40 protein-coding genes and 1 tRNA gene (1 of these 41 only partly in view) are annotated in these 46,847 nt (G+C 62.5%); 22 read left to right on the top strand and 19 right to left on the bottom strand.

All coding sequences use genetic code 11. The features are described from left to right. Positions 1 to 385: 385 nt before the first annotated feature. On the bottom strand, positions 386 to 1,162 hold the full coding sequence (locus tag CEJ45_RS16530; protein WP_088756148.1) for an enoyl-CoA hydratase: 777 nt from the start codon (positions 1,160 to 1,162) through the stop codon (positions 386 to 388). A gap of 195 nt (positions 1,163 to 1,357) precedes the next feature. Between CEJ45_RS16530 and CEJ45_RS16525 the strand changes: the two genes are divergently transcribed. Then, positions 1,358 to 1,795: a universal stress protein gene (locus tag CEJ45_RS16525; protein ID WP_039786852.1), complete on the top strand. Its 438-nt coding sequence runs from the start codon at positions 1,358 to 1,360 to the stop codon at positions 1,793 to 1,795. Between the two features lie 89 nt (positions 1,796 to 1,884). Here CEJ45_RS16525 and mltA read toward each other — a convergent pair whose 3' ends face one another. After that, complete coding sequence (gene mltA, locus CEJ45_RS16520) at positions 1,885 to 3,117, bottom strand: murein transglycosylase A (RefSeq protein WP_088756147.1); 1,233 nt, start codon at positions 3,115 to 3,117, stop codon at positions 1,885 to 1,887. On the opposite strand from mltA, the gene CEJ45_RS16515 reads away from it, so the two are divergent. After that, a complete protein-coding gene (locus tag CEJ45_RS16515; protein WP_088756146.1) occupies positions 3,116 to 3,295 on the top strand; it encodes a hypothetical protein in 180 nt (59 codons plus the stop codon). The genes mltA and CEJ45_RS16515 overlap by 2 nt on opposite strands. 32 nt (positions 3,296 to 3,327) lie before the next feature. Here CEJ45_RS16515 and apaG read toward each other — a convergent pair whose 3' ends face one another. Next, positions 3,328 to 3,702: a Co2+/Mg2+ efflux protein ApaG gene (apaG, locus tag CEJ45_RS16510; RefSeq protein WP_088756145.1), complete on the bottom strand. Its 375-nt coding sequence runs from the start codon at positions 3,700 to 3,702 to the stop codon at positions 3,328 to 3,330. Between the two features lie 251 nt (positions 3,703 to 3,953). Between apaG and rpe the strand changes: the two genes are divergently transcribed. The 6 genes from rpe (at position 3,954) to trpC (ending at position 9,654) form a co-directional block, all read left to right on the top strand. Continuing rightward, on the top strand, positions 3,954 to 4,619 hold the full coding sequence (gene rpe / locus CEJ45_RS16505; RefSeq protein ID WP_034340160.1) for a ribulose-phosphate 3-epimerase: 666 nt from the start codon (positions 3,954 to 3,956) through the stop codon (positions 4,617 to 4,619). A gap of 48 nt (positions 4,620 to 4,667) precedes the next feature. After that, positions 4,668 to 5,348 carry a phosphoglycolate phosphatase gene (locus CEJ45_RS16500; RefSeq protein WP_088756144.1) on the top strand — a complete coding sequence of 227 codons (681 nt, stop codon included), beginning with the start codon at positions 4,668 to 4,670 and terminating at the stop codon, positions 5,346 to 5,348. Between the two features lie 351 nt (positions 5,349 to 5,699). Further along, on the top strand, positions 5,700 to 7,196 hold the full coding sequence (trpE, locus tag CEJ45_RS16495; RefSeq protein ID WP_034340156.1) for an anthranilate synthase component I: 1,497 nt from the start codon (positions 5,700 to 5,702) through the stop codon (positions 7,194 to 7,196). Then, on the top strand, positions 7,197 to 7,772 hold the full coding sequence (locus CEJ45_RS16490; protein ID WP_088756143.1) for an aminodeoxychorismate/anthranilate synthase component II: 576 nt from the start codon (positions 7,197 to 7,199) through the stop codon (positions 7,770 to 7,772). 26 nt (positions 7,773 to 7,798) lie between these two features. After that, complete coding sequence (gene trpD, locus CEJ45_RS16485; protein ID WP_088756142.1) at positions 7,799 to 8,836, top strand: anthranilate phosphoribosyltransferase; 1,038 nt, start codon at positions 7,799 to 7,801, stop codon at positions 8,834 to 8,836. Between the two features lie 17 nt (positions 8,837 to 8,853). After that, positions 8,854 to 9,654 (top strand): indole-3-glycerol phosphate synthase TrpC, encoded by an 801-nt coding sequence (trpC, locus tag CEJ45_RS16480; RefSeq protein ID WP_088756141.1) that lies wholly within the window; start codon positions 8,854 to 8,856, stop codon positions 9,652 to 9,654. A gap of 92 nt (positions 9,655 to 9,746) precedes the next feature. On the opposite strand, the gene CEJ45_RS16475 is transcribed toward trpC, so the two are convergent. Next, positions 9,747 to 10,526, bottom strand: coding sequence for a 3-oxoacyl-ACP reductase family protein (locus CEJ45_RS16475; RefSeq protein WP_088756140.1), 780 nt, complete (start codon positions 10,524 to 10,526; stop codon positions 9,747 to 9,749). 155 nt (positions 10,527 to 10,681) lie between these two features. Between CEJ45_RS16475 and CEJ45_RS16470 the strand changes: the two genes are divergently transcribed. Continuing rightward, on the top strand, positions 10,682 to 11,608 hold the full coding sequence (locus CEJ45_RS16470) for a LysR family transcriptional regulator (RefSeq protein ID WP_088756139.1): 927 nt from the start codon (positions 10,682 to 10,684) through the stop codon (positions 11,606 to 11,608). Positions 11,609 to 11,625: 17 nt separating this feature from the next. On the opposite strand, the gene CEJ45_RS16465 is transcribed toward CEJ45_RS16470, so the two are convergent. The 8 genes from CEJ45_RS16465 to CEJ45_RS16430 form a co-directional block, all read right to left on the bottom strand. Continuing rightward, a complete protein-coding gene (locus tag CEJ45_RS16465; RefSeq protein ID WP_241517361.1) occupies positions 11,626 to 13,032 on the bottom strand; it encodes an MFS transporter in 1,407 nt (468 codons plus the stop codon). 187 nt (positions 13,033 to 13,219) lie between these two features. Next, a complete protein-coding gene (ubiB, locus tag CEJ45_RS16460) occupies positions 13,220 to 14,794 on the bottom strand; it encodes a ubiquinone biosynthesis regulatory protein kinase UbiB (protein WP_088756137.1) in 1,575 nt (524 codons plus the stop codon). Continuing rightward, a complete protein-coding gene (locus CEJ45_RS16455) occupies positions 14,795 to 15,409 on the bottom strand; it encodes a ubiquinone biosynthesis accessory factor UbiJ (protein WP_187697697.1) in 615 nt (204 codons plus the stop codon). Between the two features lie 178 nt (positions 15,410 to 15,587). Beyond that, positions 15,588 to 16,562 (bottom strand): Tim44 domain-containing protein, encoded by a 975-nt coding sequence (locus tag CEJ45_RS16450; RefSeq protein WP_088756135.1) that lies wholly within the window; start codon positions 16,560 to 16,562, stop codon positions 15,588 to 15,590. A 129-nt stretch (positions 16,563 to 16,691) separates the two neighbouring features. Then, entirely contained in the window at positions 16,692 to 17,426 is a 735-nt protein-coding gene (gene ubiE, locus CEJ45_RS16445) for a bifunctional demethylmenaquinone methyltransferase/2-methoxy-6-polyprenyl-1,4-benzoquinol methylase UbiE (protein ID WP_039786819.1), read from the bottom strand. A gap of 81 nt (positions 17,427 to 17,507) precedes the next feature. Next, positions 17,508 to 17,930: a gamma-butyrobetaine hydroxylase family protein gene (locus CEJ45_RS16440; RefSeq protein WP_088756134.1), complete on the bottom strand. Its 423-nt coding sequence runs from the start codon at positions 17,928 to 17,930 to the stop codon at positions 17,508 to 17,510. A gap of 77 nt (positions 17,931 to 18,007) precedes the next feature. Beyond that, complete coding sequence (locus CEJ45_RS16435) at positions 18,008 to 18,460, bottom strand: HIT family protein (RefSeq protein WP_088756133.1); 453 nt, start codon at positions 18,458 to 18,460, stop codon at positions 18,008 to 18,010. Between the two features lie 3 nt (positions 18,461 to 18,463). After that, the gene (locus tag CEJ45_RS16430) at positions 18,464 to 22,465 is read right to left on the bottom strand and encodes a DUF3683 domain-containing protein (protein ID WP_088756132.1); all 4,002 of its coding nucleotides are present in this window, start codon (positions 22,463 to 22,465) and stop codon (positions 18,464 to 18,466) included. Positions 22,466 to 22,850: 385 nt separating this feature from the next. On the opposite strand from CEJ45_RS16430, the gene CEJ45_RS24935 reads away from it, so the two are divergent. Next, positions 22,851 to 22,988 (top strand): hypothetical protein, encoded by a 138-nt coding sequence (locus CEJ45_RS24935; RefSeq protein WP_167386309.1) that lies wholly within the window; start codon positions 22,851 to 22,853, stop codon positions 22,986 to 22,988. A 68-nt stretch (positions 22,989 to 23,056) separates the two neighbouring features. On the opposite strand, the gene CEJ45_RS16420 is transcribed toward CEJ45_RS24935, so the two are convergent. Beyond that, complete coding sequence (locus tag CEJ45_RS16420; RefSeq protein WP_088756130.1) at positions 23,057 to 23,548, bottom strand: YqaA family protein; 492 nt, start codon at positions 23,546 to 23,548, stop codon at positions 23,057 to 23,059. A 335-nt stretch (positions 23,549 to 23,883) separates the two neighbouring features. Here CEJ45_RS16420 and ilvA point away from each other — a divergent pair, with 335 nt between their 5' ends. From ilvA to rapZ, 6 genes are all read left to right on the top strand, one after another. Further along, a complete protein-coding gene (gene ilvA / locus CEJ45_RS16415) occupies positions 23,884 to 25,419 on the top strand; it encodes a threonine ammonia-lyase, biosynthetic (RefSeq protein ID WP_255475313.1) in 1,536 nt (511 codons plus the stop codon). An 84-nt stretch (positions 25,420 to 25,503) separates the two neighbouring features. After that, complete coding sequence (queF, locus tag CEJ45_RS16410; RefSeq protein WP_088756129.1) at positions 25,504 to 26,379, top strand: NADPH-dependent 7-cyano-7-deazaguanine reductase QueF; 876 nt, start codon at positions 25,504 to 25,506, stop codon at positions 26,377 to 26,379. Between the two features lie 285 nt (positions 26,380 to 26,664). Continuing rightward, positions 26,665 to 27,279, top strand: a complete 615-nt coding sequence (locus tag CEJ45_RS16405; RefSeq protein WP_088756128.1) for a hypothetical protein — start codon at positions 26,665 to 26,667, stop codon at positions 27,277 to 27,279. A gap of 298 nt (positions 27,280 to 27,577) precedes the next feature. Beyond that, positions 27,578 to 28,051, top strand: coding sequence for a PTS sugar transporter subunit IIA (locus CEJ45_RS16400; protein ID WP_088756127.1), 474 nt, complete (start codon positions 27,578 to 27,580; stop codon positions 28,049 to 28,051). Between the two features lie 72 nt (positions 28,052 to 28,123). After that, positions 28,124 to 29,062 carry an HPr(Ser) kinase/phosphatase gene (gene hprK, locus CEJ45_RS16395; protein WP_034330851.1) on the top strand — a complete coding sequence of 313 codons (939 nt, stop codon included), beginning with the start codon at positions 28,124 to 28,126 and terminating at the stop codon, positions 29,060 to 29,062. Between the two features lie 116 nt (positions 29,063 to 29,178). Beyond that, a complete protein-coding gene (rapZ, locus tag CEJ45_RS16390) occupies positions 29,179 to 30,042 on the top strand; it encodes an RNase adapter RapZ (RefSeq protein WP_088756153.1) in 864 nt (287 codons plus the stop codon). A gap of 78 nt (positions 30,043 to 30,120) precedes the next feature. Here rapZ and mutY read toward each other — a convergent pair whose 3' ends face one another. Both mutY and mutM read right to left on the bottom strand, forming a co-directional pair. After that, a complete protein-coding gene (mutY, locus tag CEJ45_RS16385) occupies positions 30,121 to 31,263 on the bottom strand; it encodes an A/G-specific adenine glycosylase (RefSeq protein ID WP_088756126.1) in 1,143 nt (380 codons plus the stop codon). Further along, positions 31,260 to 32,081 carry a bifunctional DNA-formamidopyrimidine glycosylase/DNA-(apurinic or apyrimidinic site) lyase gene (gene mutM, locus CEJ45_RS16380; RefSeq protein ID WP_088756125.1) on the bottom strand — a complete coding sequence of 274 codons (822 nt, stop codon included), beginning with the start codon at positions 32,079 to 32,081 and terminating at the stop codon, positions 31,260 to 31,262. Before mutM ends, mutY begins: the two co-directional genes overlap by 4 nt. A gap of 220 nt (positions 32,082 to 32,301) precedes the next feature. Here mutM and CEJ45_RS16375 point away from each other — a divergent pair, with 220 nt between their 5' ends. The 6 genes from CEJ45_RS16375 to CEJ45_RS16350 all read left to right on the top strand — a co-directional run bounded on the left by CEJ45_RS16375 (position 32,302) and on the right by CEJ45_RS16350 (position 37,638). After that, positions 32,302 to 34,104 (top strand): tetratricopeptide repeat protein, encoded by a 1,803-nt coding sequence (locus tag CEJ45_RS16375; RefSeq protein WP_088756124.1) that lies wholly within the window; start codon positions 32,302 to 32,304, stop codon positions 34,102 to 34,104. Further along, positions 34,101 to 34,724: a lipoprotein insertase outer membrane protein LolB gene (gene lolB, locus CEJ45_RS16370; RefSeq protein ID WP_088756123.1), complete on the top strand. Its 624-nt coding sequence runs from the start codon at positions 34,101 to 34,103 to the stop codon at positions 34,722 to 34,724. Before CEJ45_RS16375 ends, lolB begins: the two co-directional genes overlap by 4 nt. Positions 34,725 to 34,787: 63 nt before the next feature. Further along, positions 34,788 to 35,657: a 4-(cytidine 5'-diphospho)-2-C-methyl-D-erythritol kinase gene (gene ispE, locus CEJ45_RS16365; protein WP_088756122.1), complete on the top strand. Its 870-nt coding sequence runs from the start codon at positions 34,788 to 34,790 to the stop codon at positions 35,655 to 35,657. A gap of 79 nt (positions 35,658 to 35,736) precedes the next feature. Then, positions 35,737 to 35,813, top strand: a tRNA-Gln gene (locus tag CEJ45_RS16360). Between the two features lie 131 nt (positions 35,814 to 35,944). Then, the gene (locus CEJ45_RS16355) at positions 35,945 to 36,895 is read left to right on the top strand and encodes a ribose-phosphate pyrophosphokinase (RefSeq protein ID WP_008332043.1); all 951 of its coding nucleotides are present in this window, start codon (positions 35,945 to 35,947) and stop codon (positions 36,893 to 36,895) included. Positions 36,896 to 37,032: 137 nt separating this feature from the next. Continuing rightward, the gene (locus CEJ45_RS16350; protein ID WP_034335663.1) at positions 37,033 to 37,638 is read left to right on the top strand and encodes a 50S ribosomal protein L25/general stress protein Ctc; all 606 of its coding nucleotides are present in this window, start codon (positions 37,033 to 37,035) and stop codon (positions 37,636 to 37,638) included. A 93-nt stretch (positions 37,639 to 37,731) separates the two neighbouring features. Here CEJ45_RS16350 and CEJ45_RS16345 read toward each other — a convergent pair whose 3' ends face one another. The 4 genes from CEJ45_RS16345 to CEJ45_RS16330 form a co-directional block, all read right to left on the bottom strand. Beyond that, the gene (locus tag CEJ45_RS16345) at positions 37,732 to 39,531 is read right to left on the bottom strand and encodes a M61 family metallopeptidase (RefSeq protein WP_187697696.1); all 1,800 of its coding nucleotides are present in this window, start codon (positions 39,529 to 39,531) and stop codon (positions 37,732 to 37,734) included. A 224-nt stretch (positions 39,532 to 39,755) separates the two neighbouring features. After that, positions 39,756 to 41,219 carry a glutamate synthase subunit beta gene (locus tag CEJ45_RS16340; RefSeq protein ID WP_088756120.1) on the bottom strand — a complete coding sequence of 488 codons (1,464 nt, stop codon included), beginning with the start codon at positions 41,217 to 41,219 and terminating at the stop codon, positions 39,756 to 39,758. Positions 41,220 to 41,329: 110 nt separating this feature from the next. Further along, the gene (locus CEJ45_RS16335; protein ID WP_088756119.1) at positions 41,330 to 46,006 is read right to left on the bottom strand and encodes a glutamate synthase-related protein; all 4,677 of its coding nucleotides are present in this window, start codon (positions 46,004 to 46,006) and stop codon (positions 41,330 to 41,332) included. A 185-nt stretch (positions 46,007 to 46,191) separates the two neighbouring features. Then, positions 46,192 to 46,847: the 3' portion of a transposase gene (locus tag CEJ45_RS16330; protein ID WP_088756118.1), read on the bottom strand. Its footprint extends 76 nt past the window's final position; the window shows 656 of its 732 coding nt (coding positions 77-732); the start codon falls outside the window, past its right edge — the gene reads right to left on this strand; it ends in the stop codon at positions 46,192 to 46,194.

Below are 46,847 nucleotides of genomic sequence, written 5' to 3'. Positions count from 1 at the left end.
TGTTTATCGCGTCAACTACTTTTTTGCGATTCGTTTTAAATTTTTTCGTCTCGCTTAACTTCCGCTTTGACTACTTCCATTTAAAACGCCTTACATCCTGCTTCACTACTCTTTGCTTCGCCGACATCCATCGCTCTGTTTTTCAACTTCGCTTCGTGTGTCGCGTCAGCAGGGGGCGAACTATAGCAACGCCCTACCCACCGCGCAAGTACTTTTTGAAAAATAATCGAAAATAATTTAGACCAAGCCTTCCCCCGGCTGCCTCACTTCACCCCAAACCCTTTACTGGCGTGGGTTACAAGCGATATGAACAAAACAGTAAATCATTCAGAAAAAAGGGCCGCCCTGACGGGCGGCCCTTTCTACTGCATCCAAAGAGAAGTGATCAGGCGTTCTTGAACACCGCCGGCCGCTTTTCCAGGAAGGCTTTCATGCCCTCCTTCTGGTCTTCGGTGGCAAAGCAGCTATAGAAGAGCGCCCGTTCATACTTCATCCCCTCGGACAAAGTGGTCTCGTAGGCACGGTTGACCGAATCCTTCACCATCATCGCGACCTGGCGCGGCATCTCCGTAATGGTCACTGCAGCGGCCATGGCCTCTTCCATGAGCTTGTCGGCCGGCACGATGCGCGACACCAGCCCGGCACGCTCGGCCTCCTGCGCATCCATCATGCGGGCCGTCAGCGCCAGGTCCATGGCCTTGGACTTGGAGACCGCACGCGGCAGGCGCTGCGTACCGCCAGCGCCGGGGATGATGCCCAGCTTGATCTCCGGTTGTCCGAACTTAGCATTGTCGGCCGCGATGATGAAGTCGCACATCATCGCCAGCTCACAGCCGCCGCCCAGCGCGTAACCCGCCACCGCCGCAAGGACCGGCTTGCGGATGCGGCGCAGGGTCTCCCAGTTGCGGGTAATGAATTCACCATTGAAGACGTCCATATAGTCAAACCCGGCCATTACGCTGATATCAGCGCCCGCCGCAAAGGCCTTTTCGCTGCCGGTGACGATGATGCAGCCAATCTCGTCCTGGGCGTCGAAGGCCAGCAAGGCCGTTCCCAGCTCGCTCATGAGGTCGTCGCTCAAGGCATTGAGCGCCTTGGGACGGTTCAGGCGGATCAGGCCGACCTTGTCGTGGGTCTCGACCAGGATGTTTTGGTAGCTCATAGTGGGTCTCCTTCTTATGAATGAATCGGCAATCCGCCCGGGCGTGGCAGCAACCGGCACGGCGAACCGCAAGAATAAGCCAAAAATAATGCGCCGGTCCGACCTGGCGCAATGACTACCAAGAATTTCATGCAGGCAAGGCCCCACGGGGCTATATTGGAGTCATCCCCTATCCCTATATATAAGGAGGCGAACATGTTCAAGAACATCCTGGTCCCCACGGACGGCTCAGAACGCTCGGACAAGGCCATCGCCACGGCCATCGACTACGCCAAAAACAGCGGCGCAAGCATCGTCGGCATCTCGGTGGCCGAACCCTACCCGTTCTCGCCGCTGGCCGAGAGCTCGATGGCCATCGATCCTGCCCTTTATGAAGAAAACGTCAAAACCCTGGCCAACCAGCACATCAAGAAGATCGCAGACGCTGCGGCCGCCGCCGGCGTGCCCTGCCAAACCGAAATCGTGATGTCCTTCAATCCCGATGAAGAAATCATCAAGGCGGCAACACTGCACGGCTGCGATGCCATCTTCATGGCTTCCCACGGGCGCAGCGGGCTCTCGCGCATCTTCCTGGGCAGCAAGACGCAGAAGGTGTTGACCCATTCAACCATCCCCGTGCTGGTACTGCGCTGATCCTTATATAGCAGCCCCGCCATCGGCAAAAAAGCCTGATCCCTCGACAGGATCAGGCTTTTTCATTGCCACAAGGAATTCAGAGAAATTCAGTTGCCTCCCGGCGGCGTCATCCCCTTGGGCAGCAGCACCCACATCATGCCGCGCTGCTTCATGGCCCCGGCGCGATCCTCGGCTTCATCGCCAAATCCCCAGAAATAGTCAGCCCGCACCACGCCGCGAATGGCGCCGCCGGTATCTTGCGCGACCACCAGCCGCTGCAGCGGACGGTCGCTATTGGGCAGCGTCGTGGCCAGGAACACCGGCGCACCCAGCGGCACATGCTGGGGATCGATGGCGATGGAGCGCTGCGGGGTCAGCGGGATGCCCTGCGCGCCCTTGGGGCCTTTGGAAGGATCCGGCAGCTTTTCTTCCTTGAAGAAGACATAACTCGGATTGGCATTGAGCAACTCTTCCTTGCGCGCCGGATTGGCCTGGACCCAGGCCTTGATGTTCTGGGCCGATGCCTGGGACAGTTCCATCTCGCCCTTGTCCACCAGATAGCGGCCAATCGACTTGTAGGGACGGCCATTCTGGTCCGCATAGGCCAGGCGGATGGTCTCGCGCGACTCCGGCAGATACACGCGGCCCGAGCCCTGCACCTGCAGGAAGAAGGCCTCCACCGGATCATCCACCCAGACGATTTCCTTGCCGGACAGACTATTGCCCTGCATCAACTCGGCGCGCGTCGGATACGGCACCACCTTGCGTCCGACCACCTTGCCGCGCAGGCGCAGGTTCTTCAGCTCGGGATAGACACTGGCCATGTCGATGGTCAGCAGGTCGTCCGGAGCCTGGTACAACGGCGTCTGGTACGGCCCGGCACGGCGGCGCGAACCGCGCAGCAGCGGCTCGTAGTAGCCCGTCACCAGTCCGGTATCTGTCCCGTCGGGGTTGAACAACTGATACGGCGTGAAATAGGTCTCGAAATACTGGCGCAGGAAGCCCAGGTCATTGGCATTGACCTGCTGGGCCGCACCACAGGCAGCGCGCCACTCCGGCTTGCGGATCATGACCGAGCAGGACGACTGCAGGGCCGGCCAGGCTTCGCGCAGGTCGTCATTGTTCCAGCCGGGCAGCTGGGCGAAGGTGGTGGCGCGCATGGCCGGGCCCGGCTGGGCCACTGGCTTGGGCGATGGCTGGCTTGGGGCAGGCGTGGTCAGCGGCGTGGTCTGGCAGGCCGCCAGCAGGACGGCGACCGAGACCGCCATCGCGGGTACACTAAGGCGCCGCAGCGCCGACAGCTTGGCAAAACGATTCAATGACATCGGAGACAAATTCATGTTGTGGTTGATCCTGGAAGCAAGTGCCGCCTTCTTCGTACTGGTCTTCATCGTCTGGTGGACCATGTTCTCGGGCCGCAAGGAACACAATGGCCGGCCGGTGAGTGCCAAGCAGGAAGAATCGCAGGAAAACAAAGGGCAGCAAGCGCGAGAGACGACAGACAGCGACCCGCGCTGAAAAATCCGTCGCCCTGGCTCAGGAAGAAAAATTCAGTGCAAGGTGCGCGGCAGTGAAAGCACGAACTCAGGGATGCGGACGTCGAACTGCTCGCCATCCTCGGCCACGCAGAAATATTCACCATGCATGCTGCCCTGGGGAGTCTTGAGCGAGGTACCGCTGGTGTATTCGAACTGCTCGCCTGGCTGCAGGAAGGGCTGGTGCCCGACCACCCCCAGGCCGCGCACTTCCTGCACGTGGTTGTTGGCGTCGGTGATGACCCAGTGGCGCGAGATCAGCTGGGCCGGGACCGTCCCGGTATTGACGATGGTGATCGCATAGGCGAACACGTAGTGCGAACGCGATGGATCGGATTGTTCCTCCAGGTACTGGGTCTTGACCGTCACCGTGAACTCATACGCTGCCATGGGGTTTCCTGTGTTGTGAAGGGGCTGCCGCCGCGCCGGGCCATCAGGCGCGCGCGGCCACCCCGGATTGCACACGAATTCAGCCAGCTGCGCAAGCCGATGCGTTTCGCGTGCCCTGCCCGCTGCAAGGCAGGGCAGCCAGCTCATCGGCCGGGCCGGCGGGCGCTGCAGCAAGGTAGAATAGCGGTTTTGCCGCCTTTGCGCCTGCGCCCGGCGGCCAATGTCGATTCAGCCATCCATTCTTTACAGCCATGCCGACCTTCCGTATCGCCCCCAGCATCCTGTCCGCCGATTTCGCCCGCCTGGGTGAAGAAGTGCGCAATGTCGTCGCCGCCGGTGCCGATTTCATTCACTTCGACGTGATGGACAACCACTACGTCCCCAACCTGACCATCGGCCCGCTGGTATGCGAAGCCATCCGCCCGCACGTGCAGGTGCCCATCGACGTGCACCTGATGGTCAAGCCGGTGGACCGCATCATCCCCGACTTCGCCAAGGCCGGCGCCAACCTCATCACCTTCCACCCGGAAGCCTCCGAGCACATCGACCGCTCCCTCCAACTGATCCGCGACAACGGCTGCAAGGCCGGCCTGGTGTTCAACCCCGGCACGCCCCTGCACTACCTGGACCATGTGATGGACAAGCTGGACATGGTCCTGATCATGTCGGTGAACCCCGGTTTCGGTGGCCAGTCCTTCATCCCCGAAGCCTTGAAGAAGATCGCCGAAGTGCGCCGCCGCATCGACGAATCCGGCCGCGACATCCTGCTGGAAGTCGATGGCGGTATCAAGGTCGAGAACATCGCCGCCGCCGCCCGCGCTGGCGCCGATACCTTCGTGGCCGGTTCGGCCATCTTCGGCAAGCCGGACTACAAGGCCGTCATCGACGCCATGCGCGCCGAACTGGCCCAGGTCTGATCGCGTCCCCCTTCGCCAGACGAACAAACAACGAGGTTTCCAGGGCATATGAAGAATCTGACCAACATCAAGGCCGCCATCATCGACCTGGACGGCACCATGCTGGACACGGCCGCTGACTTCCACGTCGCGGTCAACCGCATGCGTGAAGAATTGGGACTGACGCCCCTGTCCCAGGAAACCATCGTCAACTTCGTCGGCAAGGGGACCGAAAACCTGATCCGCCGCGTGCTGGCCGTGGACTACGCCGAGGACGAGGCGGCGCAATACTTCCAGCAAGCGCTGGAGAGCTACACCGAGCATTACCTGGCCATCAATGGCGACTATTCCTCGCTCTACCCGGGCGTGGTCGAAGGCCTGCAAGCCCTGCGCACCAAGGGCCTGCGCCTGGCCTGCGTGACCAACAAGCCGCTGGCCTTCGCCGTGCCGCTGCTGCAGAAGAAGGGGCTGCGCGATTTCTTCGAGATCGTCTATGGCGGCGACTCCTTCCCGAAGAAGAAGCCCGACCCCATGCCCTTGCTGAAAGTCTGTGAGGATTTCGCCCTGGCACCGGCACAGGTCGTGGCCATCGGCGACTCCAGCAACGACGCCCAGGCGGCCCGCGCGGCGGGATGCCGTGTCCTGAATGTTCCGTACGGCTACAATCACGGTGAATCTATACACGACGTCGATTCGGATGGTATAGTTTCGACGCTTGTAGAAGCAGCGCAGCAAATCTCGGTGGACTGACAGCCCGTCAGCTCACCGGTCGACAGACCGAAGATCCAATCGCGACCCACATCAATGTTTCGTAACAACAAACGAACCGCTCAACCGACAGCCGCCCCTGAGGCCTGGCTGTGGCGACGCTGGCAATTCCAGGCGCAGTAATTGACGCCTGGACCTGGCCGCACCTGCGTGCCGGGTCGTTTGTTGTGGTACCGCATCCTCCGCATTTCCCGTAATTTCCATAACGACACCGCTGACGAGAGTCCGCACCTGTCTGCTGCATCCGCGTGCATCGCGTCCATGGCTTCATGGCGTGTTGCGACGGTCTGCGGCCAGGCCCGCGTACCCTACAATGGCGGTCTGGAGTGACACATGACCGAACTCGAATTCAAATCGCTGGCCGCCGAAGGCTACAACCGCATCCCCCTGATCGCCGAAGCCTTCGCCGACCTGGAAACCCCGCTGACGCTCTATCTCAAGCTGGCCCAGAGCCACAACACCGGCAAGAACACCTTCCTGCTGGAGTCGGTGGTCGGTGGCGAACGCTTCGGCCGCTACTCCTTCATCGGCCTGCCCGCCTCCACCAAGATCCGCTGCAGCGGCCAGCAGATCGAAGTGCTCAAGAATGACGAGGTCATCGAGACCGCCCAAGGCAATGCCCTGGAATTCATCGCCGAGTATCAATCCCGCTTCAAGGTCGCCATCCGTCCCGGCATGCCGCGCTTCTGCGGCGGCCTGGCCGGCTATTTCGGCTACGACGCCGTGCGCTACATCGAAAAGCGCCTGGAAAACAGCGCTCCGCAGGATACGCTGGGCCTGCCCGACATCCAGCTGCTGCTGACCGAGGAACTGGCCGTCATCGACAACCTCTCCGGCAAGCTTTACCTGATCGTCTACGCCGACCCCACCCAGCCGGAAGCCTTCTCCCGTGGCCGCCAGCGCCTGCGCGACCTGCGCGCCATGCTGCGCCGCCCGGCCGATGCGCCCGTCACGACCGGCTCGGTGCGTACCGAAACGATCCGCGAATTCCCCAAGGACGAATATCTCAAGGCCGTGGCCCGCGCCAAGGAATACGTGATGGCCGGTGACCTGATGCAGGTGCAGATCGGCCAGCGCCTCAGGAAATCCTATGTGGATTCGCCGCTGATGCTGTACCGCGCGCTGCGTTCGCTGAACCCCTCTCCTTACATGTACTTCTACAACTTCGGCGACATGCAGATCGTCGGCGCCTCGCCGGAAATCCTGGTGCGCAACGAATCCATCGGTGAAGGCCAGAAGAAGATCACCATCCGTCCGCTGGCCGGCACGCGGCCGCGCGGCTCCACCATCGAGCGCGATGAACAGCTGGCGCGCGAACTGCTGGCCGATCCCAAGGAAATCGCCGAACACGTGATGCTGATCGACCTGGCCCGCAACGACATCGGCCGCATCGCCACCACCGGCAGCGTCAAGGTCACCGACCAGATGGTGATCGAGAAATATTCCCACGTGCAGCACATCGTCTCCAACGTCGAGGGCATCTTGAAACCCGGCATGTCCAACCTGGATGTGCTCAAGGCCACCTTCCCGGCCGGCACCCTGTCGGGCGCCCCCAAGGTGCGCGCCATGGAAATCATCGACGAACTGGAACCGACCAAGCGCGGCATCTATGGCGGCGCCTGCGGCTATCTCTCCTTCGGCGGCGAGATGGACGTGGCCATTGCGATCCGTACCGGTGTCATCAAGGATGGCACCCTGTACGTGCAGGCGGCCGCCGGCATCGTGGCCGACTCGGTGCCAGAAATGGAATGGGAAGAAACCGAAAACAAGGCGCGCGCCGTACTGCGCGCTGCTGAACAAGTGCAAGATGGCCTGGACGGAGAAATCTAAATGCTGCTGATGATCGACAACTACGACTCCTTCACCTACAACCTGGTGCAATACTTCGGCGAGCTGGGCGAAGAGGTGCTGACCATCCGCAATGACGAGATCACGCTGGATGACATCAAGAAGCTCAACCCCGAACGCATCTGCCTCTCCCCCGGCCCCTGCAGCCCCAAGGAAGCCGGCATCTGCGTGGACCTGCTGAAGGAATTTTCCGGCAAGCTGCCCATCCTTGGTGTTTGCCTGGGTCACCAGGCCATCGGTGAAGCCTTCGGCGGCAACATCATCCGCGCCAAGCAGGTCATGCATGGCAAGACGTCCAAAATCGCGCACACCGGCGTGGGCGTCTTCAAGGACCTGCCCACCCCCTACACCGTGATCCGCTACCACTCGCTGGCCATCGAACGCGCCAGCCTGCCGGATTGCCTGGAAGTGACCGCCTGGACCGACGATGGCGAGATCATGGGCGTACGCCACAAGGAGTTCGACCTGCAAGGCGTGCAGTTCCACCCCGAGTCCATCCTTTCCGAGCACGGCCACGCCCTGCTCAAGAACTTCCTGACCGGCAGCGCCCACGGCTGAGACCATTACACACATCGAGACAAGACATGCCCATCACTCCCCAAGAAGCGCTGCTGCGCTGTATCGAACACCGCGAGATCTTCCACGATGAAATGCTGACGCTGTTCCGCCAGATCATGGGCGGCGAGATGTCGCCGGTGATGATCGCGGCCCTGACCATGGGCCTGCGCGTGAAAAAGGAAAGCATCGGCGAGATCGCCGCCGCCGCCCAGGTCATGCGCGAATTCGCCACCAAGGTGCCGATGGCCGACACCTCGCGCCTGCTCGACATCGTCGGCACCGGCGGCGACGGTGCCCACACCTTCAACATTTCCACCGCCTCCATGTTCGTGGCGGCGGCCGCCGGTGCACGCGTGGCCAAGCATGGCGGACGCAGTGTTTCTTCCTCCTCCGGCAGCGCCGACGTGCTCGAAGCACTCGGTGCGGACATCAACCTGCAACCCGAGCAAGTGGCGCAATCGATTGCCCAGACCGGCATCGGCTTCATGTTCGCCCCCAACCACCACGCCGCCATGAAGCATGCGGCCCCGGTGCGCAAGGAGCTGGGCGTGCGCACCATCTTCAACATCCTCGGTCCGCTCACCAATCCGGCCGGTGCCCCCAACATCCTAATGGGCGTATTCCATGCGGACCTGGTCGGCATCCAGGTGCGCGTGCTGCAACGCCTGGGTGCGCAACACGCCATTGTGGTCTGGGGCCGCGACAACCTCGACGAAGTCACGCTGGGCGGCGCCACCATGGTGGGCGAGCTGGTCAACGGCGAGATCCGCGAATACGAGATCCATCCGGAAGACTTCGGGCTGTCCATGTTTGCCAGCCGCAACTTGCAGGTCGGCAATGCCACCGAATCGAAGGAGAAGATCTTCGAAGCCCTGCGCGGGGAACCCGGTCCGGTGCACGACATCGTAGTCATCAATGCCGCCACCGCCCTGTATGCAGCCGGCGTTGCGCCTTCCATCGCAGAGGGCCTGCAGACCGCACGCGCGACCATCGCCTCCGGCGCGGCCCGCGCCAAGCTGGACCAGTTCGTCCAGGTGACCCGCCAGCTCGGCGGCAAACATTGAAACCGACAAGGAAGCTCATGTCCGACATCCTCAACAAGATCCTCGACGTCAAGGCCGAGGAAGTCCGCATCGCGCAGAAGCAGCGCGACCTTGCCAGCCTGCGCCGCGATGTGGAAACCGACAGCGAATTGCGCTCGGAACTGCGCAATTTCGAAGAGAGCCTGCGCGGCAAGATCGCCAACGGCCAGGCCGGCGTGATTGCCGAAGTCAAGAAGGCCTCGCCTTCCAAGGGCGTAATCCGGCCCGACTTCAAGCCGGCCGAAATCGCGGTGAGCTATGCCGAACATGGCGCGGCCTGCCTATCGGTACTGACCGATGAACAATTCTTCCAGGGCTCGCCGGACTACCTCAAACAGGCGCGCGCCGCGTGTGCCCTGCCGGTGCTGCGCAAGGATTTCATGATGGATCATTACCAGATCTACCAGGCGCGCTCCTGGGGCGCGGACGCCATCCTGCTGATCGTGGCCGCGCTGGACCATGGCCTGATGGCCGACATGGAAGCCTGCGCCCATGAGCTGGGCATGAGCGTGCTGGTGGAAGTCCATGACCAGGCCGAACTGGAAGCCGCCCTGAAGCTCAAGACGCGTCTGCTGGGCATCAACAACCGCAACCTGCGCACCTTTGAAACCACGCTGGACACCACCCTGAACCTGCTGCCGCGCATCCCGCCGGAAAAGCTGGTGGTTACCGAGTCGGCCATCGCCACACCGGACGACGTCAAGCGCATGCGCGATGCCGACGTGCACGCCTTCCTGGTCGGTGAAGCCTTCATGCGTGCGCCGGAGCCGGGCGTAGAGCTGGCACGCCTGTTCGCCTGATTGCCTGATTGCCGCACGCACGAACAAACCTCGCCCGGTGCAAACTGGCGCGAGGTTTTTTTACGTCCTGAGAGTGACGGGCCCAGCAGCGATCAAGCCGAGAAACCGCCATCGATCATCAGGTTGGCACCAGTGATGTAGCCGGCTTCCGGACCTGCCAGATAAGCCACGAAACTGGCAATTTCCTCCGCCTTGCCATAGCGCGGCAGTGCCATCAAGCCAGTCAGGGACGCAGCAAAGTCGCTGTTGGCCGGATTCATGTCGGTATCGACCGGACCGGGCTGGACATTGTTGACGGTGATGCCGCGCGGGCCGAGGTCGCGGGCCAGGCCCTTGGTCAAGCCAACCAGTGCCGACTTGCTCATGGCATACACGGCGCCGCCGGCAAAGGGGATGCGGTCGGCGTTGGTGCTGCCGATGCTGATGACGCGGCCACCTTCGCCCATGTAGCGCACGGCCGCCTGGGTCGCCACGACCACGCTGCGCACGTTCACGGCCAGGGTGCGGTCCAGGTCTTCCAGCTTGAACTCATCGATGGGGCCTATGGCCAGCACGCCAGCATTGTTGACCAGAATATCGAGGCGACCAAAGGTCTCGGCGGCCAGGCGGATGGCTTGCTGCAGGGCGGCTGCATCGGTGCTGTCGGCCTGGATCGCCAGGGCGCGGCCACCGGCGGCTTCGACGCGGGAAACCAGGGCTTGCGCCTTGTCCGGCGAAGTGACATAGGTGAAGGCGACGGTGACGCCTTCGGCGGCGAGGCGCTGCACGATGGCCGCGCCGATGCCGCGCGAACCGCCTTGCACGAAGGCAACCTTGGAGGCCAGGGTGGAGGTGGAGGCGGATGCGGCGGCGGTCTGGATTTGCTTGTTCATGATCTTGCTCCTTGAAAGTGAAGGATTGGCCCCGTCGGCCTGCAGCGGGGTGCTGCTGTGTGCGTCCGGGTTGAAGCAAGTATCGGTGTTTGATTATGTGGCGACTAGCTGGCAATCCCTATCTTCTTTTTAAACCAATGGTTTAGAATCAAGCGATGGAAACCATGACCAGCATCGAATGCTTCGTCGCTGCGGCCCACGTGGGCAGCTTTTCGGCGGCGGCACGCCAGCTCGGCCTGACCTCGGCGGCGGTGGGCAAGAACGTGGCACGGCTGGAGACCTCACTGGGCGTGCGGCTGTTTCACCGGAGCACCCGCAAGCTCTCGCTGACCGAAGCGGGCGAACGTTTCCTGCAGGAAGTCGGCGGCGGCCTGCAAGCCATCCGCAGTGCCGTAGCCAATCTGGCCAGCGCCGGCGGGCAGCCGGCCGGCACGCTCAAGGTCAGCATGGGGACTGGTTTCGGGCGGCAATACATCGTGCCCTTGCTGGGAGAATTCCTGGGACGCTATCCGGGCATCCAGCCGGACTGGCATTTCGAGAACCGCTCGGTGGATCTCATCACGGAGGGATTTGATGCCGCCATCGCCGGCGGCACCGAGCTGTCGCCCGGCGTGGTGGCGCGCGAGCTGGCCCCGGCGCATCGGGTGCTGCTGGCTTCCCCCGCCTACCTGGAGACGCATCCCGCCTTGCGCTCGCCGGCCGACCTGGCCGAGCATGCGGGCATCCTGATCCGCTCGCCGCAGACGGGACGCGTGCGGCCCTTCTCGCTACGCGACCACGGCGGCCAGCAGGCCCCGGTGACGCTGCAGCAACGCATGACCATGAGCGATGCCAATGCGGCTTGCGAAGTGGCCGAAGCGGGGCTGGGCATCACGCTGGTGTCGATGCCGCACGCCCTGCTCTATCTGGACCGCGGCACGCTGGTACGGGTGCTGCCGGACTGGTACGTGGATACCGGCATGCTCTCGCTCTACTTCACTGCGGCGCGGCTGCTGCCGGCCAAGACGCGGGTATTCGTCGACTTCGTGGTCGAGCACTTCCGCCGCGAGCGCCTGGCGGAGCGCTTTTCGGCGCACCGCTGAAGGCGCGCCAGCGCAGTTCAGCGCTTGCCTTGCGCCGCGCGCATCCCGCCACCGATGTTGCTGCCCGCGTCCCGCGCCAGGCCGCGATAGCCGATCACCGAGATCAATGTCACTACACCGGCCATCGCAAAAGCCCACTGGAAATCGCCCAGCGTGAAATGCGCGCCGCTGGCATCGATCTCCTCGCCCCGCAGCGCCGCCGCGATCCGCAAGGCCAGCGCACCGAAGGCGATGCCCATGCCGATGGTCATCTGCTGCGCCACGCTCCAGAGGGTACTGGCCGAGGATTTGCGGGCATCGCTGATATCGGCATAGGCCAGCGTGGCCAGGGTAGAAAACTGCATCGACCGCGACAGCCCATAACAGAAGATCACCCCCAGGATCACCGGCAGCGGCGTGCCTGGCGTGAGCAAGCCGCAGGCAATGATGAGGCAGCCGGCGATGGCCGCATTGTTGACCGCGACACTGCGGAAACCGAAGCGCTGCAGGATACGCGTGGTGAACGCCTTCATGCCAAGATTGCCAAGGGCAGTGGCCAGCAGCAGCAAACCCGACTGGAACGCCGTCAGGCCGAAACCGATCTGGAACATCAGCGGCATCAGGTAAGGCACCGCATCCACGCCGATACGCGTAAGCGAACCGGTCAGCACCGTCACCGAATAGGTCGGGATACGCAGGCTGGAAAAATCCAGCAGCGGATGTTCGATGCGCTGCATGTGCCACCACGCGCCGTACCCGAGCACCACACCCAGGCCCACGAAGCCAAGCGCCACCTTGATGTTGGATTCCATATGGCTGGCGATCTCGGTGCCATACAGCAGCGAAGTGAGCGCCGCGCCCGAGAGCAGGAAGCCAATCACATCCAGCGGCCGCTTGCTGTGCCCGTGTTCATTGCGCACCACGCGCATCACGGCAATGAACGCGGCGATACCGAACGGCACGTTCATCAGGAAGATCCAATGCCAGGAAGCATAGGTGGTGATGAAACCACCGATTGATGGCCCCACCACGGGTGCCACGATGGCCGGCCAGGTGATGGTGGCAATGGCTTTCATCAGCCTGTCCTTGCCGGTACTGCGCACCACGATCATGCGTCCGACCGGTACCATCATCGCCCCGCCCAGCCCCTGCAGCACGCGCGCTGCGGTGAATTCCCACACGTTCTGCGAAAAACCGCACAGGATGGAAGCGAACGTGAAGATGGCAATGGCCAATCCGAACACGGTACGCGAACCGAAGCGGTCGGCCACCCAGCCGCTGATGGGAATGAAGACGGCCAGCGTCAGCATGTAGGCCGTCATGCCCAGGCTCAGTTCGTTGGGGCCGACACCGAAGGACTGCGCCATCTGCGGCAAGGCCGTGGCGATGATGGTGGTATCGAGATACTCCATGAAGAAAGTCGCCGCCACGATATAGGGCAGCATGCGCACGCGCGCATCGGACAGGCTGTTGTCGTCGGTTCCCACGGTGTTTTCTGGCCTTTATCTTTTTTGGTTGAACCATGCGAAACGCCGGCATAGGCCGGCGCTTGCTGGAGACAATTTTAGATATTTTCCAAATTATCCAAACTATCCAAATTATCTAAATATCTAAATATCTAAATTATTTACATCAATAGAACTTCAGGAAGTGCATCAGCACCTGGATCACGATGATGCCGCCGATGAGCCCGCCGCCGAAATAGACGATCACGCCCAAAAGCATGTTGGTGCGCCGCTGCTCGGCCAGCAGCTTGCGAATCAGCTCGGTGTTCTGCGGCTGGTTCTCGCCTTCGGTGTAGCGCGTCAGCGCCTGGTGCGCCAGGCGCGGCAGTTCCGGCAGCAAGCGGCTGTAACGCGGCACTTCCACCTTCAGCTGTTCGACGAAACCGCGCCAGCCGATCTGTTCGCTCATCCAGCGTTCGAGATAGGGCTTGGCGGTCTTCCACAGGTCCAGGTCCGGATCGAGCTGGCGGCCCAGTCCTTCGACGTTGAGCAGGGTCTTCTGCAGCAGCACCAGTTGCGGCTGCACTTCCACGTTGAAACGACGCGAGGTCTGGAACAGGCGCAGCAGCACCTGGCCGAAGGAGATGTCCTTCAACGGGCGGTCGAAGATCGGTTCGCAGCAGGCACGCACGGCGGCTTCGAGTTCATCGACGCGGGTTTCCTTGGGGGCCCATCCGGATTCGATGTGGGCCTCGGCCACGCGCTTGTAATCGCGGCGGAAGAAGGCCAGGAAATTCTGCGACAGGTAATCCTTGTCGTAATCATTGAGCGTGCCGACGATGCCGAAGTCCAGCGCGATATAGCGGCCGAAAGTTTCCGGGGCCACCGACACCAGGATGTTGCCGGGGTGCATGTCAGCGTGGAAGAAGCCATCGCGAAACACCTGGGTGAAGAAAATCTCCACGCCATCGCGCGAGAGCTTGGACAGGTCCACCCCTTCGGCGCGCAGGCGCTCGGTCTGCGAGATCGGGATGCCATGCATGCGCTCCATCACGATCACCGAGGATGAACAATAATCCCAATACATCTCCGGCACCATCAGCAGCGTGGACTCGGCGAAGTTGCGGCGCAGCTGGCTGGCATTGGCCGCTTCGCGCATGAGATCGAGCTCGTCGTGCAGGTACTTGTCGAACTCGCCCACGACTTCCTTGGCCTTCAGGCGACGGCCGTCTTCCCACAGGCGTTCCAGCCAGTCGGCGGCTACGTGCATCAGGCCGATGTCGTGATCGATGATGTCGCGCATGCCGGGGCGCAGCACCTTGACCGCCACTTCCTTGCCATCCTTCAGGGTGGCGAAGTGCACCTGCGCGATCGAGGCCGAAGCCACCGGGGTGCGCTCGAAGCTGGCGAAGAGCTGGTCCGGATGTGCGCCCAGCGACTTCTCGATCTGCTTGACCGCCAGTTCCGAATCGAAGGGCGGCACGCGGTCCTGCAGCAGCGTCAGTTCATTGGCGATATCGGGCGGCATCAGGTCGCGCCGGGTCGAGAGCACCTGGCCGAACTTGATGAAGATGGGACCGAGATCCTCCAGCGCGCGGCGCAAGCGCTCACCGCGTGGGGCGGTCAGGTCGCGCCAGAAGAAGATGCGGTTGATGATGCGGGCAATGCGCGGGGGCGCGAATTCGGAAGCGATGATTTCATCCAGGCCGTAAAGAATGGCCACACGGATGATCTTGAGCAGACGCATGGAACGCAGCAGCATTTAACGACGCTCCAGTTTCTCGATACGCTTGGACAGGCGTTCCAGGTCATCGCGCAGGCGCACGACGTCGGCGGAAAAATCCTGCAACTGGCGGGGGCGGATCAGCATCGGTTGTTCTTCCAGGAAATACTCGGCAAGGTTTTCGGTCAGCTTGCGCTGCGTGGTGCGGGCAGCATCGAAGAGGCCGCGCGCGCCGGAGACGATGCGGGTGGCAGCGACATCGCCGACCACGCGGGAGAGGTCATCCTCGGCATCCCAGCGCAGCTTCTGGCTCAGCTGCGAAATGGCATTGGCGAAATCGGCATCGCCCTCCAGCTTGACGTAAGAGACGGCGCGCTCGCGGTTGGCGGCGATCAGCGGCAGGTCAGAGAGCTTCAGGCGGATGGTGACATTGGCCAGCGCATCGGCCGGCACATCCTGCAGGTAGCCATCACCGGTCACCTTCAGGCGCAATTGCATCACGCCGGTATCGATGCAGGCGACCTTGCCGGCGTGGGCCATGAGGGTGTCGCGCGCCCACGGCTCCTGGGCCAGCAGGTGGTTGATCACCGCAGCGGCAGGTTTCATCGGATCAAGGCCGGAGACAAGAGTGGACGGATCGGGCAGCACGGACATGGATTCCAGAATCGGGTGGATCGGAGGACTACGGGTTGAGTACGCCGGAGCAGAAAGAATTCCCTCCGCCAAAATAAAACCGCCCGCAAAAGCCGGGCGGTTTCAAGTGTACCAGCTTGGCGCACTGGCAAGGTTCAGGCACTGCAGCCGGCTTGATCCAGCGCGCCTTGCGCCTGCATCAGACCTGCTGGATACCCGCCAGCACCCAGCCGCCGCTGCCGTTGAGCGGCTTGGAGAGATTCCAGATCTCGGCGAAGGGTTCGGCCGAGGCATCCGGCGCTTCCTTGATGAGACCCTGGAAGCGCACCGTAGCCAGGTAATCGAAGGCCATGGTCTCGATGCCCAGCAGTTGCGCATCGAGCTGCACGACATCGGTGGCATTGGGCGCGGCACCCCGTTCGGTCAGTTGCATGCGCAGTTCGGCGAACATCTCGGGCGTGGTGAATTCACGGATGTCATTGACATCGGCGCGATCCCACGCCGCCTGCAGGCGGATGAAATAGGTCTTGGCATTGCGCACGAATCCGGCCGTATCAAAGCCTTCGGGGATACCCCATTGCTGGATCTGCGCCGGCTGGGCCGTGCCGCCGTAGCCATTGCCTTGCAGGGCGGCGGGCGGCGCATGCGGGACGGATGGCGGCGGATTGATGTCGCGCAGGCCCGAACCGATTTCCGGTGTGGCACCGGCCGCGCTGCCGATGGGGCTCACGCCCGGCATCGGTGTGGCATAGGCCGGATTGTTGTTCTGCGCTTCACGGCCACGGGCAAAGAGCCGGATCAGGAAGATCACCGCCGCGCACAGCAGCGCGATGGTCAGCAGCGAACCCAGCATGCCGCCCAGCGCGCCACCGATCCCGAAGTGCGACATCAGCGCACCGAGGCCGAAGCCCAGCAGCGCACCGCCCAGCACATTGCGCCAGGGGCTGGCGGGCTTGGGCATGGGGGCACTTTGCGGCGCGGCGGCTGGTGCAGCAGGACGGGAAGGCTGGCTGTAGGACGGCGAGGACGGCGCAGAGGGCGCTGCCTGGCGCGAATAGTTGGACGACTGTTTGCCGAAAGAACCACCGCCACCCAGGCGCTTGGCCTCGGCGGGCGACATGATGAGCGAGAGCGACGAGATCGCCAGCAGCAGTGCGAGGAATATTTTTTTCATGGGCTTGCCTCTTGTGGATGATGCCGAAGCTGCGGGCGGCCCGAGGGAAAAGCAAGTCCGCAGAATCGGAGTCATCATTGTCGCCGGGCAGAATTAAGCCAGCCTTAATGCTGGCTCGCCCAGCGTTAATTACATCTTAATGCCCGTATGCAGTGCAGCCACACCGGCGGTCAGGTTGAAATACTGCACGCGGTCCAGGCCGGCCTGTTCCATCATCTGCTTCAGGGTTTCCTGGTCGGGGTGCATGCGGATCGATTCGGCCAGGTAGCGATAGCTGTCGGCATCGTTGGCGACCTTCTTGCCCAGCCACGGCAGGACCGAGAAGGAATAGACGTCATAGGGCTTCTTCAGCGGTTCCCAGACCTTGGAGAATTCCAGCACCAGCAGCTTGCCGCCAGGTTTGAGCACGCGGCGCATCTCGGCCAGGGCGGCATCCTTGTGGGTCATGTTGCGCAGGCCGAAGGCCACCGAGACGCGGTCGAAATAATTGTCCGGGAAGGGCAGCTTCTCGGCATCGCACAGCATGGTCGGGGTGACGATGCCCTTGTTGAGCAGGCGATCGCGGCCCACGCGCAGCATGGATTCGTTGATGTCGGTGAGCCAGACCTCGCCGCTGGGACCGGCCTGCTTGGCGAAGACCTTGGAGAGGTCACCGGTGCCGCCGGCGATGTCGAGCACCTTGAAGCCCGGACGCACGCCGGCCTGGGCGATGGTGAAGGCTTTCCAGATGCGATGCAGGCCCGCCGACATGAAGTCGTTCATCACGTCGTACTTGGCAGCGACGGAGTGGAACACTTCCGCGACCTTGCGGACCTTTTCTTCTTCTTTGACGGTTTCGTAACCGAAATGGGTGGTGTTGGTCATGGCTGGGCCTGTAACGATGAAGACGACATTATAAGAGACGGGCCAGCGCAGAGCTTGCCCTGGATCAGGAGGCGCCGCGCCTCAGTGCGAATGGCCGCAGCCGTGGCCGCCTGCCACCTCGGGCTGGTGATCGCGCCCGCTTTCACGGGTGAAACCGGCCGCTTCCAGTTTCTGCAGATAGGCTTCCCACAGGGCGGCCTGGTCACGGCCGAGCTGGTAGAGGTAATCCCAGGTGAAGATGCCGCTGGCATGGCCGTCCGAGAACAGCGGTTTGACGCCATAGTTGCCGACCGGTTCGATGCCGTGGATTTCCACGTCGCGCTTGCCGGTCTGCAGCACTTCCTGGCCCGGTCCGTGGCCGCGCACTTCGGCCGAGGGGGAAAGGACGCGCATCAGTTCAAAGGGCAGGGAAAACATCACGCCGTCATCGAACTCGACCTCGACCACGCGCGAAAGCTTGCGCACCTTGAAGGACACCGGAACCGGGGAAGACGGGGCGCTCATGGGCTCTCCCTTGTTGAAATTGGTGAGAAGAAACATCGCACCCGGCTGCGTCACCGCAGGCCGGGCGCTTGCCAGCCTCAGGCCGCCAGGCCCGCCGCATCGAGATGCCGGCGCACAGCCTCGCGCAACTGCGGCAGCAGTGCGCGGCGTGCAGCCAGCGAGGCCTCATCGGCCGCACGGCGCGGCTCGGCCCAGACCGGGCTGGGGAAATGGCGATCGTCGGTGAAGCGCGGGATCACATGCCAATGCACGTGCGGGGTCATGTTGCCTAGCGTGGCCAGGTTGACCTTCTCGGGCTGCATCACCTCGCGCTGGGCGGCCTCGACCGCCCACACCGCATTGGCCAGCAGCGTACGCTGGGCCGGGGCGAGGTCGGTCATTTCCTTCACGTGCGCGTGGCAGATCACCCGGCAGAAGCCCGGATAATCGGCCTCATCGACCAGCACCACGCGAAACGCGGGATGCTGCCACAGCACCTCGCCACCATCGCCGGCGCACAGCTCGCAAGCGGGAACCACGGAGGCACTCATGGCTTACACCAGGATACGTTCGATGCCGCCATTGTTGGCGCGCTCGACGTATTCCGGCATCCAGTTTTCGCCCAGCAGGTGGCGCGCCATTTCCACGACGATATAGTCGGCAGTGGTGCCGGCATCCTCGTTGTAGCGCGACAGGCCCTGGAAGCAGGACGGGCAGGAGGTCAGGATCTTGACGTCGCCGGTGAAGCCATCGGCGCGGACCTTGTCGCTGCCCTTCTTCATTTCCTCTTCCTTGCGGAAGCGGACCTGGGTCGAGACATCCGGACGCGATACGCCGAAGGTGCCCGACTCGCCGCAGCAGCGATCGTTCTTCTCGATCTTCTGCGCGTCCACCGTGGTGATGAGCGAGTTGACGGTCTTCAGCGGATCCTGCTGCTTCATCGGGCTGTGGCAGGGGTCGTGGTACATGTAGCGGGTACCGGTCACGCCTTCCAGCTTGACGCCCTTCTCCAGCAGGTATTCGTGGATGTCGATGATGCGGCAGCCGGGGAAGATCTTCTCGAATTCATAGCCCTGCAGCTGATCGTAGCAGGTACCGCAGGACACCACGACGGTCTTGATGTCGAGGTAGTTCAGCGTATTGGCCATGCGATGGAACAGCACGCGGTTGTCGGTGATGATCTTCTCGCCCTTTTCGAAGTCGCCGGTCCCGCGTTGCGGATAACCGCAGCACAGGTAGCCCGGCGGCAGCACCGTTTGCACGCCGACATTCCACAGCATCGCTTGCGTGGCCAGGCCGACCTGCGAGAACAGGCGCTCCGAACCGCAGCCCGGGAAATAGAACACCGCTTCCGTATCGGCCGTGGTGGTCTTGGGATTGCGGATGATGGGGACGATCTTGTCATCCTCGATATCCAGCAGCGCACGTGCGGTCTTCTTGGGCAGGTTGCCCGGCATCTTCTTGTTGATGAAGTGGATGACCTGCTCCTTGACCGGCGGCTTGCCGACGGTGGCGGGCGGTTTCTGGGTCTGCTTCTTGGCAAACTTCTTCATCAAATCATTACCCAGGCGCTGCGCCTTGAAGCCCCACTGCGTCATCACCTTGCGGGTGGCGTTGATGGTGGCCGGGTCGGTGGCGTTCAAGAAGAACATGGCCGCGTTGGTGCCGGCATTGAAGGACTTCTTGCCCATCTTGCGCAGCAGGTTGCGCATGTTCATCGAGACATCGCCGAAGTCGATATCGACCGGGCAAGGCGTGACGCACTTGTGGCAGACCGTGCAGTGGTCGGCCACGTCCTCGAATTCTTCCCAATGCTTGATGGAGACGCCACGGCGGGTCTGCTCTTCATAGAGGAAGGCTTCCACCAGCAGCGAAGTCGCCAGGATCTTGTTGCGCGGCGAGTACAGCAGGTTGGCACGCGGCACGTGGGTCGAGCAGACCGGCTTGCACTTGCCGCAGCGCAGGCAGTCCTTGACGCTGCTGGCAATGGCACCGATGTCGCTCTGCTGCATGATCAGCGATTCGTGACCCATCAAACCGAACGACGGCGTATAGGCGTTGGAGAGGTCCGCTTCCATGCCGGGCAGGTTCAGCAGCTTGCCCTTGTTGAAGCGGCCTTCGGGGTCCACGCGCTTCTTGTATTCGCGGAATTCGCCGATCTCGTCTTCGGTCAGGAATTCCAGCTTGGTGATGCCGATGCCGTGCTCGCCCGAGATCACGCCATTGAGCGAACGGGCCAGCTTCATGATGCGCGCCACGGCGACGTGGGCATCCTGCAGCATTTCGTAGTGGTCGGAATTGACCGGGATGTTGGTGTGCACGTTGCCATCCCCCGCGTGCATGTGCAGCGCCACGAAGACACGGCCGCGCAGCACGCGCTTGTGGATGGCCTGGCATTCTTCCAGGATCAGCTTGAAGGCCGCGCCCGAGAAGATCTGGCGCAGTTGCGCACGCACTTCCTGCTTCCAGGAAATGCGCACGGTGCGATCCTGCACCACGTGGAAGACAGCCGCTTCGGGCTGGTCGATGAGGCGCTGCTCGAACACCGGTAGCATCTTTTCCAGGCCCAGTGCGGCCAGTTCCGCCTTGGCTTCACCCAGCGGCTTGTCCAGGTTGGCCAGCAGGTAGGACCAGCGTGCGTGGGTCTGTTCCAGCAGGCTTTCGGCCTGGTGGACGCGGTCTTCCAGCATTTCGGCGGCGGGGATGTCGTCACCCTCGGCGTCGTCGCTCTTGCCCAGCGGCAGGTTTCCCTTGACGAAGAAGCTATCGAGTTCGGCCAACAGCTGCAGCTTGTTCTTGATCGACAATTCGATGTTGATCCGCTCGATGCCGTCGGTGTATTCGCCCATGCGATTGAGCGGGATCACCACGTCTTCGTTGATCTTGAAGGCGTTGGTGTGCTTGGCGATGGCGGCAGTGCGCGAACGGTCCAGCCAGAATTTCTTGCGCGCTTCCGGGCTCACGGCCACGAAGCCTTCGCCCACGCGGTTGTTGGCCATGCGGATCACTTCCGAGGCCGCTGCCGCCACGGCGTTTTCGTCGTCACCGACGATGTCGCCGATCAGCACCATCTTGGGCAGCACGCCGCGCTTGGACTTGGTGGCATAGCCGACCGCGCGCAGGTAGCGCTCGTCCAGGTGTTCCAGGCCGGCCAGGATGGCGCCGCCCTTTTTGGTTTCGGCGTCCAGGTAATCCTTGATCTCGACGATCGAGGGAATCGCATCGCGCGCCTGGCCGAAGAACTCCAGGCAGACCGTGCGGGTCTGCTTGGGCATCTTGTGCAGGATCCAGCGCGCCGAGGTGATCAGGCCATCGCAACCTTCCTTCTGCACGCCGGGCAGGCCCGAGAGGAATTTGTCGGTGACGTCCTTGCCCAGGCCTTCCTTGCGGAATTTCTTGCCGGAGATTTCCAGGATCTCGGTCTTGAAGACTTCGGTCTTCTGGCCCTTTTCACCGGGATGCGACCACTCCAGCTTGAAGCGCGCCACTTCCACATCGTGGATCTTGCCCAGGTTGTGGTCCAGGCGGGTCACTTCCAGCCAGTCGCCTTGCGGATCGACCATGCGCCAGCTGGCCAGATTGTCCAGGGCGGTGCCCCACAGCACGGCCTTCTTGCCGCCGGCGTTCATGGCGACGTTGCCGCCGATGCAGGAGGCTTCGGCCGAAGTCGGGTCCACGGCGAAGACGAAACCGGCCTTTTCAGCCGCATCCGAGACACGCTTGGTGACCACGCCGGCACCCGAATAGATGGTGGCGTAGGGCTTGTCCAGGCCGGGCAGGATTTCCATCTCGACCGCGCCCAGCTGTTCCAGCTTTTCGGTATTGATGACGGCCGACATCGGCGTCAAGGGAATGGCGCCGCCGGTGTAGCCGGTGCCGCCGCCGCGCGGGATGATGGTCAGGCCCAGTTCGATACAGGCCTTGACCAGGCCGGCCATCTCGTCTTCGCTGTCCGGGGTCAGCACCACGAAGGGGTACTCGACGCGCCAGTCAGTGGCGTCGGTCACGTGGGAGACGCGCGAGAGGCCGTCGAACTTGATGTTGTCCTTGGCCGTGTAACGGCCCAGCACCTTGGTGGCACGCTTGCGCAGGTCATAGGTCTGGCGGAATTCTTCAGCGAAATCGCCGATGGCCTTGCGGGCGGCCTTCAGCAGGGCTTCCACGCTGGCGCTGCGGCGCTGGGCCTCGGCGTCGCCGGATTCGGCCAGGTCGGTGGCCAGGCGGCGCTTGTCCACTTCGCCCAGGCGATGGTTCAGCGCCTCGATCAGGGCGGCGCGACGCTTGGGGTTGTCCAGCAGGTCGTCCTGCAGGTAGGGATTGCGGCGGACCACCCAGATATCGCCCAATACTTCATACAGCATGCGCGCCGAACGGCCGGTCTGGCGCTTGCCGCGCAGCTCGTCCAGCAGGGACCAGGAAGCTTCGCCCAACAACCGGATCACGATCTCGCGATCGGAGAAGGAAGTGTAGTTGTAAGGGATTTCGCGCAAGCGCGGTGTCGCGGCGCCATGCGGCGCGTCTGTAAGCAAAGCCTGGATCTGTGCGGGGGCGTTCATCGATGTATGAGGTAAATCTGCTGCCGGAGGTGCATTTTAGCCTATTGGCAAAACTCGCGATGGCCGGACCCGGGTTTTGGGCGCGCTTGCATGAGCTTTGGAAGACCTTGTGCGGCGGATCGGCGACGTTTGCGCTGCAGGCCAGCTCAATAGGCAGCAGCAATTGGATTTATAAATACAATCAATTTTCATTAAATGATTATTGAAATCTATAATCCGCTTCAACTACCCAGCCATCAGGGAAATGCCCTGACCCGTTCCCCCGAGGAGACCCCATGTTGCAAACCCTGATGACCGAATTCCTGGAAAACCTGGCCATTACCCTGGCCGAATATGCCCAATGCAAGGCCTGACCGGGCCGCGACGACGCCACAAGGAGATCACCATGCACACCGCCATCCTCAACGAAGACACCGGCCTGGCCATGAAGCTCAAGACCCGCCACTTCGCCGTGCTGGGCGTGACGGCCACTTTTCTGGCCATCCGCCTGCTGGAGAACCTCGTGCCGACCCTGGCAGGATAATTCCAACTTTCCCCCAGAAATGCCAACGGCGCCCTTGCGGCGCCGTTTTCCTTCATATCCCTGAAAATTTACGCCAGCCAGTTGCCCAGCTTGTGCCAGAAGCCATCCGGCACGTTCAGCAGCAGCCAGGTCATGAGCACATAGCGGATGAACTTGCCGATGGCCATATAGAACACCGATGGCCAGAACGGCAGCCGCAGCCAGCCGGCCAGGGTGCAGATGGGGTCGCCGATGCCGGGCAGCCAGGCCAGCAGCATGGTTTTGGCACCGAAGCGCTCCAGCCAGTGGAACCAGCGCGAGGAGCGCTCCTTGGCAAACGCCTGCTTGGCCCCATAGCCCATCCAATAGTCGACGATGCCGCCCAAGGTGTTGCCGAAGGTGGCCACCAGGATCACCGGCCAGAACATCTCGGGACTGGCCTTGATGACGGCAAAGACCGCCGGTTCCGAACCCAGCGGCAGCAGGGTGGCCGAAATGAAGCTGATCAGGAACACCGAGGTCAGGCCGACGGTAGGAATGGCAAGGATATTGAGCAGCCAGAGGACGGCGGATTCGATCATGCAGGAGGCAGGTAGGTGAAGGGCTGGCCGCAGCCAGGGGGGAAACTTGCCACCCGTCAAGCCGGTCTGGTGGCGCAGCGTGCATTCTAGCTGGTGCCGCCGGGCTTGGATTCAAGACGCGAAGAAAGATTCATCTGCGGCACTGGGCATTGCGCGCTTGCCGTGGCCTTGCCCGGCTCCCTTATAATGTCCAGTTCCCCTGGTCCGGACCGGTGACCTGCCAGCCCGGTCCAGGCGGAAATCCCGAGCGGCTTACCCAGCCTTGATTCCTTTTACCCTGATTGCGATATGACCGCGCCTGAACCCGCTGCTGCTCGCCTGACTTCACTTCATTGATGACCAACATGAGTAACGATTATCTGAAAAAGATCCTGACCGCCCGCGTCTACGACGTCGCCCAAGAAACCCCGCTGGAACTGGCGAATACGCTGTCGCAAAGGATTGATAATCGAATTTACTTCAAGCGTGAAGACATGCAGAGCGTGTTCAGCTTCAAGCTGCGCGGCGCCTACAACAAGATGGCCCACCTGACGCCGGCGCAACTGAAGCGCGGCGTCATCTGCGCCTCCGCCGGCAACCACGCCCAGGGCGTGGCGCTCTCCGCAGCACGCCTGGGCTGCCGCGCCGTGATCGTCATGCCCACCACCACCCCGCAGGTAAAGATCGATGCCGTCAAGGCGCGCGGCGGCGAAGTGGTGCTCTTCGGCGACTCCTTCACCGATGCCTACGAACACGCCTTGACGCTGGAAAAGAAGCAGAAGCTGACCTTCGTCCACCCCTTCGACGATCCCTACGTGATCGCCGGCCAGGGCACGGTGGGCATGGAAATCCTGCGCCAGCATCCGGACCCGATCCACGCCATCTTCGTGGCCATCGGCGGTGGCGGGCTGATCGCGGGCGTGGCCTCCTACGTCAAGGCAGTGCGCCCGGACATCAAGATCATCGGCGTACAGACCACCGACTCCGACGCCATGGCGCGCAGCCTCAAAGCCGGCCGCCGCGTGGCCCTGCCGGACGTGGGCCTGTTCTCGGACGGCACGGCGGTCAAGCTGGTAGGTGAAGAAACCTTCCGCATCGCCAAAGAACTGGTGGACGAAGTCATCATCGTCGACACCGATGCCGTCTGCACCGCCATCAAGGACATCTTCCAGGACACCCGCAGCATCGTCGAACCCGCCGGTGCGCTGGCCGTGGCCGGTGCCAAGGCTTACGTGGAGCGTGCCCGCGCCAGCAAGAAGCCGATCAAGGGCGAGTCCCTGATCACCATCGCCTGCGGCGCCAACATGAACTTCGACCGCCTGCGCTTCGTGGCCGAAATGGCCGACAACGGCGAGGCGCGTGAAGCGGTCTTCGCCGTCACCATTCCGGAAGAACGCGGCAGCTTCCGCCGCTTCTGCGAAACCGTCGGCCCGCGCAACGTCACCGAATTCAACTACCGCATCAGCGATGCCAAGGCGGCGCATGTGTTCGTCGGTATCCAGGTGTCGGCGGCGGATGAAGCGGGCAAGATCGCGCGCAATTTCGAGAAGGCAGGCTTTGGCGTGCTGGACCTGACCCATGATGAACTGGCCAAGGTCCACATCCGTCACCTGGTGGGCGGCAAGAGTGAACTGGCGGGCGATGAGTTGCTCTATCGCTTCGAATTCCCGGAGCGTCCGGGCGCGCTGATGAAGTTCCTCTCCAGCATGAACCCCGGCTGGAACATCAGCCTGTTCCACTACCGCAACCAGGGCGGCGATGTCGGCCGCATCCTGATCGGCCTGCAAGTGCCGAAGAAGGAAATGAAGGAATTCCGCGCCTTCCTGGCCCAGCTGGGCTATCGCCACTGGGACGAAACCAGGAACCCGCTGTACAAGCTCTTCCTCGGCTGATCAACGCCGACGCCGCGCGCCATCTCACCGGCGCGCGGCGGCAACAACACAGAACGTCACCCGCAGCACCGCAGGAGTATTCACATGGACCACACCACCCCGTCCGCATCCACCATCGGCCACACCCCGGAAAGCTCGCCCCTGGGCAAGAGCTCGGAATATCCGACCCATTACGATCCCAGCCTGCTGTTCCCGATTGCGCGCGCGCCCAAGCGCGCCGAATTGCAGATCAGCGGCACCCTGCCCTTCTTCGGCGCCGACTTCTGGACCGCCTATGAGATCTCCTGGCTGAACCTGCGCGGCAAACCCCAGATCGCCATTGCCACCTTCATGGTGCCGGCCGATTCGCCCAACATCATCGAGTCGAAGTCCTTCAAGCTGTACCTGAACTCCTTCAACCAGGAACGCCTGGAAAGCGCCGACGAGCTGATCACGAAGATGCGCGCTGATCTTTCGGCCGCCGCTGGCGCCAACGTGCAGGTGACGCTGACCGAATCGTCGCAGTTCGGCCAGTTGCAGTTCGGCGAACTTTCGGGCCTGCTGCTGGACCGCCTCGATGTGGAAATCGAACCGGCCGCTACGGGCGCCCATCCCGATGGCAGCCTGCTGCGCGCCAATACGGAGGAAGCCACGGTGGAAGAGACGCTGGTGTCACACCTGCTCAAGTCCAACTGCCCGGTGACCAGCCAGCCCGATTGGGGCAGCGTGCAGATCCAGTACGTGGGCGCGCCCATCGACCAGGAGCGGCTGCTGAAGTACATCATCGGCTTCCGTGAACACAATGAATTCCACGAGCAATGCGTGGAACGCATCTTCACCGACATCCTGCGCCACTGCAAACCACAGAAGCTGGCGGTCTATGCCCGCTACACCCGGCGCGGCGGGCTGGACATCAACCCCTGGCGCAGCAATTTCTCCAGCGCCAAGCCGCCTTCGCAATTGCGCAACGCGCGCCAGTAAGACCTCCCTCCGCCGCAGCGCCCTGCCGCGGCCTGTCAACAAATTGTTACCAGGTCTTGCAAGCGGTCAGCTTGTCGCCCCGGGTGGGTAGTGATCGCGATTGTGATTTGGTAACATCTTGTTTTTGAGCAATACCCTCATCACGGGATTTTTTTACCTTCGTCCCGGTCCATCCCTTGCAGATGAGCTTGCGGGCGTCTCGCCTTTCTGGCCTCCGGCCGCTTCAACCCCTGTTCTCACCGCTTCCCCGTTGTCGCGTTTTTTGCATTTCCGTTCATCACCACCATGAAAACCACCTCCCAGCCCCGGCGCCAGGCCGACTCCTTCACTTTTGCCCCAATGCTGCGCAATGCGGCACTGGCGGCAGCCGCCACCCTGGCCATCGCGCCGGCCGCCCATGCCGAGGACAACCAGTACAGCCTTTGGCAGCAGACCCGCGACCACGCGGCCAACATCTGGAACCAGGGCGATGGTGCTCTCTATTTGTCAGGGGTGGCGCATCATGGCCGCAGTACCTATACCCGCGAAAAGCTCAACGAGCTCAACGAACACGCCTGGGGCCTGGGCTATGGCAAGACCTTGCGCAATGAACAGGGCAATGATGAATCCCTGTACGGCTTCGTCATCAAGGATTCGCACCGCCATCCGCAGTACATGGCCGGCTACGCTTATGAATGGGTGTTCCCGATCGCCCATACCGGGCTGGAACTGGGCCTGGGCGGTACCGCCATGCTCATGAGCCGCCAGGATTACTTCCACAGCGTGCCCTTCCCGGTGCCGCTGCCGCTGGCCTCGATCGGCACGCAGAAGGCCAAGATCATGTTCGCCTACGTGCCGCGCCTGTCGGCCAACAAGAACAATGGCGACGTGCTGCTGATCTTCGGCCGCATCGAGATGTAAGACGCCAGCGGCGTGGCGGCTCGCCTGCGCGCCGGCTCATCCATCATCGCGCGCCACGTGGTCCGATGACCGATGAGCCAGGCCGCCGATCTGCACATCGTCGCCAACCATCACCGTATCCTGCCCCTTCAGGCAAGATGTTGCCAAAGATCATCTGCTTGAAGGCAACAACTCGCGACAATTCGGGGTTTTCTGCCCGAAATCCCCTCCTGTTCAGCGCTTTCAAAGCATTCCGGCATCGGCAAAGAAGCCTATAATCCTGCTCAAAGCTTCAGTCCGTAGCAATTCCTTGAGCGTCATGACTAATCTCGCAAAAATCCTGTCTCCAGAAAACGTGGTTCTGGATCTGGAAGTGTCCAGCAAAAAAAGAGCTTTCGAACAAGCCGGCCTGACCTTCGAAAACAACAGCGGCATCGCGCGCTCCACCGTTTCCGAAAACCTGTTCGCACGAGAGCGCCTGGGTTCGACCGGACTGGGGCATGGCGTGGCCGTGCCGCACGGCCGCATCAAGGGCCTGAAGGCGCCGCTGGCGCTGTTCATGCGCCTGGCCGCACCGATTCCTTTCGAGTCGCCTGACGGCCAGCCGGTCAAGCTGCTGGTGTTCCTGCTCATTCCCGACAATGTGACGCAGCAGCACCTGGAAATCCTCTCGGAAATCGCCGAGATGTTTTCCGATGATGCCTTCCGCAATGAACTGACCGTCGAGCCCGACCCTGCCGTGGTGCATGCGCGCATCGTGACCTGGCAGACCTCGATGGAAAAAACCGGCTGAGGCCGGCACAACCAGGCTGCACCAAGCCGGCGGCAAGGCCGCACCTAATCCTGTGAGCAGATCCGGATCTCCATGCCCAATTATTCCGCGTTGTCGATTCAGCAGCTGTACGAAGAAAACCGTGAATCCCTGCAACTGGGCTGGTTCGCCGGCTTCCCGGGTGGCGAACGCCTGATCTCTGGCGATGCCGTCTCGGCCTCCGACCAGGTCGGCCACCTCAACCTGATCCACCCCGGCCGCCTGCAGGTCTTCGGCCACCAGGAAATCGAGTACTACAACCGCCTCTCCAACACCTCGCGCGCCTACCAGACCGCTGAACTGGTGGCCGGTGAGCCGCCTGCCTTCATCATCGCGCAGGGCCTGTCGACCCCGCCCGATATCCTGGCGGTGTGCGATGAAAAGAACATCCCGCTGTTTTCCACGCCGCTGCCGGCCGCGCAGGTGATCGACTACCTGCGCGTGTACCTGTCCAAGAAGCTGGCCCAGCAGATCACCATGCATGGCGTGTTCATGGACGTGCTGGGCGTGGGCGTGTTGATCACCGGTGAATCCGGCCTGGGCAAGAGCGAACTGGGGCTGGAACTGATCTCGCGCAGCCACGGCCTGGTGGCCGATGATGCGGTGGAGTTCGCGCGCATCGCGCCCAACATGATCGAGGGCCGCTGCCCGCCGCTCCTGGCCAACCTGCTGGAAGTGCGCGGCCTGGGCCTGTTGGACATCAAGGCCATCTTTGGCGAGACCGCGGTACGCCGCAAGATGCGCCTGAAGCTCATCGTCCACCTGGTCCGCCGCAGTACGCTGGAAGAAAACTACGAACGCCTGCCGCTGGATGCGCAATACGAAGAAGTGCTGGGCCTGCCGATCCGCAAGGTGGTCATTCCCGTTGCGGCAGGCCGCAACATCGCGGTGCTGCTGGAAGCGGCCGTACGCAACACCATCCTGCAACTGCGCGGCATCGATACCCTCAAGGAATTCATCGAACGCCAGCGGCGCGCCATGAACGGCGAATAAGCCGGATAAGCTGGATAAGCCGGGCGCGGCTTTCCCGCTCAACGGGAAAACTTTCGGTGGCAGATTGGCCTACCCGTGCCGCCACGCAGGCGCGGGCGATGCGTTATGATTCCGCCATGCGAATCGTTCTGATCACCGGCATTTCCGGCTCCGGCAAATCGGTAGCACTTCACGTGCTGGAAGACGCCGGCTATTTCTGCGTCGACAATCTCCCGCCCTCCCTGCTGTGCGACCTGGTGCAGACCCGCATCAAGGAAGGCGCCAGCATGCTGGCCGTGGCCACCGATGCGCGCAGTGCCGATTCACTGGCCACGCTGCGCACCGACATCGAGCAGTTGCGCGATGACGGGCACGACGTCAAGGTGTTCTTCCTGACCGCCTCCGACGAGACCCTCATCACCCGCTTCTCCGAGACGCGCCGCAGTCATCCGCTGTCGCACCGCCTGCTGCCGGGCCGCAATCCGAATGACCGCCTGACCCTGACCGAGTGCATCGCGCTGGAAAAGGAAATGCTGGGCGACCTGCAGGACATCGCGCTGGTCATGGATACCTCGCAACTCAGTTCCAACAAGCTGCGGCGCTGGATCAAGGACCTGGTGGACCTGCAGCGCTCGCCGCTGACCCTGCTCATCGAATCCTTCGGCTTCAAGCACGGGCTGCCGCTGGATGCCGACCTGGTGTTCGATGTCCGCATGCTGCCCAATCCGCATTACGACGCCGAGCTGCGTCCGCTGACCGGGCGCGATGCGCCGGTGATCGAGTTCCTGGTGGCGTATCCGGAAGTAACCGACATGTACAACGACATCCGCGGCTTCGTCGAAAAGTGGCTGCCCTCCTTCAAGAACGACAACCGCAGCTATCTCACCGTGGCCATCGGCTGCACCGGTGGGCAGCACCGTTCGGTCTATCTGGCGGAACAACTGGCCAGTCATTTCCGTGCCACTGAACAGGTGGTGTGCAGGCATCGCCAGCTGAACTGACCGGTGCGCGCTCCGAAAGTGTCAGGAGCGCGGGCTTGAAGTGTCAGGTGCAACAACCTGAAGTGTCAGGTGAACTGTTCAGGCGGTGGCCAGCAGATCGTCCGCCCGCAACACCCCCAACAGCAATTTCTTGACCGGTGCCGGCAACGGCGCATCGGCCAGCTTGCGCGCCGGATACCACACCAGCCCGCGCTCGGCGATGTGATGGGTACGGCTCTTGAGGGCCACCTGGAAAGGCGCCACATGCAGCTTGAAGTGCGTAAACACGTGCGAGAACGGCTGCAGCTTGAGGCAACCCTCCAGTTCGCCATAGGGTGCCACCAGGGTGCGCACGGCGCTGTCGAAGTGTTCGGCATTACCCACGCCGATTTCCGGCAGCGACAGCAGGCCGCCCCAGATGCCGCTGTCGGGGCGCTGCTCCAGCAGCACATCCTCGCCCTGGGTGATGACCAGCATCACCGTTTCCTTTTCCGGCACGGCCTTCTTCGGTTTGCTCACCGGCAGTTCAGCCACGCGATCCTCGGCCAGCGCCACGCAGCGTCCGGCCAGGGGGCAGCGCGTGCAGGCGGGCTTGCCGCGCACGCACAGCGTTGCGCCCAGGTCCATCAGGCCCTGGGTGTAGGACTCGATATCCTGTTCCGGCAGCAAGGCCACGGCGCGCAGCCAGAGCTGGTCTTCGACAGGCTTGGCGCCGGGATAGCCATCCACCCCGAACACCCGCGCAAACACGCGCTTGACGTTGCCATCCAGGATGGCCGCGCGGCGCCCATAGGAAAAGGCGGCGATGGCCGCCGCCGTCGAACGCCCGATGCCGGGCAGATCGGCCAGCAGCGCCGGATCGTCCGGGAAGCGGCCACCATATTCGGCCACCACCCGCTGCGCGCACTTGTGCAGGTTGCGCGCGCGGGTGTAGTAGCCCAGGCCGCTCCAGAGCGCCATCACATCTTCCGATGGCGCGGCGGCCAGTGCGAAGACGTCCGGGCAGCGATCAAGGAAGCGCTGGTAATACGGAATCACGGCCGCCACCTGGGTCTGCTGCAGCATGATCTCGGAGAGCCACACGCGATAGGCATCGCGCGTGTTCTGCCAGGGCAGCTTGTGGCGGCCGTGCTGCTTCTGCCAGGCGATGACCTGCGCCGAAAAGGAGGGATCTTCATACTGCGTGCCCGCATCCTCACCGGGTGCCGCCTTCTTGCGGCGCGATTCGACGATGCCCTTCATTTCTGGCAGCTCACGCAGTAAAAGGTGGAGCGCTGGCCCTGCTTGATCTGGCGGATCGGTGCCGCGCAGATGCGGCAAGGCTCGCCGGTGCGGTTGTAGACGAAATAATTCTGCTGGAAGTAACCCGATTGCCCGTTGACCGCAATGAAGTCGCGCAGCGTGCTGCCGCCCTGCTCGATGGCCGCCGCCAGCGTCTCGCGGATGGCTTCGGCCAGGCGCTCATAGCGCGCCAGGCTGATCTTGCCGGCCGGGGTCTTGGGATTGATGCGGGCCTTGAACAGGCTTTCCGATGCATAGATGTTGCCCACCCCGACCACGATGTCGCCCGCCAGCAGCACCTGCTTGATGGGGGCGCTGCGGCCGCGCGTCTGGTTGAACAGCTCGCGGGCGCTGAATTTGTCTTCCAATGGTTCGGCGCCCAGGCTGCGCAGCAGCAGGTGTTCTTCGATGTGACCGTCGGCCAGGTCATGCCACAGGATGGCACCGAAGCGGCGCGGATCGGTCATGCGCATGACCTGCCCGCCGACTTCGAGGTCGAAGTGGTCGTGCTTTTGCGGCGCGATGCCCGGCGGCAGGATGCGCAAGTGGCCGGACATGCCCAGGTGCACGATGAGCGTGCCATGGTCGAAATGGATCAGCAGGTACTTGCCGCGCCGCCCGGTACTGCGGATCACGCGGCCGGCCAGCAGGGCATGCAATCCCTCCGGAAAAGGCCAGCGCAGGCCGGTGTGACGCAGCACGACACCGCTGACGGTGCGCCCTTCCAAATGGGGCGCGACCCCGCGACGGGTGACTTCAACTTCTGGTAATTCAGGCATGGGCTGGCGTTCGGGGAGATCGGGGCTAGCCGGGGCTAGCGGGAAGCTGCATATGATAATGCACTTGCCGAAATCAAGACCTGAAGCCGCGTGTGCAACCTCGGGACAGAAGCTTGTCAAAGATGGATTACACTGCGCTATCTGCACTATCAGCGCGGTCAGCAACGCCACGGTTGTTGCGCGTAAAATCGACACTCTCTCGAATCGTCAGGATGACATCTTGAAAAAAACCATCGCCCTCCTCACCAGTTCCCTGCTGCTGACTGCCTGCGCGAGCTTCCAGCAGCCCGGCGACAAGGAGAACACCCAGGCGGCCACTGACCAGAAGACGGCTTCCTCGAAGCCTGCCAATCGCAAGAAGGCGCCCAAGGCCAAGGTCCAGCAGCAGGAAGACGCGCTGCCGGCCATGGAGTTGAGCGAGGACATCCTTTACAAAGTGCTGACAGCCGAGATCGCCTTCCAGCGCGGCCAATGGCAATCGGCCTACGTGACCATGCTGGCCGCGGCGCAGCAGACGCGTGATCCGCGCCTGGCCAAGCGGGCCGCCGAGATGGCCGTGGCGGCGCGCCAGGCCGGCGAAGCGCTGGTGGCGGTACGGCTGTGGACCGAACTAGCGCCGCACTCGGATGAAGCCCTGCAGAATTACCTGGGCCTGATCATGCTCTCCGACAGCGTGGACGAGATCGAACCGCTGCTCACCCAGCGCCTGGCCGATGCCGCACCGCAGGCGCGCGGACCGATGCTGCTGCAAATCCAGCGCCTGCTGGCGCGGGCCAAGGACAAGCAGGCCAGCTATACCATCCTGCAAAACATCAGCAAGCCCTACGGCAACCTGATGGAAACCCACCTGGCCCTGGCCCAGGGTGCCTTCGGCATGGGCGACGGCGCCACCGCGCAGCGTGAAGCCGCTGCCGCCATGAAGATCAAGCCCGATTCGGAACTGGCCGTGCTCACCGCTGCCCAGGTCGCCTCCAACAACAAGGATGCGACCAAGCTGGTGACCGACTTCCTGCGCAAGTATCCGGATGCGCGCGAGGTGCGCGTGGCCTACGCCCGCAGCCTGGTCGAGCAGAAAGACTTCAAGCTGGCGCGCACCCAGTTCGAGACCCTGCTGAAGGAAGACGGCGAAGACGCCACCACCCTCTTCGCCTTGGGCGTGCTCTCGGCCCAGACCGACCAGCTGAAGGATGCCGAATACTATCTGCAGCGCTACCTGCAGGTGATCTCGGCCCAGCCCGAGGAAGACCGCGATCCCAGCCAGGCCCTGCTGCTGCTCTCGCGCATCGCCGAAGAGCGCCGCGACCTGGATTCGGCCCTGCGCTACCTGGACCAGGCTGAACCCGGCACCGACGGCTACCTGAACATCCAGGTGCGCCGCGCCCAATTGCTGGCCCGCAAGAATGACGTCGAAGGCGCGCGCAAGGCGCTGGAAGATGCCCAGGCCGAATCGACCAACGATGGCGAACAGCTGCAACTGCTGCTGGCCGAATCGGGCCTGCTGCGCGATGCCAACCGCAACCAGGAAGCGGCCGACGTGCTCAAGGGCGGCCTGCAGCGCTTCCCCAACAATACCGACCTGCTCTACGACTATTCCATGGTCCTGGAGAAGCTGGGCAAGTTCGACGAGATGGAAAAATCGCTGCGCCGCGTGATGCAGCTGGCGCCGGGCAACCAGCACGCCTACAACGCGCTGGGCTATTCGCTGGCCGATCGCAACATCCGCCTGCCGGAAGCGCTGGAACTGATCCAGAAGGCAGCCGACCTGGCGCCGGAAGATCCCTTCATCGCCGACAGCCTGGGCTGGGTGCTGTTCCGCCTGGGCCGTGCCGAACAGGCCGAAACCCAGATGCGCCGCGCCTATGGCCTGCGCCCGGATGTGGAGATCGGCGTGCACCTGGGCGAAGTCCTGTGGACAAATGGCAAGCAGGACGAAGCCCGCAAGGTCTGGCGCGAAGTCAGCCTCAAGGAACCCAACAATGAAGTCCTGAAAAGCACGCTGTCGCGTCTCAATGTGAAGTTATGAGCAAAACACGCGCTTTTCCGGGGGCCGCCGCCCTCTGCCTGGCCGCCCTGCTCGGCGGTTGCGCCACGGTGTCGCAGGATGCGGTGGCACCGGACACCACCGCCCCGGCTTACCAGTCCAGCATCGAGATCGATGGCCGCATCTCGGTGCAGTATGAGCAGGATGACCGCCCGCAATCCTTGCACGGCAGCTTCTTCTGGAAGCAGACTGCGCAAGAGTTGAACCTGGACATGTTCTCGCCCTTGGGGCAGACGGTGGCGACCATCAACGTCAAGCCCGGTATCGCCACGCTGGTGCAGTCAGGCCGCGCGCCGCAGGTGGCAGCCGACGTGGACGCCCTGGCCGCGCAATCGCTGGGCTGGCCGCTGCCGGTCTCGGGCATGCGCCAGTGGCTGCAGGGCAGCGGCATCGATGCCAGCGGCAAGCCCTTCGTGGCCAAGACTGGCGAGAACGATGCCAGCTTCACCACCCGCGATGGCTGGCGCGTGACCTATGCCAACTGGGAGAACGATGCCGCCAGCGGCCAGGCGCGCCCCAAGCGCATCGACCTTACCCGCAGCACGACGCAGGCCGGCAAGGTGGCGATCCGCATCGCCATCGATGGCTGGAAGAAGCCTTGATGCCAGCCCCGAGGGCTAGACCTGCACCTCGTTTGAACCACCACTGAACAATCCGTACTGCGCATGACCACCACCCTCACCGCCTGCCCGGCACCGGCCAAGCTGAACCTGTTCCTGCACGTGACCGGCCGCCGTCCGGATGGCTATCACCTGCTGCAATCGGCGTTCCAGCTCATCGACCGCTGCGACACGCTCGACTTTGCCCTGCGCGAGGATGGACAGATCCGCCGCACCAACGAGGTCCCCGGCGTGCCCGCGGAATCGGACCTGGTGATCCGCGCCGCGCACCTGCTGCGCCAGGCCAGCGGCCAGATGCAGCTGGGTGCCGACATCACGGTGCACAAGGTACTGCCCATGGGCGGCGGAGTCGGTGGCGGCTCGTCGGACGCGGCAACGACATTATTGGTCTTGAATCATTTATGGAAATGCGGCTACAATCGCGCCTCGCTGATGGAGATGGGCCTGAAGCTGGGTGCGGATGTTCCCTTCTTCCTGTTCGGCCGCAATGCATTCGCCGAAGGTGTGGGTGAAGAATTGTCGGTACTGCAGACCGCCGAGTGCTGGTATGTAGTGATCGAGCCGGGCGTATCTGTTCCAACTTCAATAATTTTTTCATCAAAGTTGTTGACAAGGGATACGCAACCCGTCAGAATAACGGACTTTCCTGATGCGACGAAACAAGTTGCTTCCAGCTTCGGGAAAAACGATCTGGAAATGGTGGCAACCGCACATTTCCCCGAAGTGGCAGCAGCAGTCGAGTGGCTGGGCAAATTCGGGAGTGCGAGGATGACCGGATCTGGCGCCTGTGTGTTTTGTGCATTCGAACACGAACATCAGGCAGACGAAGTGCTCAAGCAATTGCCTTCGCGCTGGATCGGCTGGAAAGCCAAAGCGATGCAGGAACATCCTCTCGCCCATTTAGTGCAGTCGTAAGAGAGAGTTAGAGAATTGGTTTGACGAAGACGCAGCGCCTGAAGATGAGCGCGCCGACACGGCAAACAGCAAGTTGCGTAGGGGAATCGCCAAGCTGGTTAAGGCACCGGATTTTGATTCCGGCATTCCAAGGTTCGAATCCTTGTTCCCCTGCCATTTAATTCGGACAGGCCTTGTTTGATCAGGCCCGGGTCCAGTCAGAAAAATAAGCCGTCAATGTGAGACCGAACAAGTCAAGCATTGTCGGCTTTTCGACTTTTTAACGATTGCATTCCAGGGATACCCACATGGCACTTGAGAACCTGATGGTTTTTACGGGCAACGCCAACCCCGAACTGGCGCGCGGCGTCGCTGAGAAACTCGGTATCCCGCTGGGCAAGGCCAACGTTTCCAAGTTCTCCGACGGCGAAGTCATGGTCGAGATCAATGAAAACGTTCGCGGCAAGGACGTCTTCGTGCTGCAGTCCACCTGCGCACCGACCAATGACAACCTGATGGAAATCATGATCATGGTCGATGCCTTGAAGCGCGCATCGGCCGGTCGCATCACCGCCGCCATCCCCTACTTCGGCTATGCCCGCCAGGACCGCCGCCCGCGTTCGGCGCGCGTGGCCATCTCGGCCAAGGTCGTGGCCAACATGCTGCAGGAAGCCGGCGTCGAACGCGTCCTGATCATGGATCTGCACGCAGACCAGATCCAGGGTTTCTTCGATATTCCGGTGGACAACATCTACGCCTCGCCTATCCTGCTGGGTGACCTGGTCAACAAGAACTACGACGACCTGCTGGTCGTGTCGCCCGACGTCGGCGGCGTGGTGCGCGCCCGTGCGCTGGCCAAGCGCCTGAACTGCGACCTGGCCATCATCGACAAGCGCCGTCCGAAGGCCAACGTCTCCGAAGTGATGAACATCATCGGTGAAGTCGAAGGCCGCAACTGCGTCATCATGGATGACATGGTCGATACCGCCGGCACCCTGACCAAGGCAGCTGAAGTGTTGAAGGAACGTGGCGCCAAGAAGGTCGTGGCTTACTGTACGCACCCGGTGCTGTCGGGTCCGGCCATCGATCGCATCGCCAATTCGCCGCTGGATGAACTGGTCGTTACCGACACCATCCCGCTGTCGCCTGCTGCACGCGGCTGCCCGAAGGTACGTCAGCTGACCTGCGCCGACCTGCTGGCCGAGACCTTCAAGCGCATCACCAAGGGTGACTCGGTGATGTCGCTGTTTGCTGAATAAGATTTTGCATTCGCCTCGCTGCGTTTTTTCGTAGCGAGGTTTTTTCGTATTCCCTGGTCGCGGGGAATATTTATCTCACGGGGCAACCGTCCATGGAATGATTCCACGACGAGCCCCGCCAACATTGGAGTTATCACATGAAAGTCATCGCCTTTCCGCGTAATGAACAGGGCACCGGAGCGAGCCGCCGCCTGCGTCGCGCGGGTCAAACCCCGGGTATCGTCTACGGTGGCACCGCTGCACCGCTGAACATCGCTGTTGACCACAACGCGCTGTACCACGCCCTGAAGAAGGAAACCTTCCACTCGTCCATCCTGGACCTGGAAATCGACGGCAAGGTCGAGCAAGTGCTGCTGCGTGACTTCCAAGTCCACGCGTTCAAGCAACTGGTCCTGCACGTTGACTTCCAACGCGTGGATGCTTCCCAGAAGCTGCACACCAAGGTGCCCCTGCACTTCGTGAACGCTGAAGTCTCGCCGGCCGTCAAGCTGCACGGCGGCATCATCAGCCACGTGGCTGCTGAACTGGACGTGACCTGCCTGCCGAAGAACCTGCCTGAGTTCATCGAAGTCGACCTGGCCAAGCTGGACGTCGGTCAATCGATCCACCTGGCTGACCTGAAGCTGCCCAACGGCGTGACCGCCGTGACCCAGGAAAACCTGACCATCGCCACCGCCACCGTGCCGGCTGGTCAAGTGGCCGCTGAAGGTGAAGCTGCTGGCGGCGCTGAAGAAGCCAAGTAATTCGCTTTTTCCGCTGCAAGAAAAAACCCGCCAATTTGCGTTGGCGGGTTTTTTTTCGTCTGGCGGGATGGCGACGGGCATCGTCGCATCCAATCAGCGGCCCTTCAGGGTCAGCCATGCCTGGCGCTGGCGCAGCACCGCCACCGGCTTGGCCAGCGCCTTGAGCGTGACCTGCGGTGCGGTATCGGACTTGAGCCTGAGGCTGAATTCCATCAGCTCATCACGGCGGAAGGCGTGGATGCGCACGGTGTCGTTGATGCGATAGCGTGCCAGCAGGCCGTCGGGGCCCGAAGCCGGTACGCGCAGGCCATCGATGGCCACCAGTTTGTCGCCCGCCGACAGCCCCGCCAGCATCGCCGGGCCACCCTCATACACCGCGGCCAGCTTGGCATCGCCACCTTCCTTGCCGATGCGCGCGCCGAGCCAGGGCTTGGCATCGGCCGGGACGTTGGCTTCATAGGCCACGCCAAAGGCCGGCAGCAGATCCTCCAGCGGCACGTCCTCGGTGCCGCGGATGTGGCGGTCATGGAAACGCTTGAGGTCAGCGCCGCTCAACTCTTCCATGATGGCCAGGATCTCGTCTTCCGGTACGCCCTGCTGCTTGCCGTCGTAGAAGTCGCGGCCATAGCGTACCCACAGTCCGCGCATCACATCATCGAGCGAGCGGCGGCCACGGGTCTGGATGCGGATGGTCAGGTCCAGTCCCAGCGCTACCAGCGAGCCCTTGGTGTAGTAGCTGACGATGGCATTGCTGGCGTTTTCATCCTGGCGGTAATACTTGACCCAGGCATCGAAGCTGGACTCGGCCACGCTCTGCTTCTTGCGGCCGCTGCCGCGCAGCACGCCGGTGACGGTCTTGCCGGCCAGCTTGAGGTAGTTGTCGAGATCGATGACGCCGGTACGGACCAGGAACAGATCGTCGTAATAGCTGGTGAAGCCTTCGAACAGCCACAGCAGCGAGGTGTAATTTTCCTGGCGCAGATCATAGGGCGCGAACACCGTGGGCTTGATGCGCTTGACGTTCCAGGTGTGGAAATACTCATGGCTGCACAGGCCCAGGTAAGTGCGGTAGCCATCGGTCTGCTCCGCCTTGCCCTTGACGGGCAGGTCGGCACGCGAGCAGATCAGCGCAGTCGATGCACGGTGTTCCAGACCGCCGTAGCCATCGCCCACGGCCAGCGTCATGAAGACGTAGCGATCCATGGGCGCACGCTTGCTGCGCGGCTCGAAGAAGGCAATCTGCGCTTCGCAGATCTTCTTCAAGTCATCGCACAGGCGCGCCAGGTCGAGATTGGGCACCCGACCAGTGATCACCACGTCATGTGGCACGCCATGCGCCTGGAACGTGGCCAGGGCGAAGTCACCGATCTCTACCGGATGATCGATCAGCGCATCGTAGTTCGGTGCAACGTAAGTCCCGAAACCATAGCGCTTGGCCTTGAGTTCCGGCATGGCGGTTGCCACGCGCCAGCGCTTGAAGTCCTCCCCTTCCGGACGGACGATATCCACCACCTGCTCACCGTCCTCGAAACCATGCGCGGCCAGGAAGACACTGGTGCCATTGAAGAAGCCATGCGTGCGGTCCAGGTGGGCCGTGCGCACCGACAGGTCCCAGGCATACACCTGATAGTGCAGCGTGAGCGCGCCCTTGCAGGGCGCGGCTTGCCAGGTGTGCTTGTCCAGCTTCTTCACCGCCACCTTGCGGCCGTTGGACTCGCCGCGCAGCTGCACGATGTTTTTGCCGAATTCGCGAATCATGTAGCTGCCCGGAATCCAGGCCGGCAGCGAGAAGACCTGGCCGCCAGCGGCCGGGCTGTCCACGGTAAGGCTGACGTCGTAGAGGTGAGAGGCAGGATCGAGGGAGGTGATGCGGTAGCGGATCGGGGTTGCCATTGCGATGTGCGTAGGGATGGTGCCGGCGTGCGGCGATGGGCCATTTTACACGCGCGGCCACGCGGCATGGGGTGCCGCAATGCAAGCAGGCACGGCGCAAAAAAAAACCGGACCGGCTTGCGCCGATCCGGGTCCAGGGTCAAACGAAAACTGCGTGATACGTCTTAAATCATATAAATCTTATAAATCATTTACCGCGAAATACCAATTAGCCGATTAGCCGATCAGCGTGGCAGCAGCGAGGACCCCATCAGGAATTCATCCACCGCACGTGCGCACTGGCGGCCTTCGCGAATGGCCCACACCACCAGCGACTGGCCACGGCGCATGTCGCCGGCAGCAAAGACCTTGTCGACGGAAGTCTTGTAGCAGCCTTCGCCATCGGTAGTGGCCTTGGCATTGCCGCGCGTATCCTTCTCGACGCCGAAGGCGTCCAGCACCTGCTGCACCGGCGAGACGAAGCCCATGGCCAGCAACACCAGGTCGGCCTTGATCTCGAATTCCGAATCGGGCACTTCGACCATCTTGCCGTCCTTGAACTCGACACGTGCGGCGATCAGCTTCTCGACCTTGCCGCCCTTGCCTTCCAGGCGCTTGGTGGTCACTGCGAAGTCGCGCGCGCAACCTTCCTCATGCGAGGACGAGGTGCGCAGCTTGATCGGCCAGTAAGGCCAGACCAGCGGCTTGTTTTCGGACTCCGGCGGTTGCGGCATCAGTTCGAACTGGGTCACCGAGGCAGCACCATGACGGTTGGAGGTACCGACGCAATCGGAGCCGGTGTCGCCACCGCCGATGACGACCACGTTCTTGCCGGTGGCCATGATCTGGCTCTTGAGCTTGTCGCCGGCATTGACCTTGTTCTGCAGCGGCAGGAAATCCATGGCGAAATGCACGCCCTTGAGTTCGCGGCCCGGCACCGGCAGGTCACGCGGGGACTCTGCACCACCGGCGATGACCACCGCATCGAATTCCTTCTTCAGCTCTTCGGGGGTGACGCTTTCCTTGGACCAGTTGTTGACGGTCTCGGGGAACTCCTTGCCGACGAACACACCGGTACGGAAAGTGACGCCTTCGGCCTTCATCTGTTCCACGCGCAGGTCGATGTGCGACTTTTCCATCTTGAAGTCGGGGATGCCATAACGCAGCAGGCCACCAACACGGTCATTCTTCTCGAACACGGTCACGTCGTGACCGGCGCGCGCCAGCTGCTGGGCAGCGGCCAGGCCGGCAGGACCGGAGCCGACCACGGCGACCTTCTTGCCGGTCTTGATGGCGGCCGGTTGCGGCACGACCCAGCCGTTTTCCCAGCCCTTGTCGATGATGAAGTGCTCGATCGACTTGATGCCCACGGCGTCATTGTTGATGCCCAGGGTGCAGGCGGCTTCGCAGGGTGCCGGGCAGATGCGGCCGGTGAACTCGGGGAAGTTGTTGGTCTGGTGCAGGGTGTCCAGGGCTTCCTTGTAGTTGCCGCGATAGACCAGGTCATTCCAGTCGGGAATGATGTTGTTGACCGGGCAGCCGTTGTTGCAGAAGGGGATGCCGCAGTCCATGCAACGCGCGCCCTGGATCTTGGCGTCGGCGTCGCTGAGGTGCAGGACGAATTCCTTGTAATGCTTGGTACGCGCGGCAGGTGCCTCGCTGGCCTCTTTCAGGCGCTGGTACTCCATGAAACCGGTTGCTTTTCCCATTTTCCTCTCACATTCTCGCTAAGGATGCGGCGGGCTGCGCTCTCACTCTGGGTGGCGCCACGCCCGCCGGCGTGCTTGATTGATTAGTCCGATCGATGCCTGGCTGAAAATCAGGCGGCGACCTTTTCCTTCTTCGTTTCGGCAGCGGCGGCCAGTTCGGCCAGCGCACGCTTGTACTCGGTCGGGAACACCTTGACGAACTTGGCGCGCGACGCCGCCCAGTTATCCAGCAGGTAGCGCGCACGCGTGCTGCCGGTGTACTTGAAGTGGCGTTCAATCAAGCCGCGCAGGATGGCTTCGTCGGTCTGGCGTTCGCCACCGCGCAGCAGGCTGTGCCAGATGTCGCGGCCCAGGGTCTGCTCCTGCTCGGTGTCGGACAGGACCTTCTCCAGGCTGACCATCGAGGTATTGCACTTGCCGGCGAAATCGCCTTCCGGGTCATACACGTAGGCGATACCACCCGACATGCCCGCTGCGAAGTTGCGGCCGGTATTGCCCAGCACCACCACGGTGCCACCGGTCATGTATTCGCAACCGTGGTCGCCCGTGCCTTCCACCACCGCAGTGGCGCCGGAGTTGCGCACGGCGAAACGCTCGCCTGCCACGCCGTTGATGAAGGCTTCACCGCTGATGGCACCGTACAGGACGGTATTGCCGGAAATCATGTTGTCCACGGCACGGCCACGGAACTCGGTGTTGGGACGCACGATGATGCGGCCACCCGACAAGCCCTTGCCGACGTAGTCGTTGCCTTCGCCGACCAGGTCCAGGGTCACGCCCTTGGCCAGGAAGGCGCCGGCGGACTGGCCTGCGGTGCCTTGCAGCTGGATGTGGATGGTGTCGTCCGGCAGGCCTTCGTCGCCGTAACGCTTGGCCACTTCACCCGAGAGCATGGCGCCGACGGTGCGGTTGAGGTTCTTGATCGGGGAGATGAAGGAAACCTTCTCGCCCTTCTCCAGCGCGATCTTGGCTTGCGCGATCAGCTTGTGGTCCAGTGCCTTGTCCAGGCCGTGGTCTTGCACGTCGGTGTGGTACACCGGCAGGTTCGACTCGGGCTGGTGGAAGATGCGGCTGAAGTCCAGGCCCTTGGCCTTCCAGTGCGCAATCGCCTTGGAACGGTCCAGCAGGTCGGCGCGGCCGATCAGCTCGTCGAACTTGCGAATACCCAGCTGGGCCATGATCTGGCGCGCTTCTTCGGCGATGAAGAAGAAGAAGTTGACCACGTGTTCCGGCTTGCCGGAGAACTTGGCGCGCAGCACCGGATCTTGCGTGGCCACGCCCACCGGGCAGGTGTTCAGGTGGCACTTGCGCATCATGATGCAGCCTTCGACCACCAGCGGTGCGGTGGCGAAACCGAATTCGTCCGCGCCCAGCATGGCGCCGATGACGACGTCACGACCGGTCTTCATCTGGCCGTCAGCCTGCACGCGGATACGGTTGCGCAGGCCGTTCAGGACCAGGGTCTGCTGGGTTTCAGCCAGGCCCAGTTCCCACGGGGAACCGGCGTGCTTGATCGAGGACAGCGGCGAAGCACCGGTACCGCCATCGTGACCGGCGATGACCACGTGGTCCGACTTGGCCTTGGCCACGCCGGCAGCCACGGTACCGACACCCACTTCGGAGACCAGCTTGACCGAGATGGAGGCGCGCGGGTTGACGTTCTTCAGGTCGTGGATCAGCTGGGCCAGATCTTCGATCGAGTAGATGTCATGGTGCGGCGGCGGCGAAATCAGGCCCACGCCCGGCACCGACACGCGCAGCTTGGCGATGTATTCCGAGACCTTGTGGCCGGGCAGCTGGCCGCCTTCGCCGGGCTTGGCGCCCTGGGCCATCTTGATCTGGATCTGGTCGGCCGAGATCAGGTATTCGGCGGAGACACCGAAACGGCCCGACGCCACCTGCTTGATGCGCGAACGCAGCGAGTCACCTTCCAGCAGGGGAATGTCGACTTCGATGTGTTCGCGGCCGATTTCCGACGCCAGGGTTGCGCCTTGCTTGATGGGGATGCCCTTCAACTCGTTGCGATAACGGTTGACGTCCTCACCACCTTCGCCGGTGTTGGACTTGCCGCCGATACGGTTCATGGCGATGGCCAGCGTGGCGTGGGCTTCGGTCGAGATCGAGCCCAGCGACATGGCGCCGGTGGCGAAGCGCTTGACGATTTCCTTGGCTGGCTCCACTTCATCGATCGAGATCGCCTTCGAGGGGTCGATCTTGAACTCGAACAGGCCGCGCAGCGTCATGTGGCGCTTGGACTGGTCGTTGATGATCTGGGCGTATTCCTTGTAGGTGTTGTAGCTGTTCGAACGGGTCGAGTGCTGCAGCTTGGCGATCGCGTCCGGCGTCCACATGTGCTCTTCGCCACGGATACGGAAGGCGTATTCGCCACCGGCATCCAGTGCGTTGGCCAGCACCGGGTCGGCGCTGAAGGCAGCGGTATGCAGGCGCAACGCTTCTTCGGCCACTTCGAACACGCCGATGCCTTCGACGTTGGAGGCGGTACCCTTGAAGTACTTGTCCACCAGCGCCTTGGACAGGCCGATGGCTTCGAAGATCTGCGCGCCGCAGTAGGACATGTAGGTCGAGATGCCCATCTTGGACATGACCTTCAGCAAGCCCTTGCCGACTGCCTTCTGGAAGTTGTAGATGGCCTTCTCAGGCGACAGGTCGCCCGGCAGACCCTTGGCCAGGTCGGCCAGGGTGTCCATGGCCAGGTACGGGTGGATCGCTTCGGCGCCATAGCCTGCCAGCAGGGCGAAGTGGTGCGTTTCGCGGGCCGAACCGGTTTCCACGACCAGGCCGGTGGAGGTGCGCAGGCCCTTGCTGACCAGGTGCTGGTGGATGGCCGAAGTGGCCAGCAGTGCCGGGATCGGCAGCTGGTCGGCATCGACCTTGCGGTCCGAGATGATCAGGATGTTGTGGCCCGACTTGACCGCATCGACAGCCTTGGCGCACAGCGAAGCCAGGCGTGCTTCGATGCCTTCCTTGCCCCAGGCGACCGGATAGCAGATGTTCAGTTCGTAGGACTTGAACTTGCCGCCGCTGTGTGCGCTGATGTTGCGCAGCTTGGCGATGTCGTCATAGTCCAGCACCGGCTGCGACACTTCCAGGCGCATCGGCGGGTTGATGTTGTTGGTATCCAGCAGGTTGGGCTTGGGGCCGATGAAGGACACCAGCGACATGACCAGCGCTTCGCGGATCGGGTCGATCGGCGGGTTGGTCACCTGCGCGAACAGCTGGCGGAAGTAGTTGTAGAGCGGCTTGTTCTTGTTGGACATGACCGCCAGCGGCGAGTCATTGCCCATGGAGCCGATGGCTTCCTCGCCACCGCTGGCCATGGGGGCCATCAGGAACTTGACGTCTTCCTGGGTGTAGCCGAAGACCTGCTGCAGGTCCAGCAGCTTCAGGGACGAGGACGGCTGGCGCGGCTCTTCCTTCAACTCATCGAGCTTGACGCGCACCGAGTTGATCCACTGCTTGTAGGGCTTGGCGTTGGCGTAGGTGTCCTTCAATTCCTTGTCGTCGATGATGCGGCCGGCGTCCAGGTCGATCAAGAACATCTTGCCCGGCTGCAGGCGCCACTTCTGGATGATCTTGGACTCGGGAATCGGCAGCACGCCCGATTCGGAAGCCATCACCACCAGGTCGTCATCGGTGACGATGTAGCGGGCCGGACGCAGGCCGTTGCGGTCCAGGGTGCCGCCGATGTGGCGGCCGTCGGTGAAGGCCAGCGCAGCGGGGCCGTCCCACGGTTCCATCATGGCGGCGTGGTATTCGTAGAAGGCGCGGCGGTTGTCGTCCATCGAGGTGTGGTTTTCCCAGGCTTCGGGGACCATCATCATCATCGCCTGCGGCAGCGGATAGCCGGCCATGACCAGCAGTTCCAGCGCGTTGTCGAAGCTGGCGGTGTCGGACTGGCCTTCATAGATCAGCGGGAACAGCTTCTTCAGGTCCGAACCCAGCACGGCCGACTGCATCACGCCTTCGCGGGCGCGCATCCAGTTGAAGTTGCCCTTGACGGTGTTGATTTCACCGTTGTGGGCGATCAGGCGGTACGGGTGGGCCAGCGGCCATTCCGGGAAGGTGTTGGTGGAGAAGCGCTGGTGCACCAGGGCCAGCGCGGAGACACAGCGCTCGTCCTGCAGGTCCTTGTAGTACACGCCGACCTGGTCGGCCAGCAGCAAGCCCTTGTAGACCACGGTGCGGGCCGACATCGAGGGCACGAAGAATTCCTTGCCGTGCAGCAGGTTCAGGGCCTGGATGGCGTGGCCGGACGACTTGCGGATCACGTACAGCTTGCGTTCCAGCGCGTCGGTGACCATCACGTCGGGGCCGCGGCCGATGAAGATCTGGCGGATCACCGGCTCTTTTTCACGCACGGTGGGCGACATCGGCATGTCGCGGTCCACCGGGACATCACGCCAGCCCAGCACGATCTGGCCTTCGGCCAGCACCGCGCGTTCGATTTCCTGTTCACAGGCAATGCGGGAAGCGTTTTCCTTGGGCAGGAAGATCATGCCCACGCCGTATTCACCGGGCGGCGGCAGGTCCACGCCCTGCTTGGCCATCTCTTCACGGTAATACTGGTCGGGGATCTGGATCAGGATACCGGCGCCGTCACCCATCAACGGGTCGGCACCGACAGCACCCCGGTGGTCCAGGTTCTTCAGGATGAGCAAACCCTGGTCAACGATGGAATGGGTTTTCTTGCCCTTGATGTGGGCGATGAAACCGACGCCACAGGCGTCATGTTCATTTGCTGGGTCATAAAGGCCTTGCGCGTGCATAACGGAACTCCACCACATTGACAGTAAGGATTTGAAGAATAGTGCACTGCACCCAATAGTTCAATAAAAATAATTAGGGTCTGAGTGCAATTTAAATCCCCAAGATTTTCAGGATTTTTCTAATAGGGACAGAGTAAAGGAATGCAGATTCAAGTCCTTGATTGCAAAGACTTATTTTTGAAACCTTACGATTCTTGCCGGGCGGATACTTCATCCGCCTCGCCCGCCACGCGAACGATGGCGGGCCGACCACGCTTGGCCGGACTGACGCGCCGATGCGTCTGGCGCTCCAGCCCCTGCTTGAAATCCTCCGAGCCCAGCGCCCAACCCTTGAGCGTGGCATCGGTGATGCGCTCCACTTCGGCGCGCGCCAAGCCCTCTTCGGTGAGCTGGCGATAGGCGATCTCGCGGTCGAAAGGAGTGTTGCCAATCGACCAATATTGGGGATGGTCGGTAATCAGGCCATCCTGCTTGGCGCCGATGTGATGCATGTAGCTGGACCACGGATACTCCCCGGGGCTGGCCGCCAGGCCATTGCGCACGGGGTTGAGCTCGATGTAGCGGCATACGGCCAGCAGGTAGAGCTCGGCGTCGATGACGGTGGCGCGGTAGCGCCCCTGCCACAGCGTGCCGCTGCGTCCATGCTTCTGGTTGAAATACGGGACGTAGTGGCGCCCTATCCATTGCATCATCCGTGCCAGGCCCTGGTCGTCGGACGGGGTGGCCAGCAGGTGCAGGTGATCCGGCATCAGCACATAGGCATGCACGGCCACCTTGAATTGCCGCGCGGCATCCTTGAGCCAGCCGAGGAAAGCCAGATGATCATCGGCAGCACGGAAAA

The sequence above is a fragment of the Herbaspirillum aquaticum genome (genome assembly GCF_002213425.1).
GTDB lineage: Bacteria > Pseudomonadota > Gammaproteobacteria > Burkholderiales > Burkholderiaceae_D > Herbaspirillum > Herbaspirillum aquaticum.
The sequence above is the reverse complement of the archived record's forward strand: the minus strand, read 5'-3'. Positions and strand labels throughout refer to the sequence as shown.

Bases quoted from the DNA above. Each gene is read 5' to 3' on its own strand.
- CEJ45_RS16530 (WP_088756148.1), bottom strand. From the start codon at position 1,162: ATGAGCTACCAAAACATCCTGGTCGAGACCCACGACAAGGTCGGCCTG.
- CEJ45_RS16525 (WP_039786852.1), top strand. From the start codon at position 1,358: ATGTTCAAGAACATCCTGGTCCCCACGGACGGCTCAGAACGCTCGGAC.
- CEJ45_RS16515 (WP_088756146.1), top strand. From the start codon at position 3,116: ATGTTGTGGTTGATCCTGGAAGCAAGTGCCGCCTTCTTCGTACTGGTC.
- mltA (WP_088756147.1), bottom strand. From the start codon at position 3,117: ATGAATTTGTCTCCGATGTCATTGAATCGTTTTGCCAAGCTGTCGGCG.
- apaG (WP_088756145.1), bottom strand. From the start codon at position 3,702: ATGGCAGCGTATGAGTTCACGGTGACGGTCAAGACCCAGTACCTGGAG.
- rpe (WP_034340160.1), top strand. From the start codon at position 3,954: ATGCCGACCTTCCGTATCGCCCCCAGCATCCTGTCCGCCGATTTCGCC.
- CEJ45_RS16500 (WP_088756144.1), top strand. From the start codon at position 4,668: ATGAAGAATCTGACCAACATCAAGGCCGCCATCATCGACCTGGACGGC.
- trpE (WP_034340156.1), top strand. From the start codon at position 5,700: ATGACCGAACTCGAATTCAAATCGCTGGCCGCCGAAGGCTACAACCGC.
- CEJ45_RS16490 (WP_088756143.1), top strand. From the start codon at position 7,197: ATGCTGCTGATGATCGACAACTACGACTCCTTCACCTACAACCTGGTG.
- trpD (WP_088756142.1), top strand. From the start codon at position 7,799: ATGCCCATCACTCCCCAAGAAGCGCTGCTGCGCTGTATCGAACACCGC.
- trpC (WP_088756141.1), top strand. From the start codon at position 8,854: ATGTCCGACATCCTCAACAAGATCCTCGACGTCAAGGCCGAGGAAGTC.
- CEJ45_RS16475 (WP_088756140.1), bottom strand. From the start codon at position 10,526: ATGAACAAGCAAATCCAGACCGCCGCCGCATCCGCCTCCACCTCCACC.
- CEJ45_RS16470 (WP_088756139.1), top strand. From the start codon at position 10,682: ATGGAAACCATGACCAGCATCGAATGCTTCGTCGCTGCGGCCCACGTG.
- CEJ45_RS16465 (WP_241517361.1), bottom strand. From the start codon at position 13,032: ATGCTGCCCTATATCGTGGCGGCGACTTTCTTCATGGAGTATCTCGAT.
- ubiB (WP_088756137.1), bottom strand. From the start codon at position 14,794: ATGCTGCTGCGTTCCATGCGTCTGCTCAAGATCATCCGTGTGGCCATT.
- CEJ45_RS16455 (WP_187697697.1), bottom strand. From the start codon at position 15,409: ATGTCCGTGCTGCCCGATCCGTCCACTCTTGTCTCCGGCCTTGATCCG.
- CEJ45_RS16450 (WP_088756135.1), bottom strand. From the start codon at position 16,562: ATGAAAAAAATATTCCTCGCACTGCTGCTGGCGATCTCGTCGCTCTCG.
- ubiE (WP_039786819.1), bottom strand. From the start codon at position 17,426: ATGACCAACACCACCCATTTCGGTTACGAAACCGTCAAAGAAGAAGAA.
- CEJ45_RS16440 (WP_088756134.1), bottom strand. From the start codon at position 17,930: ATGAGCGCCCCGTCTTCCCCGGTTCCGGTGTCCTTCAAGGTGCGCAAG.
- CEJ45_RS16435 (WP_088756133.1), bottom strand. From the start codon at position 18,460: ATGAGTGCCTCCGTGGTTCCCGCTTGCGAGCTGTGCGCCGGCGATGGT.
- CEJ45_RS16430 (WP_088756132.1), bottom strand. From the start codon at position 22,465: ATGAACGCCCCCGCACAGATCCAGGCTTTGCTTACAGACGCGCCGCAT.
- CEJ45_RS24935 (WP_167386309.1), top strand. From the start codon at position 22,851: ATGCACACCGCCATCCTCAACGAAGACACCGGCCTGGCCATGAAGCTC.
- CEJ45_RS16420 (WP_088756130.1), bottom strand. From the start codon at position 23,548: ATGATCGAATCCGCCGTCCTCTGGCTGCTCAATATCCTTGCCATTCCT.
- ilvA (WP_255475313.1), top strand. From the start codon at position 23,884: ATGACCAACATGAGTAACGATTATCTGAAAAAGATCCTGACCGCCCGC.
- queF (WP_088756129.1), top strand. From the start codon at position 25,504: ATGGACCACACCACCCCGTCCGCATCCACCATCGGCCACACCCCGGAA.
- CEJ45_RS16405 (WP_088756128.1), top strand. From the start codon at position 26,665: ATGAAAACCACCTCCCAGCCCCGGCGCCAGGCCGACTCCTTCACTTTT.
- CEJ45_RS16400 (WP_088756127.1), top strand. From the start codon at position 27,578: ATGACTAATCTCGCAAAAATCCTGTCTCCAGAAAACGTGGTTCTGGAT.
- hprK (WP_034330851.1), top strand. From the start codon at position 28,124: ATGCCCAATTATTCCGCGTTGTCGATTCAGCAGCTGTACGAAGAAAAC.
- rapZ (WP_088756153.1), top strand. From the start codon at position 29,179: ATGCGAATCGTTCTGATCACCGGCATTTCCGGCTCCGGCAAATCGGTA.
- mutY (WP_088756126.1), bottom strand. From the start codon at position 31,263: ATGAAGGGCATCGTCGAATCGCGCCGCAAGAAGGCGGCACCCGGTGAG.
- mutM (WP_088756125.1), bottom strand. From the start codon at position 32,081: ATGCCTGAATTACCAGAAGTTGAAGTCACCCGTCGCGGGGTCGCGCCC.
- lolB (WP_088756123.1), top strand. From the start codon at position 34,101: ATGAGCAAAACACGCGCTTTTCCGGGGGCCGCCGCCCTCTGCCTGGCC.
- ispE (WP_088756122.1), top strand. From the start codon at position 34,788: ATGACCACCACCCTCACCGCCTGCCCGGCACCGGCCAAGCTGAACCTG.
- CEJ45_RS16355 (WP_008332043.1), top strand. From the start codon at position 35,945: ATGGCACTTGAGAACCTGATGGTTTTTACGGGCAACGCCAACCCCGAA.
- CEJ45_RS16350 (WP_034335663.1), top strand. From the start codon at position 37,033: ATGAAAGTCATCGCCTTTCCGCGTAATGAACAGGGCACCGGAGCGAGC.
- CEJ45_RS16345 (WP_187697696.1), bottom strand. From the start codon at position 39,531: ATGGCAACCCCGATCCGCTACCGCATCACCTCCCTCGATCCTGCCTCT.
- CEJ45_RS16340 (WP_088756120.1), bottom strand. From the start codon at position 41,219: ATGGGAAAAGCAACCGGTTTCATGGAGTACCAGCGCCTGAAAGAGGCC.
- CEJ45_RS16335 (WP_088756119.1), bottom strand. From the start codon at position 46,006: ATGCACGCGCAAGGCCTTTATGACCCAGCAAATGAACATGACGCCTGT.